The sequence below is a fragment of the Arthrobacter sp. zg-Y40 genome, assembly GCF_020731535.1.
Taxonomy (GTDB): Bacteria; Actinomycetota; Actinomycetes; order Actinomycetales; family Micrococcaceae; genus Arthrobacter_B.
This window is the reverse complement of sequence record NZ_JAJFZS010000001.1, coordinates 625,388-683,058: the sequence shown is the minus strand read 5'-3', so window position 1 is coordinate 683,058 and position 57,671 is coordinate 625,388. Positions and strand designations below refer to the sequence as shown.

Below are 57,671 nucleotides of genomic sequence, written 5' to 3'. Positions count from 1 at the left end.
CGAAAATGCGGTTCGACGAATACTGGAAACAGGCACAGACCCTGGTGTCATAGGCATGGATGGGGACACAGCGCTAGTGCACGCAGCACGAAGCGGACACATAAATGTAGTTCAAGTCCTGCTGAATTCGGGTGCAGACGCAAACCAACGGGGTCGACACGAGTCCCCCCTCATAGCCGCAACCTTAACCGGCTATGCGGACGTAGTCCGTGTACTCGTCACTAACGGCGCACTCGCAGATGGGCGCTTCGAAGGCAGAACTGCACTCATGATGGCGGCCCAGCAAGGGGACCAAGTTCTGGTGAGGGCGCTCATTGACTGTGGAGCGGAAATCGATGCTAGCGATGAGGAAAACCACACGTCGCTGTACATGGCGGCGGAGGTTGGCCAGCTCCATGTAGTTGAGCTGCTGTTGCAACTTGGTGCATCGCCAGACGGGGTGGGGACAATCAATGAAAGTCCTCTCAGGATCGCGGCTGAAACACTCAATAACGCGGTCGCGCTTACCTTGCTTCGTGCCGGGGCCGATTCAGCTGCGATGTATAGGAACGGCCGTGCAATCTCCTTCTATAACCAAGACAATGGACACGCATTCGCCGCGCCGGACTGGACTGTCGGACAACTGCTGCGACGCACTGATCTTTTCGTTGCTGATACGTCAACTGTTCCGCCCTCGTACTGGGATGGGTCGCAACTGATCAACGGTAAGACGCCTCTGATGTTCTGGGCCGCGAACGGAATCGTGGATGAGGTCCAGTCACTGTTAAATGCCGGAGCCGATCCGAACGCTACAGATGACGACGGGGACGATGCGCAGAGTTACGCCATGGGTCCGCAAAATACGGAAATTCTCGAGATGTTGCTCGAATATGGTGCGGATCCGAATGCGCGCAGCACTCTCTTGGGACAGCCATCTACCATCCTCCATGTTGCGGCCGCGAGCGGGTGGTGTGAGGGAGTCGAGGCTCTAGTTGCTAATGGCGCGCGGGTAGACGAGCGGGCAATGGGGGGCGTAACGCCCCTCATGCTGGCTTCTGGCGCCGGTCACGAAAATTGTCTTGCCGCACTCTATCGCCTCGGTGCTGACCTCCACGCAGTAGATCAGGATGGAGACTCAGCACTTTTTTATGCCCGATCGCGGGGACGAACGAGCACTGCCGAGTTATTACATCGATACCGCTCGGAATCGACGTACTCCAACCCTTCTTCTCCACCAGAAACTCAGAGGAAAGACAACCCGGCAGCCGCAGCTTCGGCCGTTCCGCCAACCTTGGGTACCGTGGCAGAGCCCAGAAGCGCAGTGGAAGTCATGCGTTCCAACCAGAGCGGAGTCTTTGATCCGTTGCTCATTCGCGTTTTCTGGAACGGAGCCGAGATTGGCGCCCTCAGGAAGGGGGAACGACTGCGCTTCGCAATCCAGGGAAATGGAGAGGCACGCTTTCGCTCTGCATTCCGATCTTCGAAACTGGCTGTGAAAGCCGCTGACGGTGTCACCTTCATCTTACTGTCCGGGGGCCGCGTACATTACAGCTCATCGGAGTAACAGACCAGAAGTCGTTTCGCCGGTCATGAGCTTGCTGGGACTCGTCTGACCCGCCCACGTAATCCGAGCTTCAAGTTGCCTAAGTTCTGCGGGTTCGGGATAAGCGAGAACAGCAGCTCTCGCACGTCGCCGCTGCCGAGCACCGCAACAAGCAGGGCGGCGAGCCATACGGCTGCCGCGGTGGAGCATAAAAAGCGTATTCATGACCACGGCCGGTACACGGTGTGGGCCATGCTGCCGTGCCGCCGACAAGTCTGCCATTCTGGCGATTCGGTGTTCACTCTATGAGCTGGCCCACCCTTGGGAAGCCGATTGCGTTCCCCAGTCACCGGCGCAATCCGGTCATTCCGGACTTAGGACCCGTGGACATGCCCGGAACTCCCGGCTATGCTGATCTCGGGCAGTCTGGTCTGCCCATCTCCGAGTCTGAGTCCCCACGCGACGAAGACGCTGAGGACAACGGTTGCCGATCCAGTGGAAACTCCCTTTTGGTCCGAGATCTCTCTCATGTCAAAGGGCTTGTACGCGTGGGTTGCAACGCCCAGAACAGAGATTGAGATGACGTCCAACAACCATTCCCAGAACCGCGCCCTGCAGCAGGACGCCCGCGCTTGGTCAGAATTCACGGGAATCAATTACACAGCCGCCCTGCGGCAGATGCAGAAGCCTCTTGCCCAGGGGATCCTTGGCGAGCGGGTCAGTGCCCGGCAGCTGATCGCAACCCTCGAAGACCACCCCCTGATTGGTGGAACCGGGGACGACTTCGTCCTCGGTGAAAGCGGGTTCTACGCGGATAACAGCTGGAGCTTTGACGGGGAGAACGACTACATTGAGCTGGCCCTGATCACTGAGGCCCTGCGTATGTTCAGTCCCCTGGCGAAGACGGAGACACCGGAAGTCGGAAGCTACACCCTCAAGCACACCGTGGAAGCTCTCCTGACCGATACGCCGGCAGCATACGTGTCCAACGGCCGGCTGATCTGGGCTGCAGCGGCCCTTGGCCTGCCCATCGCCGAATACGACGGCGGCAGCAGCCTGAACCTTTTGATCGGTGTCCCGGACAACGAACACGATTATCTGTTCAAGATGGTGCGCTCGGGACAGACCCGGCCGCAGGGCCACCACTTCCGCCCGCCAGGCTACGAGCACCTCCAGGCTGCCCTTGCCCGGTGCGCAGCCGGAGAACCCGCCGGTGACCCCTGGGTCCGGCCGGCGCCTGTAGTCGAAGAACCTGCTACGTTCCACGCGTGGCTGCTCGCCCAGGCTGACCGGGACGAGCCGATCGGTGATTTCGCCACCGACTATGCCGAGGGAATCCGTACCAGCGCACACCGCATCGCACAGACCCCCGACGAGCTTGTGCTCCTGCTCAACGAGCTGACGCACTCCCCCGAAGCGTATGACGCGGCGCGGGCAGCCATTGGGGAGTGGCTCGGCACGATGGAGCCGTCCCCTGGTATCCGCACGATGAGAATCAGCAGCCACCGCGAGGACGTTGGGGGCTACGGGGCCGGCAGCGGCGACATGGAACGCCTTGAGTACCGGTGCCCCTGCGGCTATGGACGAATCGTCGAGGAACACGACAACATCCCGGGATTCCGCGAGCACAGTCACCGGATCGACTGCGGCCAGTGCCGCGAAGAATGGCGCTTCCTGGAAGGACGCTCTGTGCGCGACTGGGCCTTGGAACCGGTGCTCTAGGTACCCGGACAGAACAGCACCAGCGTCAGCGCCCCGCCAGGATCATCCCGGCGGGGCGCTTTTCTGTCGACGGGGAGCATCTCATGCAAGACAGCTGATCGCACTGAGCACGATGCCGGGTTTGACCAGTAGTGCGCACCGTCATCGGTGTCAGTGTCGGTGATCAGGTATACGCCCACGACACGTACGTTCGTTCCAGGACAAAGCGGTCAAATCGGTCGGAGCCGGGGAATGTGCCGACTGGGGGTCGGGGATCTCCATGACCAGGTAGGCGGCCGTGGGACCGTTAAAGCGCGATGACAGCTGCTCACCTGTTCGGAAAGCACCAGGTCGAACGTCCGCCGAAGGCTACCCTTCGAGATCCCGTCTGGGTTCTGCACTACGCCCCACAGCCGGGCCCGGTCACCGCCGTCACGGATGAACATGACCGAGATGTGCGGCGGGATGACGGGGAAGGTCAGCGGATTCACTGACTGCCGGATCGTGCAGACGCTTCGCAGGATTGGTTCAAGCGTCATCGTCATGACCTAGACCCTACCGGTTGAGAAATCCTGAAAGGACGGCCTCTCACCATCAGCTGGGAGGGCAGGAGAGAAAGCGGAGAGCACCGAATCGGTTACTTACTCTCCGCATTTGCCCGCAGAACTCGGGCGAAGTTGCCCGGAGGGAGAGCAGGAGAGCAATACAAGGAAGGCTCTACCATCAAATGTTGTGTGCGGAGCCGTCTGACACCGTTCCCGCGACGCACGCACACGCACTTGTTCCTGCCGGGGGTCGTGCGGGCTTGCCCTCCTGCTCTCCTCGGTGCATCATCCGGGACACTCTGCCAGGAAAAAGCAGGGAGAACGACGTGGAGAGCACCAACTGTTGCTCTCCATCGGACGAATGGACGAGCAGCACGTCCCACCAAGGCAACAGGACCGACCGGCGGCAACACCTTTGCGTTACTCGCCGCGCGCTGCCTCGAGTTCCTCAATGCGACGACGCGTCGCGGAGATCGAGTCCGCCGCTTGCTGAGCTTCCTCCTCAACCTTGCTCAGCTTCCATTGATACAAGCTGAGGTCACGCCGTAGTTCGTCGATTTCGTAATCGATGGCATCCCTGTCTCGCAGCAAAGATGTGAGCGGCACTTGGAGCGCGTCAGCGATAGCGACGGCCTCATCGAGCCGGATAGCCCGTTCGTGCTTCTCCGCCCGGGCAATAGCGCTGGGATCAATACTGCGTCCGATCATGTCGGTGATGCGCGCAGCAAGCGCTGCCTGTGACAGCCCCGCCCGCTGCCGCTCCTCGTTGAGCCTCCGGGCGAATATCTCTGTTGCGGCCGTCATGGCAGCTGTCCTTTCTTGTTGTGACTACTACACGATCTATAGGTAAATATTGCGATAATCACATCATATCGCTATCCTTGAGATACGACAGGTCGCAATAACGCTACAGTCCACACACGAATCTTCTTGGGTGGCGGTGACCTCCGACTCCCGGAACGACGGACGCATGGGACCCCACTGAGAGGTCCTAAATGTCTACTTCGACCGTATGCCTCCCGCAGACTCTGCGTCTGTCCAGCGGAGACGACCCGCTTCTCGCCCTTCGCGCTGCCCACGAGCGAGGCTGGCCGAAACCGCACACACTTCGAAAGTACGTCCATGCTGGCCGCCTTCCCGCTGTCCGGATCGGAAAGCAGTTCATGGTCAGGGAATCTGATCTCGAGCGGCTGATGACGCCAGTGGACGTCGCCGCCTCAAGCCCTCGAATCCAGGGGTCTTCCACGCACGACCTTACCGATCTAGCCGCCCTTGCGGCTCATATGGTCGCGTCTTGGCCACGCCTGAGTGAACAGCGCAAGGCCGAGCTGAGCAGGCTCCTTGCCTCCGGCTGAAACAAAACAAGAGCCCCGCCGAAGCGGAGCTCTTGCAGACAATTCTTAGACGATCCGGCCCAGCAGCAGTTCGCACCTGCTCCAGGCCCCGGAGGAAACAAGGTCCTCATGAACATTATAGACGATGCTCCCGAACCCACCAGATCCGATTTTGCGGGCGACGGAGCAACAACAGAACTCCCCGGTAATCCGGCGTGCCATTCCGCATTGGCTCCTGAGCACGCCTGGGAGCTTCACGAAAGCGCCATCCCTGTTTCGGTTGCCGTCGCCCAAGGAGTCCGCAGCGCCTACGTGCGCGATGAACTACCGCCCTGGGCTCAATGGATTGCCAAGGTCCATGGGGACGCCGTCTTTCCGTGCTTGGTCTACCCGATGGTCCATCCTGACGGCTCCGAGACCGGACAGGTGAAGCCCGCCCCCGGGAGCGTGAGAGACAAGACGGGCCGCGAACTTAAGTACGTCTCTCCGGGCAAGGCCGACAACCCTCCCAGGCTAACGGTCGTGCGCGCCGCACAGAGTCCTGAAGTGTCCCTCATCGTTGAGGGTGTCAAGCAGGCGCTGGCAGCACTCTCCTGGGCACCGGAAACCTGGTCGATCTATCGCATCCCGGGCATTTGGTCCTGGCACGTCGCCGGTGACCACGAAGACGATCCGGGGGCACCGACACCGCATCTTGCCGTTGTGCAGGGCTGCGACGTCGTGATCGTGCCCGACGCTGACGCGAAAACGAACATCCGAGTCTTCGACGGGGCGGCCGCCCTTGGCGAGGCCTGCGAGGCGTACGCCGCCTCGAGCGTTAAGTTCGCCCGTATTCCCGGTGCCGGCAAGGATGGCTTGGACGACCTGCTCGCGCGGCTCTCAGACGACGAAGCCCGGCGGGACATGTTGTTGTCGTTGATCTCAAAGGCACAGATCAAACCTGCAGATCTGGACAAGCGGGAACAGCAGAAAATGCGGAGAGCACTGCGAGCAAAGCGTGCGGCCGCCTGTTCTGCTTCCTCCACGGGGTCACCTGAACGGACCCCAGTCAACGTCGGAGGAGACCAGCGGCAGGCCTCACTAGATCTCCTCAAGGCGCTTATCGATCGTTCCGGTGGGGTGCGGGTCTTCCAGCGCGACCAGGAGCTCGTGCGCGTCCGGCGTGTGAAGGATGCCAAAGGGGGCGATGGGCCGCTTCACGTGACACCGCTTGACCGGCGAGGTCTCCGGCGTGAACTGCTGGACGTCACGTATCCGTACAGTGAAGGCGCGAAAGGGCAGATACCAGCGGGCCTTTCGGATAATCTCATTGATCTTGTCGCCGACCACTACGACGCGTTCCCGTACCTCACTGGTTTGACCCGCTCACCCCTCGTACTCGCCGACGGCACGGTCCTCACTGATTCCGGTTATCACGCCAAGAGTGGTGTTTACCTTGATCTCACGCCTGATGTCCAGGGCATCGATGTACCTGACCATCCGACGGACGCGGACATAACTGCGGCAGTCTCACTCATCCGCGATGATCTCTTCGCTATGGACGGCGAAGGAGGTTTCGACGGATGGGTTTTTGACTCTGAGGCGGACCAGACCGCCGCGATCACCGGCCTCATCACTCCATTTGTTCGCCCATCCCTCGGCAAGGCGCCGATGCTCCTGTTCAACGGAATCCACCGTGGCGTGGGTAAAGGAGGGTGCCTTGATGTGATCCACCGGATTGCCTTCGGAGCAGCCGCGCCAATTCAGACGACACCCAAGTCCGACGAAGAGATGGATAAGCGGATCATCGCCAAACTTCGAGCGGGTGCCGACACTATCTGTCTCGATGAGGTGCAGGACGATGGCGGCTCACGTCTGCTCTCGAACTCACTCGGTGCGGCGTTGACGTCCGAGATCTATGAAGGCCGCAAGCTTGGTTCCACTGAGATGCTGAGCCTTCCGCAGTTGGCCAGCTGGTACGGCCTTGGCAACAACATCGATATTCCTGGGGACATGGCCCGCCGCGTTTACACCTGCCGGATGGCCTCCGACCGCGATGACCTCGAGACCCGGGATAATTTTCGTCACGACCTCGATACTTGGGTGCCGGATCACCGCGAGGAGCTGCTATGCGCTGTGCTGGTTCTCGTCCGGGCCTGGTACGACAGGGGGTGCCCTGAGGCCCCGCGTGCATTCGGGTTCAAATCATTCACTGAGTGGCAACGGGTTGTCGGCGGAATCCTTCACCTTGCCGGCATCCGTGGGTTCCTCTCAAATGTCCTTGAGGTTCGTGAGAGTGCGGACAGCGAGGCTGTTGACAACGCTGAACACTGGGCCTGGGTTGAATCCCTTTTCTCCGCTGGAAGCCGATTTGGAGCGTCAGAAGTCCTAGCCAGGGCCAAGGCAGACCCAGACGCACCTCCGCCTTACGGCAAGTCCTGGGACGAACTCGATGCACGCAAGCTCTCGATGTACTACGGTCAGCACCCACGATGGTATGCGGGCCTTCGTATCGTCCAGGCCGGCAAACTGCATGGCAGGGGGAAAGCCTATGTTGTTGAACGGCAGGCAGGCGTTGCGACGCTGAATGGCTCTCACCGGAACGCCTCCGGGACATCCGGACCGCGTCCGGCGGCGGGTGCCGCTCCTGGAGAGCTCATCGATTTCACCGGACGTGGCGGTTTCAAACAGCGGGCCGCCCGAGCGATGCCGCCAATGACAGGCAAAACGATCGCAGAGCTCGGCGGTGATGCCTCGTGAGCACCCTTTACCTCGACCTCGAAACCGCAGATGCGGATCGCATCTGGGACTACGGACCAGGCTTTGTCCGTCTCGCCGGTTTTGCTGTCGGCGGATCGGAAGTGGTCACCACCACCGACATCGGAGCGGTGATCGAGATGATCTTGCAGGCGGACCTCGTGGTCGGGCACAACCTGCTCGCCTCCGGCCTGCCCGCACTGGAGCGATACCACGGACTCGATCTTGCCCGCCTCGTTCGCGATCACCGGGTGATCGACACGCTTCTTGCCGCACGGCAGAATGACCCGCCGCTGTCAGGCAAGACTGATGCCCGACGGTACAACCTTGATGCCCTGTGCCAGCGAGTACTCGGCCAGAGCGAAGCACCCGACGACTTTGAGTCAATGCTCAGGGTGCTCGCCCATCAGTTCGGTGGCTACGACCGGATCCCGGTCGACCACCCTGACTATGTGCGGTCCCTCGTTCATGACGTCGAGCTGGTGCGCGAGCTCGCCCAGCACCTGGTCGTTGATGACTACGTTTGGCGGGAGCACCATGTGATGTGGCGGCTCGGGCACATCTCCAAATTCGGCTGGAGAGTTGATGTCGACAGCGTCCAAGAGGTGCTTGCAGCTCAGGCGGAACGGGTACACCTGCATAAGCAGCGCCTGCACCAGACGTACGGTTTGCCGCTCGAGGGAGCGAAGCCTCAGGCCACGAATGCCGGTAAGGCCGCGCTCGAACGGGCCTTCACTGACCTCGGGGTTGGGATCCCGCGGACTCCGAAGGGGAACCTCGCGACCGGCAAAGATGTGTTGGAGGCTCTCGAAGCGCAGCACCCCGACAACGCTGGCCTGCTCGAGCTCTGCAGCACGCTGAGGGCTTTCAATGGCGAACGCTCGTCTGCGCAGACGATCTTCGATCACACAGGCGCCGACGGACGCGTGCACCCGAGCGTCACGGCGCCACAGGCGTTCGGACGGTTCTCAGTCACGAAGCCCGGCCTCACTGTCCAGGGCAAGAGGGACCGGGGCAACCTACTTGAACGGGCGCTACTGCTTCCCGACGTGGGACACGTGCTCATCAGTGTCGATCTGTCCCAAGTCGATGCCCGGGCAATTGCGATGCATGCTCAGGACCCGGGGTATATGGCGGCGGTCGGTCCGGGTACGGATCTTCACGACGAGATGGCTGCAGCTGTCTTCGGTGAGAACGGTTGGGACCGCACGGCGGGCCACCACCCCCGGCGTGGCGACGCGAAGGCAATAACGCACGCGACCTCGTATGGGATGGGGGCGAGCGGGCTGGCCGCGTACGCGGGGATCCCCGTTGAGGAGGCTCAACGGCAACTGGCCACCCTTGACGCTCAGTTCCCTCGTCTCGCCGGGTTCAAATCAGCGATCCGGGATCGAGCCCGGGGGCAGATCCTTGTGAACGCATTCGGCCGTCGAATGCGTGTGATGCCCGGCAGGGAGTACACGCAAGCGCCGGCCGCGATGGGTCAAGGCACTGCCCGGGACCTCATGACCGAAGGCGTGCTGCGACTCCCTGAATGGCTGCTCCCGTGCCTGCGGGCGATCATCCATGACGAGCTTGTGCTTTCCGTCCCCGAAAGCCGGGTTGAGGAGGCGGAAAACGCGGTGCTTAATGCCCTGCAGTTCTCCCACCAGATCTCGCCGGGAGCGATGCCCGTTCCTGTCCTGGCGGAAAAGGGCGCGCGCGGGCGTGACTGGGCTGACTGCTACCGAGACGAAAAGCCCGACTGGCCTGAGGTAGCCCGCGACCACCGAGAACTAACGACATGTGACGACAGGCGTTGTACATGGCACGTCACCGACATTAACTGCGAGGAGATCCCATCATGACGATCAATAACCGAACTGAGGAAGAACAACAACGGCTGAACAGCCACATGCGCCGCAAGGACGTGCTGGAGGAGGTCCTTTTCAGATCGCTTCATGCGAAGCCAGCAACCGAAGAGCAGGTGAAGCGGTTGCTCGCAGTCGCTCCGCCCGAGGTCTTCGTGCTGCTGGACGGCCTCAAGCCATCACCCTCGCCGACGGGAATCCCTAATGAACCCTTGCACGAAAACCGAATCGTGCAAGGGTTCGTCGGCATGGTCATGGAGCGCAACAAGAGTGCCTACCGTCTCTGATAGGCATGCCGGGTCCCAGCGGGGCGCAGGTTCGCGCGCATCAACATGGAAACCGGCACCTGTTCACGGTTAAAGTCCTTGGCCCAGTTCCCCACATGGCAAATCGATGACGATTCCGTGTTGAGGACATGTTTATGCTTACTCACAGGGACGTTCCGCGGTAGCGCATTAGTAACAGAACAATTTGTGGCACTCCCGCCTTCCTCCGCTCGGCACGTGCGCCGCACCGTCGCCAGCGCGCCCCTGCCGGGTCCCAGAAATTTGTCGGGCGCCACTTTCTGCACCTACGTTGAAGGGCATGGGCAACAACGATTCCTTTCCAGCAGTATTCTCTGACCTGATGGAACTTTGGCGCAAAGCACCGTCTCCTGTTCGTTTCCCGACCGGTGACTGGACCCGAGAAGACAAGTCCCGGGCCGCCGTAGTTGCCCTAAGTTGGGGTTGGCTGGTACGCATGATCCGGAGCGCGGAGGCTGCCCTTCTTTTGCAGCAGAATGGGTTTAGGCAGGAAGCCGCTCCTCTGGAGCGCACAGCGTTGGAGCATTCGATGCGATTGCACTGGGCCATTACGGCGCGGACCACGGCCTTCGAAATCGCGCTTCGGACCAGAAGTGCGTCAATCCACAGGATGAAGAAGGCGCAATCTGATAGCTGGTCGTTCACCGACGAGCAATTGGCCACAATGGATGCGGAGGTGGATGAGGCCAGCCAGGATTTCCAGAGCCTGGATAATCTCCAGCACCTGAAGCATGTCGTTGACCAGGATCCGGCCTTGAAGGCCTCCTACATGGCTTGGCTGAAATTGTCACAGTTGTCCCACCCGACCATCGAGAGCGCGCGACCTTACTACGAGAAGATGTCGAGCGACCCTGGGTATGAACTCCATATGGAGCCGCTTCATCCGGCGGACAGCGTGGAAAGTCGCATGGCGCACGCCGTGATGTTAGGGCTGGTCGGCTACGCCTCAATTGCGGGGCTGAATGATCATTTCCTCGATGCGGTTGGTAGGCTCGCAGCCCGCTGGACCGCCTTGGTCAAGGGCGACGAACTTGGCGTTTAGCCAAGCCATGCTCAGCCGCTCCGGGTGAAACTCGGCCGAAAAATGAGCTACTCGACATGCTCGGGTTCCACGCTGATGCCCTCCGCCCATTCGGCAAGGCATCCCGTGAACGCAGAGTATCTGCCGGAACGGTGCCGAGTTCCAGATGAGTCGATCTCCTGGCAGGGGGTCCAACCATTCCACGACGATGCTGTCCACGATCGGGGTGCCGGCGGTGTCGATGGGGTTAGGCAGTGTAGCCAGAACGCTAGGATAGCGATCATGTACCTGCTGGATACGAATCGGCTTTCCCCTGGCTGGGTGACAGGGCATGGCTCATGGCTCGATGGACCGCTGTTTACATCCTCGGTGTCCGCCCAAGAGCTCCTCGGCATGCAACGGCCAGACAGGGAGACCGGATACCGCTATGCGCTGCCGGTACTCGATGAGCGCGTCACCGCCATCCGCAATGGGGCGCCACCGGAGGCGCTTGTTCGCTGGGCCATCGACCACGAGAAGCTCTCGGTCTCAAGGCACACTGATCGCTTTCCTGTACCCCGCTCGCGTCTTCGCGCTGAATCGCTCGAACTGGGGCATGTGGCCATCGCGGTCGCACATAGTGGCGGGCACGATCGCCTCCTCCGCGCCTTCGCCTCGAGAGGTCTCCGAGGCAAGACACTCAAACGAGTGCTCAGCAAATGGGAGTATCTACGCAGTGACGTTGAAGCTGTGATCCCTTTGGACGAAGAGATCGCGGCTGAGGCGGTCGTCCTCGCGAACGAGTTCATTGAGGGCGGATATCGGGTCAAGGGCACGGCGCGAAACACCATGAATGACATGTATGTGGCCGCGACGTCCCAAGTCCAAGGTATACCTCTGCTGACCGACGACGCGCAGCTGAAGCTTTTCTACCAGGAGTGTGGATGGTCGGTGACTGAGAAGGAATCGGTGTTCGTAGTTACTCCCAGCCCTCGCAGGGCAGATACTCTGATGGACCTAAAATCCCCTTCAGATTCCCGCGAATATATTAATCGACCGCCTTGGCTACGCTCGCGCGTCAATCAAAATCCACCACCGCTTCCGCGTTAAACTGTGCGGATAAGCGGCGCGGGTGGTGAGATCTAATCTTGCATGGCCGTGGGTGGTCACAGCACCAGTAGCCACCGCGAAACACCGTATGCATGCCCGAACGGCAGATGACCTCGGCATTGAACCCGTGCTGGTCGAACATGTTGTCTTCGGAGTAGACCGGCCCCGAGTTTCTTCTCTGGGACAGGAGTACACCCGCTTAGCTGGGCCAGTAGGATGAGGCGCGTGGATCAGAATAATTTTGCTTCCTTTAGGTTGGAATCTGGGAACGGGGCACTGTCCTCTGATCCTCGATACCTCCACCTCGATTGGCCGTTGGCCTGGGAGTACGATGGCGAACTCTACGACTTCGCCGGCCTCACAATGCACCTCTGGCGTGCCTCCAGCTACATGATGGGCGAGGCGATCAAGAGGGCCCAGGAAAAGACAACCGCTGGGAACCTCATTTCGGCCGTGTCATGTGGCACCGCTGTCGAGCTCCTGACCAAGGCATTCCTTGCGTACGTCAACCCGGGGCTAGTGGCCGCGGACACCATCTCGACGCTCCTTCTCTCCGGAGAGGTTGAATACCTTCCGCAGCACCCCAAGCTGAGGACACGAATGGGCGCGGATGTCCTGTCGAGCGCCCGCTCGATGATTGAGGCAAAAACCTCGACCTCGCCATGGACGCAGCTGCAGCAGGAACTCGTGTTGGAGGCGCGAAATTCCGCAGCCCACTTGGGACTTCTTAGGAAGGATGGAGCAGACTTCATGTCAGCAGGCATCGTGATAATCGAGGCTCTGCTCCCTCACACGGAGCAATACAACGTGGATTATTGGACCCACGGAGCCCAATAGAGCAGTGAGAAGAGAAGGCGCTCACTGCACTCATTTAATCGGCTCAATCGGTTCGCGCAGCTGGGTAAGGGGGCTTACGGCAAACGAGCAGAAATGCGTAGCCCTGGAGTCCAAGAAGTGCTGCGCAGAGTTTTACGTGGGCGTCTGATCTGCGGGACTTTCCGTTTGCCCCTGGCCGCTACTTCGTCTCGTTGGGGTGACTGGTGTGGATCTGCTCCAGGTAAACCACCTGCCCCTCGACGTAGAACCAGATGCGAGCACCACCCTTCAGGGTCGGTTTGTGCTGCCAGCGGTCATGCTGGGAGCCGTTTCGACTCACCTGAGCCAGGTCACCCTTCAGCTGGTAGTTGGTGGGTGTTGCAAGCTCAGGCGTCCGGGTCAGGAAGTCCCACGCATCGACCAGCGGGTTTTTGGTCGTAGCCACCAGGTCAGTCCAGCCCTTGCGTGCCTGGACTGATGCAAACCGGATGTCGTATTCACTCTTCTTCGTCGGCCGCTCAACCTTCAGCTCCTTCGCCATGCGCTATGGGCGCTCGACAGTTTCGGCTTCGTCGAGCCATTCAACCGGCTCCTTGCCCAGGCCGGCGGCGATAGCGGTGGCAGTTTCGCGCCAGGAGGTGAGTTCTGCGACGGCCAAGTGGGGCTGATGTGTGGCAAAAGATGCACGAGCCGCCGCCAGCACAGCAGTCGCGCAGGCTTCCTGGTCAGCCAGGTTGAGGGCCAACATCCACGGGAACCGGTCGCTCATACGACTGGCGAGGGTCCCATCGGTGCTCGTTGAGACGGCAACCAGCTGTGCCGCCAACTCCAGCAGCGCATCTCGCGCTTTGTCGGCGCTCTCGGACATCAGCACCAAGGATTCGCCGTCGCGGCGGGTGACCTGGATAGGGTGATCGGTCGCTGCCGCAAAGACATCAAGGGGTGCGCGGCTCAGGTCAGAAGACTTGAATGTCGTTTTCGATAAGGTGGCTGCGCTCATGCAACAACAGTAGCTCAGAACGTGTTCTGAAGTCCAGTGGAGGAGCAACCTGATGTAGGACGGTTAGCGGGGCGGGGTGGGTCCCGCGAGGCCCATCGGGCCAGCGGCCAACTGTGCTCTTCGCGGACAACATGGGCTGCGTGGAGCAGACGGTCGAGGGCCAGACCACGGGACGCCGTGGCTAGGGCTCGTTCCTGAAAGCCTGCGACCAGATGCCCTTAATGACACAGCGGCTTGGGTGGGGTTGGTCTTCCCTCGGCTAGGTCAGAGAACCACACCATAACCGACATTATGATGTGGGTTGGAAAGTGAAGCCGTTGTCGCCACGTCTCAGTTTCGCCGGTCCAAGGAACGGACCGATGTAAGTGACGAACTTGTCCCAACAGCTTCGGCCCCTGTCTTGCCGCCCGTCCGAAGGACGATGATCAATGGTCAAGGGACGATATAGCAGGGCGGCGGTGACGCGCTCCGATTCCGGCTACTTCGCGGAAGTCGATGGGCTGCTGGCGGGAGCGGAAGAATGGCCTGTCGGAGAGGACGAGGCGATCGGAGCTGAGGGGAACGCGATCAGCCATGCCCCTTCCCGGAAGACCAGGCTGTTGACTTCTTCCGCCAACGCTGCTGAGTTGGCCAGCTCTTTGTCCCCGGACTTCACCGAAATCGCCGCCACTGGAACTGTCGCTGTGCGCTCTTTCACGACAATTTGGGATGCATCAACTTCAATGGACAGCTTTGCTGCGGGATCCAAAACCTTCACCAAGGCAAAGTCTGCCATGGCCGTGGCGACGTCATCGGACCCGGCCGTGGGATCGGTATACCGCAGGGCTTCGGAAAAGGTCTCATCATCAGCGTTATCCGGCAGATCCGCCGCAATCTCATCAGACGTGGTTGCCTCAAAGAACTTCTCAATGGTTTTTGCAGCTTCTGCGGGGCTCGATAGTGGTTCTGCAGTTGTCGTCAGTTCTGTCTGAGCCGACTCATTGCCAGCGCAACTGGTGGTGTTGAGCAGCAACCCTGAGGAGAGGACAAGCATGCCCAGGATCTTTGTTTTCTTCATATCAGGGTCTTCCACTGGGCTGATTATTGGTGTGATCTCAAAAGTTACGCGACGTCAGCAACACTTAACAAATCGCCGTTCCATGCTTCGTGGATCAACCCGAGCATCATGTGTGATGGAATTGTGCAGGGCCGCGGCGATACTTGATATTTTCAACTCCTAAAAATCCTCGAAGATTCTGCGTCGCGGGATCATCAGGTTGCTCTGGCTGGCACTATAGACAGTCGAACAATGACTCAAACAGCCCTGGGGGGACATTCATGTCGAGAAAAGATAAGCACCAGGTCCGAGGGTGCGGTGCTACACGACTAACCAGGGGTCCCCTTTCCATGAACAGGTTTATGAAAAATTTCGTTTCCGCTTTAGTTTCGCTGGCGCTCTTGGGCTCAACATTGCTCCTTGGGGCGGCCCCCGCCGACGCTAGGACCGTATGTTCTAACGGTGTGGGTGACCTTCCCGGCGTTTGCTACGAGGTTCCCGATGATGTAGGAAACGGCGGTTCCACCACCGTGGATCTCGGAGGATCTCCCATCCCGGGTGGCGCATATACACCCCCGGTCAACAACAACGGCGGTGCTTACACACCTCCATGCTATGGCTGCGGCACCGGCGGCGGATACGTTCCTCCAGCTCCTGTGCAGAATCAGCCCGCCACCGGTGGCGGATACCAACCGCCGGTGAACAACGGCGGCGGGTACGAGGCTCCGATACACAACGGTTTCAGCGTGCCTTCAGGCGGCGGTTATGTCGCCGCCCCGGGCGTCGGCGCTTCCGCCGATGACGGCGCTCAGGGATTTGCCCCGGAACCTCCGGAGGCTACGTCGATTGAGGATCAGGCCGCTGCGGACAATGCTGGTCAGGCACGGGCTACTGCCGAGAAGGCCAGCGCCCGTGAATCCATCAAAGCCGCCGCATACAAGGCTGCTTCCTTGAGGACCATCAAGCTAGCTGCCGAACAGGCCATAGAGAACCGCTGATTCCCTAGAAAGCTGCTGACAGCACCGATCAGCGTTTGGCAACTCTGTTGAAGCCGAACGCGCCAGCGAGGCACAAAGCTAATATCTGGTTGCCTTACCCTTGGCGTTGCGCCTTGCCACAGTGTGTGAAGCTAGGACGCATGGCTGACATGGTGCGGGTTGGTGGGGTCGAGCGACCCTGCGATGAGGTTCTGGAATACGCGGGGGATTACCTCAGCGGAAACGGCAAATGGGCCTACCCGGCGTACGACTCCTACCTTGGAGCACCGGGCGGGATGGTGGGTGACGCAGATTTGTTGGCCGTTTGTCTACTAAACGCTGGCCAGCAGATGATTCCCGCCTACTACGGCCTGCAGCGCCTAGTCGAGGCCATGAACGAGGCGCTTAGGCATCCCGACTTAGTCGGCGACTTTGCAGATGCCGGCCCCGAGACCCTCAGCGTAGTCGCAGACATGTTTGGCATCCTGGACAAACACCCCACGCCCCACGTCCGTAAGACAAAGCTCATGAAGGTACTGCATCGAAAACGTCCGGAACTCATTCCCTTGTTCGATGAAAACATTCGTCGCTGCTACAGCGAGCTTGGTTCTCGGCCCGTACCAGCAGTAAATGGGCGCTTGCACCGAGACTTTGCCATGGCCTGGTTACCGGTTCTGCAGAGGGACCTGTGTGAGCAGCGGGGATTTTGGGACGAGATCGTAAGCATGGCAGACCCAGCGGTGCCGATTACGCCATTGCGTGCTATGGACATCGTTGGATGGCACATGGGGCGTCGGCCACGGTAAAGGGGCAAACCCGCTGCCCCTTCCCCTTAAGCCAATAGGTGCTAGTTCAAGGCCGGGACGATCAGGCGAGCTGGTCCAAGCGTTCCCAGAACGCACGCCGCAGTTCCTTGCGTATCCCCTGATAATCGGTCTTCTGCTCACCGATCTTCGATGCACAGTCCTTCAAAAGCACACGGTCGATTTCCGGGGGAAGGATAGGGCGTTCAGCCACCAACTCCCGCAATGCAATTTGGGTGGTGTTGTTGTACCAGGACTCTGCTACCGCAAAACCCACGTCGTAGGCTGCACCCATCGCTGAATCCTCATAACCGGCCCCCGTGCCACTCCGTCCGGAGCTGTATACCAATTCCGGACTGTCCGGCCGCGGTGCTCGGAAAGAGGGAACGGAAGCAGTCGGGTGCACTGCCGCGGTGGGCTTGGGCTTCTGCGCTGCACTGTTTACAGCCACTGCGCCAGCGACTGCCTTCACCGAGGGCGGCGCTGGAAGTGCCGGCGCCGCGGAGGTTACCGGGCTCAGCGGTGAAGCTTTCTCCTGTTTGGAGAAACACTTCCGCACCAGGTCCGCAGGCAAAGTGATGATGCTGTCCACACGCAGGGCCAAGTGTTCCGCAACAGAGGTCACACCAAGCCGATGGCTTGAGTCTTCAAAGCCGACGAGGACGACCTTGACTCCGAAGTCCTGGGCGGCTTCTACAGCCTCCGCCAAATCATCGTCTCCTGAGAGGAGGAACACGGTGTTCACACCTCTGTTCCGAGCAATCCCCACCAAGTCGAGTCCGAGCTTCAGATCCACACCTTTCTGAGTACCGTCTACAGACATGCGTCCCAACCGAACCTTCACACCCGAGATCATGCCTATGCGTTTGTGTTGCTCAGTGAATAGAGCGTCCTTAGAAGCGTCGTACCAGTAGGTGCGGAGCGTGGGTAAGCCACTGAATTCCTGCGTGCACTTTCGGATACCCTCGATGAGGGGCTCGAAATTCACGGTCGTTGCGGAGCGGAGCGAGGTCCCAGCCGTCTGCATGCCGCCGACTGCCAACAGGAATCCTGCGTCGATGAAGATCGCCTGCTGATCCATAGAGGAAACCCTTACTATCGTTTTGGTTATCGGGAGCGATGTAGCCAGGGTTCATGGATTCAGAGGAACCGGTACGCAAAGCGAAGTACTAATATGTCACCTATGCCCGGGAGGCGGTAATGGCGATAACAGCAGCGGAGGCCAGACGTGATCTGACCCGTCTCGTCGAACAGGTCAACCTGGACCGGATAGACATCGAGATCGTGGCCAAGCGTGGGTCAGCAGTATTGATGTCCAAAGATACGTACGACTCCTTGATGGAAACAAACTATCTGCTTAGCTCGCCCCGAAATGCGCAGCGACTCCTAGCGTCACTCGCATCTGTACGGAAAGGCGACGCTGCAGAGCGGCAGTTGTCAGAGCAGTAAGCGACATTTATTTAGGCCATTTGTCCAGCCGGCCGCGGTCTGCCTAAGTCCTTTCGTGCGGGCACGTCGGCCGCCCGAAACTCGCTGGACCTCGGAGAAACTCCCGGCGAAGGTTTCTAGGTCCTGCTGACACGCAGATCAGGAGTTGCTCAGAAAGCTTCTTTGTCGTCAGGGAAACCGCCGGAGGACCCTATGAGTACTATTGCGTCTTGCCGTCCCATCGGGTTTTATGTCCCCGGTATAGCAAAACACCGCAGGTGGGGGGACATAAATGAAGTTTGATGTAAGCGGGCAGCGCACTGCCCCCGTACCCGGCGCCACGCCCGGTGGTACCGCGGACGGAAACTTCGATGTTGCCCCTGACGCGATAATTGCGATTCTGAACGACGTCCAGGCCATGGCAACAGAGTTCAACGACCTGCTCATGGTGGCGGACGCCAACATGGTGAACCTTGCCGATGCTTGTAAGGCGCCACCCATCACCACCGAACTGAGTACTTTCTCCAACTTCATGCTTAAGCGGCCCATACGTTCCGCCGGCGGGCGGACGATGGTCGCGGTGAACGCGGTGGCAGAGGCCACCATGGCGCTGGTCCAGGGCGATCACGAAATGAGTGATACGGCCCGGGAATCGGCGGCCATGGCCGCCCAGCAACATGTGGACGATGCTCCCGGTGCAGCGGACGGGCCGCGTTATGTTGGCCGCGGACCTGCTCAGGCTTTCTGATGGATTTTGGCATAGGAGCATTTGAACAGCGACTGCCAGATGGTGAGGAGATCCGAACGCATGCCGCAGAGACCGCCGCCATCGGAGAGCGGGTGCATGAACTCATGGACTCGCTCTGGGAGACCTGGCTGAGGCTCACGGCACCGGGAACCTATGACGTGTCCGGTAACGAGAAAGTCTTCACTGCGTTGGACAGTTCCCGCACCGCGGCAGAAGACCTCTCAATCCACAGCACGCAGATAGATACTCTGATGCGGACCTATGCCGACTCCGTCGACCTGCTTAAGGTCCGCATGGGGTGGGTCAAAGAGCGAATCACAGCATTCAACCGGGATTACCCGGAATCCGAACAGGAGGAATGGGATAACGACGAGGACACAGTTCACGCACGCAACGAACTGGCGTCGGACGTCGGACACCTCCATCAAGACCTGGACGAAGCCCAGCGGGAGACCGCTGCCCGAATCGCCAGCATCACCGGATCCGGACGGGTCTATGAAGAATTCGATGAATGGGACCCAGAGTACCAAGCACGAAGTCGCCCTGAGTCCATTATTTACGGTTACGACTCCGACGTATACGCTGGGCAGCTTTCCGGATACCTCTCCAGAGACCTTCCCTGGTACAGCGACACCTGGAACATTATTCGCGACACGCCACAAGGATTCCATATGGCCGCCTGGGAGTTCGTCACCGGCCTCGGGGTTCTTATTGGTTTCCAAGGGTGGGGTAACGCCGGTACTGCATGGAAGAACATGCACCGAATGGGTGAAACCGTCTTTATCGTGGTCAGCCCAGAGGCTGCAGACCCTCATCGAACCTCCGAAGTATTGGATGAATGGGCTAGCATCGGTTCTACTCTTATCCGGTATGACCAGTGGAATTCGGACCGGCCGGGCCTCGCATTGGGTGGGAACCTTTTCGATATCGCGAGCCTCCTTGTCGGTGGCACAGGTATTGTCACCGCTCCTGTCAAGGTCGGGACCAAGGCAGGGACTGTTGCCGAGCACCTAACTGCTGCAGGAACCAAGGCTGCCACTCTGGCTGAACATCTGGGCAAGCTGGTCCCGTCTTCGGGTGGACACGGGGGCTTTGGCAGCCTTACCCCTGCCCTACCCGACGGACGTCTTCCCGTCCAGCCACAGGAGCTGAAGCTGCCGGACAACGCCATGTTCCGCGAAGGAAAAGGCGGTGGCGGAAAGGTCTTCCCTGACTCCTATAGCCCGGACAGCGGGCGGGATCCGGCAGTCCAGCCACAGGTCGGGGACAGCGATGGCGGTAATGGCTACTTCAAGGACGTGGGGCGCAGCTTGCACGGGGCCCCGGAACAACAGTACTTCTCCGGCATTGATCGGGTCGACTCAGGACATGCCCGCGAATACATCCTCAAGGACGAGGACGGCAATGAGGTCAGTTTCGACGGCCATGGCTGGATCGGTGATCCTCCGAAGGAGTACTTTCCAGAGATCAAGGGTCATTACGACTGGATGTGGCCGGAGAAAAAGAACGAGGAGTTTACCCGCTGGGCGCGAGAGCTGCGGAGTCAGCATGACGCCCTCATGAATTCCGGTACACCCGGTTATATCCACGAAATGATATTTACCGAGAAATCGGTCATGGATGAATTCATGGCTTTCCTCCCGCCAGACCATCCTGCTCGCGCCAACTTGATCTTCACTCACAAGCCCATGCCATGACTGGCACAACGCTGATAGGTTGAAACCATGAAACAGACCGTAATCGATTTGTTTCCTCCGGAGGATGAGTACGCATACTTCATGCTGGTGTGGGGAAGCCGCGCTGAGACTCCGCAAGAACTCGCAGCTCGCCAGTGGGCCACCATGCGGGCCCTGGACGCGGTCGTGCCCGCCGGCGACCCTCGGTATCCGGCTCCGAAATGGGTTGATCCCAACGAAGACCTCTACAGCCGATACCGGCCCCCAACGCCTGACTCTCTGGAAGAGCTGCAAGAGCAGGTTGCCCGAAACGCACAGGTCCATGAGGACGGCACTGTTCAGGGTCGCGCTCCACTGACGGCATTCCTAGCTCCTGACGGGGAACATGGAACCATAGTGTCCATCGAGGGAGCCGCGGGCCATAGGAAGACTGCCTCGGGCAACGATGTCATGATTCGTTTCCAGCCTGACTTCCCCATCGGTGATTCACATGACGCAGCAGATCTGTTTCGCAAGTTGGTGGGTATATGGCAACCAGATTGGGCCAGATTCGGAACACTCAGAACATCCCAACAGGTTGAGGACTACGCGAAATCCTATGCCAGCTACCTCTCATGGGTTGCCCAACCAAGCATGGGTGTGCCCCCTGCCCTACAGTCAGCTATCGCCGAGCCTTTCGGCGATGGAACCCTGCTCGCGGTCAAAGACTGGAGTATTGACGGGGTACGCAATCTGCATGAGGAGCTCTTGGCCGCTGGCGTACCAGGAAAGGTAGCGGACAACCGTGAACCTCAAGTCGTTCCGCAGTTCCCATCAGACTTATCCTGAGCCATGGCTCGACGGCAATGAGGTACGCACCTACCGGCTGCCACCGGGGCCAGCATCGCCTCGTATGTGGTCTCCGTCTGCCTGTGACACACGTGCCGGCAGCAAGCGGCAGCCGACGCCCCCGGCTGCTAGCAGCTGTATGCGGATCCTGAGTAATGCTTAGTTTCTTCGTGAACTTGAAACCAGGTCGACAGGGTTCAACTTGTACGCCGCTACGGTGTGACCGCTGGCGCGATATTCCGAGGCCGACGGCGGGACCATGAACGTGTTGTAGGCCGCCATATCGCTGCGATGAGCGACGTAAACGCGTGTCCATTCGCCGGATTCGCCGGTGATTGCAGACAGCTGACGGGCAAATAGTCCGCTTTGGCGGAGCTGCACGCCTTCGACCGCTTGCGCGTGAACCCAGTCACGATAGCGCTCGTATATGAAGCTAAAAGTCACGAATGGTGCAAAGTCCTGAACATGGGCCTGCCAAAACAGTCGGACGTTCTCGTCAATAGGTACCCGACAGGATGGTAGACGTTCCGGTATGGCATTCATACGATCGGGGGGTGCCGAAGGACTCGTCGTTGTGTGATTGCCCTCTTTCACGTCTTTGTCCGTACGGCAGCACGGGATGAGTCTCACGCCGGCGGAGCGTACGAAGTACCTGAACGTTCTGACCGTCCAGCCCTCATCCAGGAGCTCCAGAACGCTGTCGGCGGCTCTTGGATGGATGGACGCTGCGATGATCATTAGTGCCGGAAAATCCTTCAGGGTTTCTGGCAGCGGACGTCCGAAGCGTTGTTGGAAAGCCACCGGCAAGTCGATCTCCAGATCACCGTCAGCGACGATCTGGATCAATTCGTCTCTGTTCATCCGCTTGATTGAGCGGCGGTAGCCAAGAACCTGAGCAATGACGGAGGGGGATGCTTCGTTCAGCTTCAGCTCGACGATGTGTATTACGCCGGCAGAGTCGATCGCGAGCAGGTCAATTAGCCCACCGCCCACCTTCACTTGTCGTCCGATGATCAATAAATCCTGCACGATAAGAGAAAGATGGTCCTCCAGATAGTCCTCCAGCTCCTTCTCAAGCCGGAATCCGCGCAGTTTCGTCAGTTTGGTCATCGCCTATCGTCCTATCCTTCGTGTAGTGCCTGCCCTGTTGATGTGTGTAGCTGGAGAAATCTGCCCGGATAGGCCAGTATCCGGCGCGATTCAGGTAAACCTTTTGACTTGCAGATCCGCAAGCTCACACACAAGGGGGGAGGTCTGACGGCCGAGCTCCTGATCCAGGACGGCTTTCAGGCGAGCAGCGAGGACCTCTCGGTAGAGAGAACCGTAACCTTCCCTAATATGCTTTGGACGCTCCGACCGAGAATTGTCATCGGACGCAGAAACTGTGCTGCGTTCAATGAGGAGTCGGCGTATCGCCGAGTCCCTCATCTGGGTGCCGGTCGTTTTCCAGGCTGTGTCAAGAAGGGCCTTCTCCTCATTGTTGGCGGCACCGCTCTGAGCAAGCACGGTCAGCATGGCGGCACCATATCCAAACTTGCGGTCGCTAGGGGAAGCCATCGCTTCAAAGGCCCACATGGCACGGGTCCACCATTCCCTATTGGAATAGAAGTTTCTCTGACCCCAGAACGAGGGCACTATCCGGTTCATGTTCACATCGCTTTTCATGCATCACCTCGAATCAGCAGTAAGTCATTCAATGCGGAGGTCCCGGTGTGTAATCCTGACGCCGTACTCGGCGTCTAATATCGGGGTACCTAAATAATAATCTAACGGCACGAGTTTTGCGAACCAATAGAAATGGGAAAAGTGGGCATATCTCGCACCTCAAAAATCTATTGATAAATGAGGATAAAATGCATGTTTGGCTATATTGACTAAGTGCGCCGGCCGTCGTTTGCTGGGGCCGGGAGCTTCGAAGGGAAGCCCAGGTGATGAGCATCCTGTCAGGGCAAACGAGCGTCGTCCGCGCACCCCGTGCACTCCTCGCATTAGCGCTACCTCATCCACCCCCTGTCCTCTCCGAACCCAGTTCCCCAAGCCGGAGGGAACGCCTTACACAAACGGCTGCCCCACCAATTTCGCCTCGCGGTTCCGCGGTGTCAGCCATCCTGGTCGCGCACCCTTGACGACCAAACCATCGATCCCGGAAGGAGGTGAGGCCGGTGTGTTCGTTGCTAATGGGTGAAGCTCAGCGGGGACTTAGGCGGAAGCCACATCACGGATCCCAGCGATGGTTCTTCAGCCCTCGTTTTCTTGCTTTCTGACGGACATCCAAATAAATGACTGACCGGAACCAGCCCGGTTCTGGGCCGGTTCCGGTCCAGAACCGGGATATCGATAGAGGCCACTCCTGCACTGTGTCCAATTCTGGGCCAGACATGGGTCAGACGTGGGCCATTGCCAGGCCACGAGAGTGCTGTTGATCGCGCTGGGGCAGATTAGGGTCCGATCCGTCCGGATCATGCCCAGATCTGGCCCAAAAGGGGCCCGGTACCCTTGAAAGCCCGCAAGTAACCAAGAAATCACTCAAAAACACCAGTTGCCGCCCTTGACGGGACAGTTTTAGACCATAATCGGGCCAGCTTTGTACACAACGCTGCAGCCTTAGGGCCGCATTTTTACCATCCCGGCGCCCGGGGGTGCCACGTCAGGGCAGAAGGCAAGCTGCCAGGAATGTGGACGGGTGGAGCGGGTGTCGATTCGAGGTCCGGAACGGATCCGCTGAGGCCGCCGGCTACCTCCCTTCGGGAAGAATCCACAGAGTCCGTCGGCGATCCTGGAACGACGTTCTGCAGTGCCTCCGGAACCGGCCGCGGCCGGCTGAGCGGTTCGTTGCGGCCACGGTGAACCTGTGGCCACGTGCGCTGAAACAGGAGCTGTGACAGCCGCTGCAGCGGCTACGTTTCGAGCACGCCGGCTGTTGCCGGAGAGGTCGTCGACTTGCAAACCTATCCCAGGACAAGCTTTCAACCGCTGCTGGGCAGCGCCTTCTTCGACCTCTCGGAATCGTCTTCGTTCCTCAGCAGTCGCCGTGGTGCCACCTCGTACGGGATCGCTGCTCCTGCGTCACAGCGCCCTGTCGGTGTGAGAAATGAAGACGCTGACTACGTCTCCTTTTGGGCATGAACACGGTGCCGCCCCTTCGGCGGACCCCGTTGCGCTGCTTCGCAGCACCGCTTTCCACCGGGTGCCACGCACCCCAAAACCCGGTGGAAAGCCAACAGCCCAAAACCCGCGGAAAGTAGCACCACTCCAACCCGACCTTCCACCAGTGGAAACCATAAATGGCCGGGTTGAAAGCCAGCGGTGGAAGCTACTTTCCAAGTGAATGTCACGCTCCGTCTGCTTCCTACCGGGTGCCATGCACCTGAGGACCCGGTAGGAAGCAAAAGACCCGAAACCCGCGGAAACTAGCGCCACCTTTACCCTCCCTCCTACGAGTAGGAACCATAAATGGTCGGGTAGGAAACAGGGTGGTAGGCGCTACTTTCCTCTGGTGAACCAACAGAAACCCTCTCGATCTTCCGCTAAAGCTCCAGATACGAGAGATAAAGGCAAAGGGCATAAGCGGCGATGGCACCTCGCTGCGCTCGGTGGTCGGCGCCGCCGACATCGCTTCGGTCGCTGTGCTCCCTCACCCTCCGCTGCGCTCCGGGCCCCTACTGCGTTCGCTGGCGCTCTCTTGCCCCGCCAATGCTGCGCATCGTCGGGGTGCCCCTGGAACCATCGCTGACGCGAGTGGCCCCAGATCCCACTCGGGCTGCCGCCCGTCGTGGACAGAGACCCCTGCGACGTTGTCGCGGTGTCTCTGAGACAAGCAGAAGAGAACCCGCGGCCCTGGCGAAAAGTGCTGTCTGGAGGGTGCCGCGGGGCACCGGTCGGCTACCGCCGACCCGGGGGTGATGACAACGCCATGCGGCAACCGACGGCTTCCGCCGGCGCGAAGCGCTAAGGAAATTCCGGAGAAGTGGATCAGGCGCCCTGGTTGCACCTTCTGAGGTCACTGTCACAGCTGAGCAGCTCGCGATCTGATGAACGCCACCCAGGTGCCATACGTGCAGGACCCGTCACCGGATCCCGACCTCAGTTTTTCGCATATTTCCGAAATGGTTAGGCAGAAGATCCGGGGACCAACATCGCGGAGAACCACAGCCGGACACAAGAACATGGTTCAGCGGTGGGAACAAAGTGGGAACAAACCATCTTTCGAAGATCGAACATTCTAGAGAGGCAGCTGGAGGCACTGGGGACGAGACTCAAGCCTTGGGCAGGACCCGCACAGTCTCCGCTACGGTCACCCGACCTACTCGGCGCCCCTTCCCGACTGGACAAATAGAAACGCTCATCAGAAAGTTCACGACCGCCCGGCGACGAGCGAGGGTAGTGGACTCCCACCAAGCTCGGACGTCCTCGACACCGACCAGGTCGGCAAAGGGGCTCCGGCTGGTGACGCGCGTGATTTCCTCGTCGAGTGTCCTCAGCTGGTCTTCTAGATCATTAAGTCGATCCTCTGCGTCCGCGAGACGGGCAGGGTCGTCGTCGATGAGGGAGAAGACGTTTTTTCTGCTCGCTCGGAGCGCATCGCGGCGGTTATGCAGCGCGGAAATATCTGCCCCGTTGGGCTCAGGCGCGAGTAGGGCCGCTGCATCGGCCTCCGACAGGCGGGCAATGCACAACGCTGCGACATAGTCGTCGATGACGTCCCCGTTCCGCATGAAGTGACCGTTTACGCAGCGGTAGGTGTGGTAGCGCTGGCTGGGAGCGGTTCCGCTGCCGTCCTTTCGGGCTGTTGGATGCGTCTCTCCACGCGCTGAACGAACGGGCTCGCTACAGACGGAACAAGTGGCCAGGCCGGAGAGCAGCCATCTACGGGCGGTGCCATTGTGATTAGGTTTGACACCGACCAGGCGGCCGCGTGCGGTGATCAACTGTTCGACTTCCACAATCGCCTCCCAAGCACCAGGAGTGCACGCCCCCAGGTCGATCTGTGCCAGGGAATGCTTGCCGGAGGGCTGGGCCGGCGGCAACAGCGCTGCATAGAACGGGTTCATGAGGATCCGGCGCACATTGTCCGAGCGCCACCGTGCGCCTTTGCGCGTTGAACTGCCAGCGTCGTTGAGGTCTCGAGCTATTTGTCCGAGCGACGCACCTACGAGAAACTCAGTGAAAATCTTTCGGACGTCCGAGGCTTCGGCTTCATCTACAACGTAGCGAGTGTTTGCCAGACCTCGGGCGGATGCGGGCACCCATCGGTATCCGTGAGGCGTCTTGCCTGCGCCCGGATGGCCTTCCTTGCGGCGCTCTGCGGCGTAACGAGCTGCGCGCGCCGCCTTGATTTTGACCTCGCGCTCGGCGAGGAGCACGAGCTGTTTAAGCATGAAGTCATCGACGTCGGTGTCGATGCCCTCACGGATCACCACGACGCGGATATCACGGCGGGGCGGGCACACGTCGAGCACATCAGTGAGGCTTCGGGTCAGCCGCGACGTTTCCGTGACTAGCAATAGGTCAAACGTACCGGCATCGAACTCACGCAGCATCTTGTACCAGTCGGTCTTCGGGCCCCGGGCCTTGCTGGCGCCGGTATCGTTATCCCGGAACTCAGCCACCACCTGCCAGCCCCGCCGGGCGGCCTCCGCCCGGCAATCATCGAGTTGCTGGACGATGCCCTGGTCAACGTCCTCCGACTGACGGGCGTATATGGCAATGCGGGGCTGAGGCGTCGCGATGCGAGACATGCGTCACAGCCTAACCTAAAGTATGTTTCCCTGAACGCACAGCGGCTGCGGTTGCTTTTGCCGGGCTGCTGGCGGTTGTACTCGGCAGCGACGAAGTGCGGTCCATGCTGGTCTCGCTGATCCGGTCCGCACTGACCCTTGGGTGAGGACAGGTGTGAGGACTTGGGTGAGGACAGGCGTGAGGGCAAGGATGCGGGCCAGGGCTGCGGAACCAGACCGGGCTGCGGAACCAGACCGGGCCGCGGGAGGCCGGGTACTAGGCGACCGTGGCGCAGTGACGGCAGAGTTTGCGGTGGCGTTGCCGGCAATCGTGCTGGTACTGGCCGCCGGGCTGACCGGAATCGCAGCGGGTGTGACGCAGCTGCGGTTGGAGGAGGCGGCCCGGGCAGCGGCTCGGGAGGTGATGCGGGCAGACAGCTCCGCTGCCCAGGCAGCGGCGGCGAGGGTGGCCGGTCCGTCGGCGGAACTGGTCCTGTCCGGGGAAGGACCGTGGATCACGGTGGAAGTGCGCAGCGCCCTGTCCTTGCCCTTGCTGAACATGCTGCCGCTGGAGCTCTCCGCAGATGCTTTGGCCTTTCCCGGGGATGGAGGCCTGCCCGATGGGGTTCCGCGCTGAGACCCCGGAGAAAGCCGGAGAAGCAGACGTCCGGGACAGGGGAGCGGGAACCGTCGCTTCCATTGGGATCTGTCTGGTGCTGGTGGGGGCTGCCGTGTTCGGCCTGGTTATGGTTCAGGTCTCGGTGGCGGCCATCCGGGCCGGTGCAGCAGCCGACCTGGCCGCGCTCGCCGGTGCCGACGCACTCCGCGGGCTGGGCCCTCCGGGACCCGTCGGCGCGGGAGCCAGCGAAGACGCCTGCGAGGTAGCGCGGGGCGTGGCGGCCCGGAACAACGCGCGGCTCGCCGACTGCAGGGCCGATGCCGGCCGGGGCACGGTCACAGTGCGGGCAGAGGTGCTGGTGCCCGCACTTCCAGTCCCGGCAGCGGCCGCCGCACGCGCAGGGCCGCCGGAATGAGGGCAGCAGGCGTCTTGGTGCAGCCTCCAAGGATGCCGGGCTCCGGTAAGCGTCCCCCTCGCCCACACCAAGGGAGCGTCCCCTGCACCCGAGGGGTAGCGCCCCTGTCCCTCCGGCTAACTCAGCGCGAGCGCCTCGTCCGGGGCATGTTTCAGCAGAACGTCCAGGAGCGTGACTGCGCCCTTCTTGTCCAGTGGGTTGTTCTTGTTGCCGCACTTGGGGGACTGCACGCAGGACGGGCAGCCGCCCTCGCACTCGCAGGCCCGGATGGCGTCCCGGGTCGCCGCCAGCCAGATCCGGGCGGCGTCGTAACCGCGTTCGGCGAAACCGGCTCCGCCGGGGTGGCCGTCATAGACAAAGATGGTGGGTTTCTCCGTATCGGCGTGCAACGCGGTGGACACCCCGCCAATGTCCCAGCGGTCGCTGGTGGCCACCAGCGGCAGCATCCCGATAGAAGCGTGCTCGGCGGCGTGCAGCGAGCCGGGGAAGTCAGCAGCAGCCAGTCCGGCCTCCAGCAGGAAGCGTTCATCAATGACGAACCACACGGCCTTGGTGAACAATTCCTTTGCTTCCAGCTCCAGCGGCTCCTCGCCCAGGATTTCGTTCGAAATCAGGGCCTTGCGCTGGTAGGAAACCACCTGCGTGGTCACCTTCACCGTCCCGAAGCAGACCTGGATGCCGTTCCACTCCTCGGTGCGCTCCGTCTCCAGCACCTCAACTTGGGTGATGTCCCGGGCCTGGGTGTAGAACTCCGGGTTGGTGCGGGTAACCATGGCGCAGTGGTCGGCCTCGTTGAGCTCGTCCACCAGGAAGGTAGTGCCCTGATGGACGTAAATCGCCCCGGTGTGGGCCTGGTACTGCGCCTGCGGGGAATCCATGGTGCCCAGCAGGGTGCCGGTTTCGGACTCCACAATGTTGATCGGCCCGCCGCCGGCAGCACGCAGGTTCACCATGGATGCCGCGCTCTCCGGATGCGTCCAGAACCAGCCCGAGGGTCGTTTCCGCAGATACCCCTGGCCCACCAGCTGCTCCAGCAGCCCGGCGGCGGTGGGACCGAAGAGCTCCCGTTCGTCCGGGGTCAGCGGCAGCTCCGCAGCCGCCGCGCACAGGTGCGGGCCAAGCACATACGGGTTGGACGGGTCGAAGACAGTGGCTTCCACGGAAATATCGAAAATAGCTTCCGGATGGTGCACCAGATAGGTGTCCAGCGGGTCGTCGCTGGCGACAAAGGCCGCCAGCGCGTCCTGCCCCGAGCGCCCGGCCCGCCCGATCTGCTGGAAGAGGGAGGCCCGGGTTCCCGGCCAGCCCGCCACGAGCACGGCGTCGAGCCCGGAAATGTCGATCCCCAGTTCCAGGGCCGAGGTGCTGGCGATACCCAGCAGCTCCCCGCTGCGCAGCCGCCGCTCCAGCTCGCGCCGTTCCTCCGGCAGGTAGCCGGAGCGGTAAGCCGCGACCCGTCCCGGCAGCGACGGGTGCACCTCGTCCAGCAGCCGCCGGGTGATGGTGGAAATGGTCTCGGCGCCGCGGCGCGATTTGATGAAGGCAATGGTCCGCACCTGCGCGGAAACCAGGTTCGCCAGCAGGTCCGCAGTCTCGGCCACCACGGTCCGGCGGGACCGGGCGCCGTTTTCGCCCTTCAGCTCGGTGAGCTGCGGTTCCCACAGAGCCACCGTGGTGGACCCGTGCGGGGAGCGGTCCTCGGTGACCGCCGTGACCGGGGCGCCGATCAGCCGGCTGAAGGACTGCTCAGGGTCCGCGGAAGTGGCGGAAGCACCGATAAAGACCGGGTTGGAACCGTAGTACCGGCAGATCCGCCGCAGCCGGCGCATCAGGTTCGCCACGTTGGAGCCGAACACGCCGCGGTAGCTGTGCGCCTCGTCGATGATGACGTACTTCAGGCGGCGGAAGAACCGCGCCCACCAGGCATGGTTGGGCAGCACCCCGAAGTGCAGCATGTCCGGGTTGGCCAGCACCAGGTTGGCGTGGTCCCGGATCCAGCGCCGCGCACCGGTGTCAGTGTCGCCGTCGTACGTCTCGGCCCGCACGGTCGGCAGCTTCAGCGACTTCACCGCTGCGAGCTGGTCAGCGGCCAGGGCCTTGGTGGGAGCGAGGTAGAGCGCGACGGCGCCGGAAGGCTCCAGTGTGGCGCGGTCATCGAGGGAGGTCCGGTGGATGGCGTCCACTACCGGCAGCTGGTAGGCCAGGGACTTCCCGGAGGCGGTGCCGGTGGCGATGATCGTGTGCCTGCCCCCGTGCGCGGCGTCGGCGGCTTCCATCTGGTGCGCCCACGGTTCCTGGATGCCCAGGTTCCGGTAGGCGGCGACGACGTCGGGATGCGCCCACTCGGGCCACGGTGCGGTGACTGCCCGGCGGGCTGGAATCTGATGCACATGCATCAGCTGTTCCGGCTCTGCGCCGCCGCCCAGCAGCGGAATCAGGGAATCATGTAGGGCCACGAGCCCATTCTCCCACCGGCGAACCGGAGCCGGACCATGTTCACTGCAGGGGGAACCTCCCCCTCAGACTCCGGCCCCTGCACTGGCCCCTGCACCCCCGGGCCGGACCAGCGGATCGGGGACGTCAGAGCCGCGGCTCGAACATTACGACGCTGGCCAGCGACTCCCAGCCGAGGTACCGGTACAGTTCCTGGCCGTCCACGGACGCGACCAGCAGTCCGGAGTCGGCGTCGTCCTCGAGCGCGAGGGCGGTCAGCGCCCGCATCACGTAGCTGCCCAGCCCCATCCGGCGGAACCCGGGCTCGGTGACGATCCGGTCAAAGACGGCGTGGCCGTTCACCACGGCCACTCGTCCCTGCGCAATCGGCGTGCCGCCGGAGAGCACGGTCACCGATCCCACGTTGCCCTCATGGGTGGTTTCCGTCTCGAAGTCCTCCCAGGGCGGCACCGGCGCCTCGATGTCCTGGCCGGACATATCGGCGATCATCAGCACTTCGTCGGTGGAGCGGACCTGGAGACCGTAAACGGTGGCGGCACCGTAAATCTCGTTGACCCGCGTGGTGACGATGGTGAACAGCCGGGTAGGGCTGTGCCGGGCGGAGGAGGCCAGGGCGGCAAACTCGTCGTGGGAGGGCTCAAGCGCGAAATACTCCCAGTCGTTGGTCCGGTCATGGAGCAACGCGGCCGGAAAACGGCCTTCATGCCGCGTCCGGTAACCACGTGCCTGTGCCCAGCCGGAGACCCAGGTCTCCAGCAGATCATCGTCCAGCGCTCTCATAGATGCACATTAGCGGGCACCTGTGGGGAAAGGTATGCGGGCCCGGGGAAAATGGGCCATCCTCCGGCGGTCTACCCTTGTCTTGTGGCACTGAACCGAATTGCACTGTATTACGCTTTCACCCCTCTCTCCGATCCCGACGCCGTCCGGCTGTGGCAGCGCACGTTGTGCGAAAAGCTGGGCCTGCGCGGGCGCATCCTGATCTCCCGCGACGGCATCAACGGCACCGTGGGCGGAGACCTGGACGCGGTGAAGGCCTATGTGAAGGCGACGCGGGAATACCCCGCCTTCAAGAAGATGGACGTGAAGTATTCCGAGGGTTCCGCCGAGGATTTCCCGCGGTTGAGCGTGAAGGTCCGCGACGAGATCGTGAGCTTCGGCGCACCCGGGGAGCTGAAGGTGGACGAGAACGGCGTGGTGGGCGGAGGCACCCACCTGCGTCCCGAGGAACTCCACGAACTCGTGGAGCAGAAGGAAAAAGCCGGTGAGGAAGTGGTGTTCTTCGACGGCCGCAATGCCTTCGAAGCGCAGATCGGCAAGTTCAAGGGCGCAGTGGTTCCGGACGTGTCCACCACGCACGACTTCATCAGCGAACTCGAGTCCGGCAAGTATGACGACCTCAAGGACAAGCCCGTCGTCACGTACTGCACCGGCGGCATCCGCTGCGAGGTGCTCTCCAGCCTGATGGTGAACCGCGGGTTCAAGGAGGTCTACCAGATGAAGGGCGGCATTGTCCGGTACGGCGAGACTTACGGGGACAAAGGCCTCTGGGAAGGCTCGCTGTACGTTTTCGACAAGCGGATGCACACCGAGTTCACCGACGACGCCGTTACCATCGGCCGCTGCGTGCGCTGTGAGGCGCCCACGAGCAAGTTCGAAAACTGTTCCAATCCGTCCTGCCGCAAACTCACCCTGTACTGCGCGGACTGCGCCTCCGATCCGTCCACCCTGCGCTGCCCGGACGGCTGCGGCGAGTGACCCGCCGCTGACCGGCCGCTGACCGGCGAGTGACCCGCCGCCGCGGCGGCAGGAGCTTCCGCACTACTTAGGCGGAGCCTAATAAACCTGTGTACTTCCGGCACCCCCGCTGTTACTGTCCCGCACACGGGCCGACGGCCCGCGGCAGGCCCGAACGGACCCGGCACTTCGCCGGACGGACCGGGGACGGGCGCGGCTCAAAGCGGGGGAGTGTTGACGTGGCGGACGCAGCAGTAGACGAAGGCAACAGCCAAACCGGAGACGGCCGGACGGCAGTTCCGGAGCCCGCTGACCGGGCAGCAGCACCCCGGGGCGGGCCGGAGCACTGGGACCGGCTGGTGGACGTCCTGGTGGTCGGCACCGGCGCCGCCGCCCTGACCGCGGCGATCACCGCCGCCGACGAGGGCCTGGACGTCCTCATGGTGGAAAGCACCAAGCTCTGGGGCGGCACCACCTCAATTTCCGGCGGCGGGCTGTGGATGCCCAACAACCCGCTGATGAAGCAGGCCGGCGTTCAGGACAGCCAAGAGAACGCGCTGACCTATATGGAAGAGGTGATCGCCGACGTCGGTCCGGCCTCCTCGCGCGAACGCAAGCTCGCGTTCCTGCGCACCGTGCCCGATGTGGTGACCTTCCTGGGCGGCCTGGGCGTGCAGTGGATGCGGTCCAAGGACTACCCGGACTACTATCCGGACCGGCCCGGCGGCATGGTGGGGCGCTCACTGGAAGTGAAGGCCTTCGACACCAAGCTGCTGGGTCCCTGGTTTAAGCAGTCGCGTCCGGCCGCTTCCGGCATCCCGGCCCCGCTGGCCACCGACGATGTATGGGAACTGTCCCGGGCCTGGTCCACGCCCAGCGGCTTTATCCGGGGTGCCCGGTTTGTCTTCCGCACGCTCGGCGGGCTGGCGCGCGGCAAGCGGCTCTACGGGCTGGGCGGGGCGCTGGCCTCGTCGCTGATGTACATCGTCCGTAACCAGCAGACCCCGGTCTGGCTGTCGGCTCCGCTGGTGGACCTAATCCAGGACGACGACGGCACGGTGCTGGGCGCCGTCGTCCGCCGCCACGGCCGGGACGTGCGTATCCGGGCCCGCCACGGCGTGGTGCTGGGGGCCGGCGGTTTCGCCCGCAACGCGCAGTGGCGGGAAAAGTACCAGGGCCTGGAGAAGGAGTATTCCTCCGCACCCGAAGGGGACCTGGGGCAGGCCATCGATATTGTGGCAGCCCGCGGGGGAGCGCTTGCCCTAATGGACGATGCCTGGTGGGGGCCCACCTGCGTGGGGCCGAAAGGCGAGGTCACTTTCACCCTCGCCGAACGCTCCATGCCCTTCTCGCTGGTGGTGGATGCAGCCGGCAACCGGTTCCTGAACGAGTCCGAATCCTACGTGGACTTCGGACACCACATGCTCGCAAACAACCGCAAGGTCCCCGGGGACCCGGCGTGGCTGGTCTTTGATGCCCGGCACGCCCGCCGCTACCTCTTTAACGCGCTGCTGCAGGGCCGCCGCGAATGGAAGAAGCAGGGCCTGCTGCTCCAGGACGAATCCCTCACGGGCCTGGCGGAGAAAATGGGTGTGCCGCCGGCTGCCCTGCAGGCCACCGTGGAGCGGTTCAACGGCTTCGCCAAGACCGGCATCGACGAGGATTTCCACCGCGGGGACACCGTGTACGACAACTACTACAGCGATCCGCGGGTCAAGCCCAACCCGAACCTCGGACCGCTGGAGAAGGGGCCGTTCTCCGCCGTGCGCCTGTACCCCGGGGACCTGGGCACCAAGGGCGGTTTGCTGACGGATGCCGATGCCCGGGTGCTGCGGGAGGACGGCAGCGTGATGTCCGGCCTCTACGCGGCCGGCAACACCACGGCGTCGGTCATGGGCCGCACGTATCCCGGGGCGGGGGCCACCATTGCCCCGGCCGTCGTCTTTGGCTACCGGGCCGCCCGGCATGCGGCAGCGGCGCCCGCTGCCGGAACGGCATCCGAAGGGCAGGCCGCTGCGCTCCCATCAGCACACTCCACGGGTTCCGGCGGCACCTCCGCGGAGCCGCTGGAACCGGCGGCAGGATAGGGAAAAGCATAGGAAAGGGTCCGGCTGAGGCCGGGTGCCGCCGGAGTCCGGGCAGGCGCAGCCGGGCCCTGCACGGACTGCGGCCCGCACGGTCATAGACTGGGTTTGTGACTGATTTCTCCTTCGTGCCCTCCGCACCGCGCAGCCGGGATACCTGGCTGCTTAAAGCGCTCGCCGCCGACCTCGGGGAGGCGGGCTACACCGTGGACGGTGTGGCCGGGTTCCTCGGCGAAGAAGCGTCTGCGGCCCTGCAGCGGGACCAGCTGGTGCCGGCGCTGCTGGCCTGCCGTGCCGAGGCCGATGCGGCAGAACCGCGCCGGGTAGCACTGCCGGTGCTGCTCTGGCTGCTGGGGGAGACCGTGGAGCGGGCACAGCTGGATGCTGCCATGCCGCGCACGGGCACCGAAGGCCTGCTGGAACTCGGGCTCATTGAGCGCGGCCTCATTTTCGGCACCTTCCGTGCGGCGGTGGACCTGCGGCCCTACGGCGCCGACGACGGCGGCACGCCCACCGAGGGGAACCCCGACGGTGATCTATGGGTCGCCAGCGACCTGGGCAGCCACCAGCGCCCCGGCGTGCTGCGCCGCGACCACGTGCTGGGCATCGGCCAGGCCTCCCTGAGCCTTGCGCAGCTCACGGTGCGCAATCCCGTGGGCCGGGCCCTGGACCTCGGCACCGGTTGCGGTATCCAGGCTTTCCACCTGCTCCGCCACGCGGACCACGTCACCGCCACCGATGTGTCCGAACGCGCGCTGGGCTTCGCCCGCTTCAACCTGATGCTCAACGCCGCCCAGCTGGACATCGACCCGGACCAGCCGGAAGACCGGTTCACGCTGCGGCTGGGCAGCCTGCTGGAGCCGGTGGCCGGCGAGAAATTCGACCTGGTGGTGTCCAACCCCCCGTTCGTCATCACGCCGCGCACGGGCGCCGACTCTGAAGATGACCGCTTCACCTACCGCGACGGAGGGCTTGCCGGCGACGGCATCGTGTCCGCGCTGGTTTCCGGTCTGGAGCAGGTGCTGCGTCCGGGCGGCACCGCACAGATGCTGGGCAACTGGGAGATTCCTGCCGGCGAGGAGGAGAACTGGTTCGCGCGCATCGAGCAGTGGCTGCCCGAGGGCACCGATGCCTGGGTGATCCAGCGCGAGACGCTGACCCCGGCCGAGTACGCCGAAATGTGGCTGCGGGATGCTGCCCAGGGCCGGGACCGGGAGGAATACACGGCCGCCTATGCCGGTTACCTGGCAGACTTCGCCTCGCGCGGCGTCGGGTCTGTGGGCTTCGGCTCACTGTGGCTGCGCCGCCGGCGCCAGGCCGGCGCCGAACCGCTGCGCCGGTTCGAGGAGATCACCCATCCCGTGGAGCAGCCCATGGGCCCGCACCTGGACGCCGCGGTGCGGCGTTTCGACTGGGCGGGAGCGCAGGCCGATTTGTCTTCCGCGCATCTGACCGTGGCCGACGACGTGACCGAGGAACGCCACCAGCGTCCCGGCGCCGAACACCCGGGTGTGATCCTGCTCCGCCAGGGCGCCGGGCTGCGCCGGACCAATCTGATGAGCACGGAGCTCACCGGCTTCGTTTCCGCCTGCGACGGCGAGCTGTCCGTCGGGCAGATTACCTCCGCCCTGGCAGCACTGCTGGACCGCTCCGATCCTGAGTTCGGCTCCGACCTGGTCCGGGAAGTGCGTAATCTGGTGGTGGACGGCTTCCTCGTTCCGCTTTACAGATAGGTCCCGGCCGATCCTGTTGCAGGTCAGTGCCGGCGGTGCTTTATGGTTACCCTAGTGCTGGGGCATCGCGCATACTGTCTGTGGATGAACCGGACTGTGATGGCCGGGGCGTGGATGCACCGGACACCCAGGGCGCAAGGCGTCCCCGATAATTTTGAACCCCGTTACGTAGGAGAACAGTGCCAGTTAAGGCAACGGACAAGAAGACCGGCAAGAAGAAGCTTGTAATTGTCGAGTCTCCGGCCAAGGGCAAGACCATCGCCGGGTACCTGGGCGAAGGCTTCGAGGTGACGGCGTCGATGGGGCACATCCGCGATCTTCCGCAGCCCTCCGACCTGCCCGCAGAGCTGAAGAAGACAGCGGTGGGCAAGTTCGCCGTGGACCTCGACAAGGACTTCGAGCCGTACTACGTGGTGTCCCCGGACAAGAGGAAAAAGGTGGCCGAGCTCAAGGCCGCCCTGAAGGACGCCGACGAGCTCTATCTCGCAACTGACGGTGACCGCGAGGGCGAAGCCATTGCCTGGCACCTGCTGCAGGTCCTCAAGCCCAAGGTGCCCGTGCACCGCCTGACTTTCCCGGAAATCACCCGCGAAGCCATCCAGCGCGCGCTCCTGGAAATGCGCGACGTTGACGTGGCCATGGTGGACGCCCAGGAAACCCGCCGCATCCTTGACCGGCTGTACGGCTATGAAATTTCCCCCGTGCTCTGGCGCAAGGTGGCCCGCGGCCTGTCCGCCGGGCGTGTGCAGTCCGTAGCCACCCGCCTGGTGGTCGAACGCGAGCGGGAACGCATGGCGTTCCGCCCGGCGTCGTACTGGGACCTGGTGGGCACCTTCGCCACCGAGGCTGCCGAGAGGTTCAAGGCCCGCCTCGTGGCCGTTGACGGCGCCCGCGTAGCCACCGGCAAGGACTTCACAGACCGCGGGGAGCTGAAATCCAAGACCGCCGTGCACCTGGACGAAGCCTCGGCCGTGTCCCTGGCCGCCGGCCTGGAATCGGCTGCGTTCACGGTCCGCTCCGTGGACACCAAGCCCTACACGCGCCGTCCGGCCGCTCCGTTCACCACCTCCACCCTGCAGCAGGAGGCCGGCCGTAAGCTGCGCTTCTCCTCCCGAGTGACCATGCAGGTGGCCCAGCGGCTGTATGAAAACGGTTACATCACCTATATGCGTACGGACTCCCCGGCGCTGTCGGACCAGGCGATCAACGCCGCCCGCCGGCAGGCCTCGGAACTGTACGGCCCCGAGTACGTGCCCGAGGCCCGGCGCGTGTACAAGGGCAAGTCCAAGAACGCCCAGGAAGCCCACGAAGCCATCCGGCCCGCTGGTGACTCCTTCCGCACCCCCGCCCAGGTGGCGTCCTCGCTGCGCGGCGATGAGTTCCGGCTGTACGAACTGATCTGGAAGCGCACCGTCGCCTCCCAGATGGCCGACGCCAAGGGTTCCACCGCCTCCGTGCGCATCGGCGCAGTTTCCACCGACGGGCGCGACGCCGAGTTCTCGGCCTCCGGTACGGTCATCACCTTCCGCGGTTTCATGGCCGCCTATGAAGAGGGCCGCGACGCCGTGCGCGAGGACGACGACGCCGAGGGCACCGAGGGTGCGCGCCTGCCGGTGCTGAAAGCCGAGGACCGGCTGACCGCTGCGGACATTGCCGCCGGCGGCCACGAAACCTCCCCGCCGCCGCGGTTCACTGAAGCGTCGCTGGTGAAGATGCTCGAAGAGCTCGGCATCGGCCGTCCGTCCACCTACGCCGCCACCATTTCCACCATCATGGACCGCGGCTACGTGAGCAGCCGCGGACAGGCCCTGGTGCCCAGCTGGATTGCGTTCTCCGTGGTCCGCCTGCTGGAAGAGCACTTTACGGACTACGTGGACTACGACTTCACCGCAGAACTCGAAGAAGACCTGGACCGCATTGCCCGCGGCGAAGCCGGACGCGTGGAATGGCTGAACCAGTTCTACTACGGCGACCGGGTTGAAACCGGCCTGCACACCATCGTGAACGACCTCGGCGAAATCGATGCCAAGGCCATCAACTCCATCGAAATTGCCGACGGCATCATGCTGCGCGTGGGCAAGTTCGGTCCCTACCTGGAGCGCCCGCTGCCCGCGGACGCCCCGGAGGGAACCGAGCCGGAGCGGGCGAACGTGCCCGAGGACCTGGCCCCGGACGAACTCACCGCCGAAAAGGCCATCGAACTGATGGAGACGGCGGCTCCCGAGGAACGGGTGCTCGGCACCGACCCGGAGACCGGGCGGACCATCGTGGCCCGCAACGGCCGCTACGGTCCGTACGTGATCGAGCTGATCCCGGAGCCCACCGAAGAGGACCTGGCCAACCAGCCGGTGGAGTACTACAAGAACGGCAAGCCCAAGCCGCCGAAGAAGCCCGTGAAGGCGAAGCCGCGCACCGGTTCGCTGTTCAAGTCCATGAGCGTGGAGACGGTCACCCTGGAGGAGGCGCTGAAGCTCATGAAGCTGCCGCGCGTCCTGGGTACCGACGCCGAGGGCAACGAGATCACCGTGCAGAACGGCCGTTTTGGGCCGTACCTGAAGAAGGGCTCCGATTCGCGCTCCATCGGTTCGGAAGAGGAGATCTTCACGATCACCCTGGAGCAGGCACTGGAGATCTACTCCCAGCCCAAGCAGCGCGGCGGCCGGCAGGCAGCGGCTCCGCTGGCCGAGTTCGGTGTTGACCCGGTGTCGGAGAAGCCCATTGTGGTGAAGGACGGCCGGTTCGGCCCCTACATCACCGACGGCATCACCAACATCACGGTGCCCCGGTCCACGGCCATCGAGGAACTGACCCGCGAGCAGGCGATCGAACTGCTCGCAGAGAAGCGGGAGAAGGCCCCGGCCGCCAAGAAGCCGGTGCGCAAGCGGGCGGCTCCGAAGAAGGCCGCGGCGAAGAAGTAGGGGACGGGCAGAGTCCATAATGGAAACATGCGCCTAGGCGTCCTCGACATAGGGTCCAATACCGTCCACCTGCTGCTGGTGGACGCGCGTCCCGGTGCCCGCCCGTCTCCCTTCGCCTCGCACAAGCGTCCCCTGCAGCTGGTGTCCTATTTGGACCCCGACGGCGCGATCAGCGAAGCGGGGCAGGATGAGCTGGTCGGGTTCGTCAGCGAGGCGTGGGACTTTGCCCGCCGGCACGGCGCCCAGGACCTCCTGGCGTTCTCCACGTCGGCCATCCGGGAATCAGCCAACGGTGCCGAGGTCCTGGCCCGGGTGCACCGCGAGACCCCCGTCCGGCTGGAAGAACTGTCCGGCGGCGACGAAGCGGCCATGACGTTTCTGGCTGCCCGCCGCTGGTACGGCTGGGGAGCGGGAACCATCCTGGACCTGGACATTGGCGGCGGCTCCTTCGAGATGGCGATGGGCCATGACGAGCTGCCCGAGATTGCCCGGTCCCTGCCCCTGGGCGCCGGCCGCCTGACCCGGGACTGGCTGCCCGATGACCCGCCCACCCCCAAGAGCATCAAGAAGCTGCGCAAGTACATCCGCGGGCTGGTCGGCGAGACGGCGGAGGAGTTCGCGGCCGTCGGGCGCCCGGACCTGGTGACCGGAACATCCAAGACCTTCCGCTCGCTTGCGCGCATTGCCGGGGCCGCGCCGTCGGCCGCCGGACCTTTTGTGCCCCGCCGGCTCACGCTGGAGGACCTGTCCCTCTGGACCAAGCGGCTGGGAGCGATGAGTTCCCGGGACCGTGCGGAACTGGACGGGGTCTCCGCGCTGCGGGCACCGCAGATGCTTGCCGGGGCACTGGTAGCCCAGGCCGCCATGGAAGCCTTTGACGTGCCCGTCCTGCGGATCTGCCCCTGGGCGCTCCGCGAGGGCCTGATCCTGCGGCGTTTCGATACGCTGCGGTTTGAAACGACCGGGGACCTTCCCCGCGGCCCCGCCGAAGGCGAGGAGTTCCTCGTCCCTGCGGGAGCCGGTCCTTCCACCAACGGAAAGCACAGCTGAAATGACTCCGTCACCTTCCGCCGTCCCCTCGACGGCCGCCGGGCAGCCGCTGACCGCACCGACTGAAATCCCGGTCGCGCTTTCGAGTGCCTCCGTGTATCCGCTCTCGGTGCACGACGCCTTCGCCGTGTCCCATGACCTCGGCTATGACGGCGTCGAAATCATGGTCACCAACAGCTCCATCAGCCAGAACCCGGACACCCTCCGTGACCTGAGCGAGCGGTACCAGCAGCCCATCCTCGCCATCCACGCACCCACCCTGCTCCTGACCCAGCAGGTCTGGGGCAAAGCCTGGACCAAGATTGAGATGTCCGCGGCCATGGCTGCCGAGGTTGGTGCCTCCACCGTGGTGACGCACCCGCCGTTCCGCTGGCAGACCGGTTATGCCGAGAACTTCGCCGAAGGGGTCAAGACCATCGCGGAGCAGTACGGGGTCACCATCGCGGTGGAGAACATGTACCCGTGGCGCGTCCGCGGCCGTGAGGCGAAGGCATACCTGCCGCATTGGAACCCGGTTCCGGAACCCTACGAGCACGTGACGTGGGACTTCTCCCACGCAGCGATTGCGGGCATGGACTCCTTTGAACAGATCCTCAAACTCGGTGACCGGCTCAGCCACGTCCACCTGACCGACGGAACCCCCAACGGCAAGGATGAGCACCTGCTCCCGGGCGAAGGTACGCAGCGCTGCGCCGAAGCCCTCTCCTACCTTGCCGGCGCCGGCTTCAAGGGTGTGGTGGCCATTGAGGTCAGCACCCGGAGAAGCAGGGGAGCAGGGGAGCGCGAAGAGCAGCTGAAACAGACCCTGGACTTCGCCCGCGAGCACCTGCGTCCCAAAGCGCCGGTCGGCGGCCCCAGCAGCAGTCTCGGCGCCTGACCGGCCGCCTGACCGCTTCCCTAACCGGCCCGGGGAAGGTCCATGACAGAATCGAAGCCATGGACAGCGCATCGAATCCCCGACTGGCATTTTTGGGCTGCGGCTCAATGAACGAAGCGATCCTTGGCGGGATCCTCTCTGGCGGACTGCCCGCTGAGCAGGTCACCGCCACGGTCCGGCGCCCGGAGCGGGCGGAAGAGCTGCGCGCGGCGCACGGCATCACGGTGCTGGCCGGCGGCGAGGACGCCGAGTCGAACCGAAAGGCCGTAGCGGGAGCGGACCTGGTCATTGTGGGCGTCAAACCCGTGGGGGTGGCGGACCTGCTGCGCGAAGTCGCTGACGCGCTGCCCCGGGGCGCCGTCGTGCTCAGCGTCGCCGCGGCCGTACCGCTGGAGCTGATGGAATCACTGCTTCCGGCCGGTCAGCCGGTAGTCCGCGCCATGCCGAACACGCCGTCCCGGCTGGGCCGCGGCGTCGTATCCATTTCTGCCGGCACCTCGGGCGGCTCCGAAGCGATGGAACTGGCCCGCCGGGTCCTCGCGGCCACCGGAACAGTGGTGGAGGTGCCCGAGGAACAGGTCGACGCCGTTTCCGCCGTCAGCGGTTCCGGCCCGGCGTACGCGTTCTACCTGGCTGAGGCGATGGCGCGTGCCGGTGTGGAATTGGGCCTGGACCCGGGCCTTTCCGCCCTGCTCGCACGCGAAACGGTCGCCGGTGCCGGCTACATGCTGGCCGAGCCCGACGCCGACGCCACGGCCCTGCGCCGCGGCGTCACCAGCCCCAACGGCACCACGGAGGCAGCCATCAAGACCTTCGACGAGCGCGGCCTTCCGGCCATCATCGAAGCCGGTGCCCGGGCAGCGACGGCCCGCGCCGAAGAAATCACGAAGCAGTTGACGGCTTAGCCCTGGCCCGCTGACTTGCCTCCGGGCGGTCGATTACGCCTTTGCATCCGCCGGGTCCTGCCGCTGCAAGTCCAGCACGGCGCCCCGGGACCCTGCGGTTTGTCGTATTCCCTGCGGATTGTGGCATTCCCTGCGCCGCGCGGTGCGGGGAATTGCACAAAACGAGGGGTTTCACACAAACCGCAGGGTTTTCCGGGAACGGCCCGCATCCCTGAGGTTCGGGGCTCTTCGTTTCCGGTCGAAAGGCCTCACGGTTGGTGCGCTTCGTCCCGAGGCGCCGTGTAGCCCGGTAGCACCCCTGCAGATGAGGCGCGGAGAAGGTCTGCATCGCCGCAGGGCGTGGCGGAGGCGGCTTTAATATTCCAAGCGAGCTCTGCGAGCGAGGAATTTCGTTGCCGCCGGAGCCGGGCCCGCAGGCCCTGCCAGCGCCACCCCGGACGCCAGACCCTACGGCCGTGCCGCGAACCGCTCGAGCAGATCGACGTGCCCGGCCACGATCAGGGTGTCCCGGCTGGAGACTTTGGTGTCCGGCTGGGCGTAGGTGAAGTCCTCGCCCGGCGACTTCACGCCTACCACGGTCACTCCGTACTTCGCCCGTATATTGGCCTCGCCCAGGGTGAAGCCCTGCGTCTCCTTGGGCGGGTACATTTTCACGATGGCGAAGCCGTCGTCGAATTCAATGAAGTCCAGCATCCGGCCGCCCACCAGGTGTGCTGCGCGGCGGCCGGCGTCGGCCTCCGGGTAGATGACGTGGTTGGCGCCGATCCGGGTAAGGATCTTGCCGTGCGCCGGAGTGATGGCTTTAACCCAGAGGTGCTCGATGCCCAGGTCCACGAGGTTCACGGTGATCAGCACGCTGGACTCGATGGAGGTGCCCACGCCCACGACGGCGGCGGAGAAGTCCTCGGCGCCCAGCTGCTTGAGCGCCTCGATGTTGGTGGCGTCGGCCTGCACCACGTGGGTGAGGATGCCGGAGGCTTTCTGCACCAGCGCGGGGTCGCGTTCCACAGCCAGGACTTCGCGTCCCTGCCGGACCAGCTGTTCGGCGGTGGCGGCACCGAAGCGGCCCAGGCCGATCACCAGTACCGGGGCGTTGTGTGGAGGTCTGTCAGCCAATGATCGGCCTTTCTTCGGGGTAGTGGTACAGGGTGTTGCGCTGGCGCACGGCCAGGGCCGCGGCAAGGGTAATGGTGCCGACGCGTCCGGCGAACATCAGCAGGGAGAGCACGTACTTGCCCGACGGCGGCAGGACCTCGCTGAGGCCCGTGCTGAGGCCCACGGTGGCAAACGCGGAGATCACTTCGAACAGTACCGGCTGCAGGGTTTCGTTGGTGATGACCAGCAGGGCGAGCGTGGCTACGGAGACCAGGGTGGCGCCCAGGATGGTCACCGAAATGGCCACCCGCATGGCGCTTTGCGGGATGGTCCGGCCAAAGGCCCGGACGTCCGAGTCGCCGCGGGCTTCGGCCACGACGGCCAGGAACAGCACGGCGATGGTGGTGACCTTGATGCCGCCGGCGGTGGAAGCCGAGCCGCCGCCGGCGAACATCAGCATGTCGGTGACGAGCAGGGTGCTGGAATCCAGGTCCGACATGGAGACGAGGTTGAACCCGCCGGAGCGGGTCATGACCGAGGCGAACAGGGCGTGGATGATCTTGTCCGAGAAGGACAGGTCAGCGATGGTGCGGGTGTTGAACCATTCGAAGGCACCCCACACCACTGCTCCCACCACCAGCAGGATCAGGGACACCAGGACGGTGAGCTTGGTGTGGAGGTTCCATTTGCTGAGGCGGTGGCGGGTCCGCAGCAGGACCATGATCACCGGGAAGCCGAGGGAGCCAATGAACACCCCCAGCATCAGCGGAACCAGGATCCACAGGTCCTCCTCATAGGGGACCAGGCCGTCCGAGTGCGGGGTGAAGCCGGCATTGTTGAAGGCGGAGATGGAGTAGAACACCGCGTGCCAGATTGCCTGCCCGAAGGATTCGCCCAGGATCATGAACCGCGGCGCCATGGCCGCGGCCAGGGCCAGTTCAATGACGACGGCGGTGCTGAAGACAATGCGCAGGAGATGGCCTACTTCGCCCAGCCGCCCGGTGTTCATGCTTTCCTGGGCGAGAAGCTTGCCGCGCACGCCCAGGCGCTTGTTGACGGCCAGCGCCAGGAGGGAAGCGAGTGTCAGGATGCCCAGGCCGCCCACCTGGATGGCGATCAGGATCAGCACCTGCCCGAACGTTGACCAGTAGGTGGCCGTGGAGACCACGGTCAGGCCGGTGACGCACACAGCCGATACTGCAGTGAACAGGGCATCGTGCAGGGGGGTGGCCTCGCCGCTGGTGGAGGCCACCGGCAGGCTCAGGAGGGCGGTAAAGAGCAGGATGACCAGGGCGAAGACCGTCAGTGCCAGGCGCGCCGGACGGCCGCTGACCATGTTGTCGACGAATTCGCGGGCTGCGGAAAGGAACGAACGTTCGCTTCGGGGGTTCATTTGCAGGAGTGGCTGCCGAGGAAGTGCCATGGTCTCTTGGTTCCAGTTTCCGTTCTTGTCCGCGGTGATTCAGCACAGCAAACATAATCCAGCAGAGCGCGCTAAAGGGTTTGATCCGGCAGCCGGGCACGGACCCCAATATCAGAGTAACCCCCGGATCACGTACCCTGTCTGCATGATCAGTTCCGGGCTCAGCCTTCCCATTATGCCAACGTGCATTGTGTGGGATGAATCGCTGCTGGCCTACAACTTCGGTGCAGGCCATCCCATGAGCCCGCACCGGTTGGACCTCACTGCACGGCTTGTCCGGGAACTGGGGCTTTTCGACGTGGAAGGCGTCCGTCTGGAACAGCCCTACGTTGCCGACGCCGCGGACCTGCTGACCGTGCACAGCTTTGATTACGTCAGTGCCGTGCAGGCCGCAAGTGCCGATCCGTCGGACTGCAATGCGGCCATGGGCCTTGGCACCGAAGACAACCCGGCCTTTGCAGGCATGCATGAGGCCAGCGCACGGCTGGTGGGCGGTTCGCTGGCGGCCGCGGACGCCGTGCTTTCGGGCAGTGTGCTGCACGCAGTGAACTTTTCCGGGGGAATGCACCATGCCGGCCGTGAGAAGGCGGCGGGGTTCTGCGTGTACAACGACGCCGCGGCCGCCGTCGCGCGCCTCCTCGACCGGGGCGTGCAGCGGGTGGCGTACATCGACGTCGACGCCCACCACGGCGACGGAACGCAGAACATTTTCTGGGACGATCCCCGGGTGATGACCATTTCGCTGCACGAAAGCGGTTTGACCCTTTTCCCCGGCACCGGGTTCGCCAACGAGACCGGAGGAAAGGGCGCGGAGGGCACGGCCGTGAACATCGCCCTTCCTGCCGGCACCACGGACGCCGGCTGGCTGCGGGCCTTCCACGCGGTGGTTCCGCAGCTGACCGAGGCGTTTGCCCCGGAAGTGATTGTCAGCCAGCACGGGTGCGACAGCCACAAGGACGATCCGCTGACCAACCTGCGCATCAGCGTTGAGGCGCAGCGGCAGGTTGCGCTGACCATCAGTGACCTGGCCGGCCGGCTGTGCGAAGGCCGCTGGATTGCCACCGGCGGGGGCGGCTACAACGTGGCATCCGTGGTGCCCCGCTCCTGGGCCCTGCTCATTTCCGTGGCTGCCAACGGGCGGGTGCGCCCCTCAACGCCGGTGCCCGCGGCCTGGCGGGACTACGTGCTGGAAAAACACGGAGTGAAATGCACGGACGTCATGGGGGACGGGGCGGACCTGTGGTGGCGTTCCTGGGAAGTGGGATACGACCCAAATGACGGGATCGACCGCACGGTGATGGCCACCCGCAAGGAGCTGTTCCCGCTGCACGGGCTGGATCCCTGGTTCGATTAGCCGAGCCCGAAGATGCCCGGGCACCCGTATGCGGTTAGGGTAAATCCATGGTCTGTGACGATGTATTTGCTGTAATCGCGGAAGGCACCCGCCGCGAAATCCTCGGTGCCCTGCGTACCGGGGACAAGTCCGTAGGGACGCTGGTGGAGGAGCTGGAGGTCAGCCAGCCCACCGTGTCCAAGCACCTGAAGGTGCTCCGCGACGCAGGACTCGTCACCATGCGCGCTGAAGGGCAGCGCCGTTATTACTCGCTGCAGGCCGCCCCCCTGGAGGAACTCGTGCTCTGGCTGCGGGCCTTCGAACTGCCTTCCCTGAGCGGGCATACACCGCGCCTGGCTTCCGTGGGAACCGCGCGCACCACCGCGGCGGCGGCTGCCGCCGGTGCCCTCGTTCCCGGTGCTGCGGAGGCCCGTCCGCTGCCCCTGGACGCCGGTGTCCAGAACCTGGGCCGAACCGTCGGCCGTGCCGCAGAGCGTGCCGCGGACCTGTTCGGACAGCTGCCCAAATTCCGCCGCCGCCGCCCGTAGGGGTGACGTGCGGCCCGTTCGTTACGCGCGCATCGCGTCAGGGCACCCGCCGGACTAGCGTAGTGCTGACGGTGCCCCGACGCATAAGGAGCAGGACATGGAACGAGTACTCACCCGTGTGCGCGACGACGTTTTCCGCCGCAATCCCGGCGAAACAGAGTTCCACCAAGCCGTGGTGGAGGTCTTCGATTCGCTGGCGCCGGTCTTGCGCAAGCACCCGGAGTTCGCCGAAGCGGCTATCCTGCAGCGCATCTGCGAGCCGGAGCGGCAGATCATCTTCCGGGTTCCCTGGGTGGATGACAAAGGTGCGGTCCAGATCAACCGAGGCTTCCGGGTGGAATTCAATTCGGCGCTGGGGCCGTACAAAGGCGGGCTGAGGTTCCACCCGTCCGTCTACCTGGGCATCATCAAATTCCTCGGGTTCGAGCAGATTTTCAAAAACGCGCTTACCGGCATGCCCATCGGCGGCGGCAAGGGCGGCTCCGACTTTGACCCGCGCGGAAAGTCCGACGCCGAGGTAATGCGCTTCTGCCAGTCCTTCATGACCGAGCTGTACCGGCACATCGGGGAGTACACGGATGTTCCGGCAGGGGACATCGGCGTGGGCGGCCGGGAAATCGGCTATCTCTTCGGGCAGTACAAACGCATCACCAACCGCTACGAATCCGGCGTGCTCACCGGTAAGGGCGTGAGCTGGGGCGGGTCCCTGGTCCGCCCCGAAGCCACCGGGTACGGCGTGGTGATGTTCGTGGAGGAAATGCTCAAAACCAAGGGCATGAGCTTGGACGGGCAGCGCGTGATCGTCTCGGGATCCGGCAACGTCGCCATCAACGCCATTGACAAGGCGCAGATGCTGGGCGCCAGCGTGGTGGCCTGCTCCGATTCCTCCGGGTACGTGGTGGACGAGAAGGGCATTGACGTGCCGCTGCTGCGGCAGATCAAGGAAATCGAACGCGGGCGAATCTCCGAGTACGCCCAGCGCCGCGGACACTCGGTGAAGTATGTGGAAGGCGGGTCGATCTGGGACGCGGGCGCCGGCGTCGCCCTGCCCTGCGCCACCCAGAACGAATTGGACGAGGACAACGCGCTGGCCCTGATCCAGTCCGGGGTCCGGGCGGTGGCCGAAGGCGCCAACATGCCCTGCACCCCGGCGGCCATTTCGGCGTTCCAGGGCGTCGGCGTGCTCTTTGGACCCGGCAAGGCAGCCAACGCCGGCGGGGTGGCAACTTCGGCCCTGGAAATGCAGCAGAACGCCAGCCGGGATTCCTGGTCCTTTGAGCACACCGAGCGCCGGCTGTCCGAAATAATGGTGAACATCCATGAGCGCTGCGCGCGCACAGCGGAGGAGTACGGAGCGCCGGGCGACTACGTGGTGGGCGCGAACATCAGCGGGTTCGTCAAGGTGGCCGATGCCATGCTGGCCCAGGGAGTTATCTAGCTGTTCCGTTCCTGCCGGGCATCGTGGAGGGAAAGAACTTCCACTATGGTTACTCCAGCCACTACAGTAGGGACAAACGGGGCCGGACTCACGTCGCCGTGGCGTATTACGCGATGTCTTTCAGCTCAGTATTCTCCAATGCCGAGCTGCGGGAGCGGCAGCTAATGAGCAAAGGGACAGGGATAAATGGCAGACGAGGGAAACTTCTCGGATGTGCGGTTTCTGACGGTGTCGGAAGTCGCCGATGTCATGCGCGTTTCCAAAATGACGGTCTACCGGCTGGTCCACTCAGGTGAGCTGCCGGCGGTCCGCTTTGGCCGGTCCTACCGGGTTCCGGAGTCGGCCGTGCAGAAGGTGCTTCGAGACGCCGTCATTGACCGGCGTTCCGACACCGCGTGAGGAAGCAGCACGCCAGCGGTTCCATGCTGTCAATTACCGCAGCGCCGACGCTGTACCCTGTTAAGGAACGTTTTAATCGTCGCAAGTAACTACCGGCGTGCACTCCCTGCGGCCTTGGGCCGCAGGGGATGGATACCGGTGACTCCTAATTAGTTTGTGAGGACTCTGTGGGTTCAGTAATCAAGAAGCGCCGCAAGCGTATGGCCAAGAAGAAGCACCGCAAGCTGCTTCGCAAGACCCGCCACCAGCGCCGCAATAAGAAGTAACCACTTCTCCGCGACCGCTGTCAGCGTCCCGTGCAGTTTGCCGGTCCGCTGTGGCAGAGCCCGCCAGTCTTCCGGGACGGCGGGCTTCGGCTTTTAAGGCGTGCTTCGGCTCAGCGGCCGCGGACCCGGGTGAAGCCCCGCCAGAGGCCGTAGGCGGCGCCGGCCACGGTTGCGGACTTCAGGCCCAAGGTTGCTGCCCTGCGGCCGGAGCGGAAGTCATAAACGGGCCAGTTGCGTTCGCGGGCGTGACGGCGCAGCCGGGCGTCCGGGTTGATGGCTACCGGATGACCCACCATGCTCAGCAACGGAACGTCGTTATAGGAGTCGCTGTAGGCCCAGCAGTTTTCCAGCTCCAGGCCTTCCTTTTCCGCCAGTGCCAAAACGCCGTCGGCCTTGGCCTGCCCGTGGAGGAACTCGCCCACCAGCCGCCCGGTATAGAGGCCGTCGGATACCTCGCTGACCGTGCCCAGGGCACCCGTGAGGTTGAGCCGCGACGCGATCACCGAAGCGACCTCCACCGGGGTTCCGGTCACCAGCCATACCGGCCTGCCGGACTTCATGTGCTGCTGGGTCAGGGCGCGGGTGCCGGGCCATATTTTTGAGACGATCATCTCGTCGTAGACCTCTTCACCAAGCGTGCGGACATCTTCCGACGACAGTCCGATGGCGAAGGCCAGTGCCGCGTCCCGGACCGAGTGGACGTCCTTGAGGTTCTCGCCCTGGAGCATGAAACGCAGCTGCTTGCCGGCAAAGCCGGCGGCTTCCCGCAGGGTAAAGACTTTCCGCTGGTGCAACTTGCGGCCCACATGGAACAGGCTGGCTCCGCGCATCAGCGTGTTGTCCACATCGAAGAAGGCCGCCTCGCCCGGCTTGCCCGCTGCAGACGTGGTCCCGCTGGCTCGGACTGCAGTGGATCGGGGCATATTCCGAGTCTACGCAAATCCAGGCCCGGGCGCGGAAATCGCGAGGTTTGGCGCTATTTTGGAACTATGAGCGAATCCGCCGGACCCGAAGTTGTCCTCCTGACCCGACCGGGCTGCCACCTGTGTGAAGAGGCCCGGTTAGTGCTCAAGCGCGTGGGCGGGGAACTGGGCGTGCCCTGGCAGGAGCAAAATGCCGAGGAAGCCCCCGAACTCGCGGCCCGTTTCGGCGAGGAGATACCGGTGCTGTTCATCGACGGTGTGCAAAGGGATTTTTGGACCATCGATGAAACGCGCCTCAGACGGCTGCTGGGGGCATGATGATGCCGGAAGAAGCCCGCTCAGCCGAGGAGCAGACCGCTATGGAACGGGAAACCGCAAACAGCGACCAGGCCCCGCCGGCCGCCAGGCCCGGAACCCAGCGGCATATCCCTCCGGCGTCGCTGGCCCGCCTGACCATTTATCTGCGTGCCTTGTCCGTGATGCTCGCTGACGGCATAGAGCGGGTGTCCTCCGAGGAGCTGGCTGAGGCAGCGGGAGTGAACTCCCCGAAGCTGCGCAAGGACCTCTCCTACCTGGGCTCCTATGGGACCCGGGGGGTGGGATACGACGTGCCGTACCTGAGCGGGCAGATCTCTGCGGCCTTGGGACTGACGCTGAACTGGCGGGTGGCGATAGTGGGTGCAGGCAACCTGGGGCGTGCACTGGCCGGCTATCCCGGTTTCGGCAGCCGCGGCTTCGAAGTGGTGGCCCTTTTCGATGCGGACCAGATGGTAATCGGCCAGGAGGTCGGCTGGTTGAAGATCAGCCCCATCCAGTCGCTCGAAACCGTGCTGGTGAAAACGCGGGCGAACATGGCGGTGCTCTCCGTCCCGGCCGACGTCGCCCAGGAACTGTGCGACCGGCTGGTGGCGTCCGGCATCACCAGCATCCTCAGCTTCGCGCCGGTGGTGCTGCAGGCACCGCCGAACGTCCAGATCCGCAAGGTGGACATGGCTACGGAACTGCAGATCCTGGCCTACCATGCCCAGCGGGCCCAGGTATCGGAGATCGCATCCGACGCGCGGGCCCGTCTGGCACGCTAAACAGCGTCCGGGCGGGCCGGCTCTGCCCGGCCCGGAGATACGACGTCGGGCTCCGGGTTATCCATTCCGTGACCTGCGGTGTAGTCCTGCTGCGCGTCGACCTGTGCGGCGCTGCGGCGCGGGGAACGGAACCATGGAGCCGCGCCCTTGGTGAAGGTCAAGCCAGCCCCCAGGGCGGCGGCTGCTGCGGCGGCCGTTTGAACGCCTGTGCCCGCCGGGATGGCGTACGCCAGAGCTGCCACTGCCAGTATGGCTGCCGTCACCTGGGCCCAGCGGCGTTTTTCCCAAATGCAGACGGCAAGCAGGAGCGCGACGCCGAAGAACACCAGGGCGTAGGCCACTTCCACGATCGCCACGGCCCTGACGTATTGCGAACCGTTGACGCCGAACCGTTCGAGGATGGACAGCACCCCCGGCAGGGACTCCGGAACGGGAAGGCGGGAAACCGCTGCGAAGGTGTCACCGAGGTTGAGCGCGCCCGCACCGGCAACACAAGTACAGGAAATTGCGATGAAGGGCACCGGGTTGCCCGTGGCAGAGGGGAGCTTTTTTCGCATCCACCGGGCCGCGGCCCGCGTCTGAGCAGCAGCGGTCCGGGCACCGGTCTGGACCTGGTGGGCCCCGGCTTGGATTGCGCGGGACGTGGCGTGTGCGCCGGCTTGGATGCGCAGGGATGCTGCTTGTGCGCCGGCGTGGATGTGGCGCGAGGTGGTTTGGGCGCTGACCTGGACTCGGTGTGCTCCGGCGCGGGCTGTGCGGGTGGTGGCGTGGGCGCCGGCGCGGGCTGTGCGGGTGGTGGCGTGTGCGCCGGCTTGGATGCGCAGGGATGCTGCTTGTGCGCCGGCGTGGATGTGGCGCGAGGTGGTTTGGGCGCTGACCTGGACTCGGTGTGCTCCGGCGCGGGCTGTGCGGGTGGTGGCGTGGGCGCCGGCTTGGATGCGCAGGGATGCTGCGTGTGCGCCGGCGTGGATGTGGCGTGAGGTGGTTTGGGCGCCGGTCTGGACAAGGTGTGCTCCGGCGCGCGCGCCTGCTTGGGTCCGCTCGGCACCTGCGCGCAGCCGAAGCGCCGCTATGTGCAACCCGATGCGGAGCCACGCCTGGAGTCCCCGTGCTCCGGCGAGGAGCCACCGGCCCACCCCCCTGGCCCCGGCGGCCAGCCAAGCAGTAAGTCCCAGGACTCCTTTCCGGAACCACAAGGCCAATACTTCTTCCTCATTCCGTGAGGGGCCTCCGGCTGCGGCAGCGCTGTCCAGAGCGTTGCTGTCCAGGGCTTCGCTGTTATCCATACCCTTCGGCAGATTCTTCGACGGCGGATGCGGCGGGGGAGCCGGGAAGGTGAAATCATTCACCGGTTCTGTCAGTTGCCCCTGATGGTTTTGGCGTCGGCGGTTAGGAAGAAGTGAGGCCATGGTGATCCCCTTCGCGGCGGAAACGGCGTCTCCGGAGGCGACTGCGGGCAGGGCCGCGCTTCCGGGAGAATACCTAACGCTACGCGGGCACTGAAGCCGTGTGACCACCCCTGCGCTGAACCCGCAGCGGGAAGGGAAAAGTCCCGCCGCAAACCGGCGGGACTATCCATATTGCAGTCCGGGGCCTTCCGGGGGCCCTTCCTGGACTCGCCGGGTCAATACGGCGGGTACAGGGGTGTGGTGCGGAAATAAGGGTTGGAGGGGGTGAGATAGAGCATCACAATGCCCGCAATGCCCAGCAGGCTGGAGAGCAGTGAGAGCAGCCCCAGCGGTGAGGTGAAGTACGTGGCGGCCATGGTGATGATGCCGATCAGGGCGAAGGCAGCGAACACGGTCCCCAGGATCCGGGCCCAGTTTTTCCCCCTCCGGACAAAGACGGCTATCAGGATGTAGAAGCCGAAACCGATCAGGGCGACCACAATGCCAAAGCTCACCAGGAAGGAATTCACGCTGGTGGGGGTCATGCCCGAGTCTGTGAGTGTCTGCTGCTCTTCGGGCGTGAGCAGCGAGGGCAGGCTGAAGGAAGTAATGATGTTGTTGATCAGGCTCAGGACGCCGGCAGCGAGGATGAGCCAGGATCCGATCACCACTTCCCGCGGAGCCGGTCCCTTGGGAGCACGTTTACCCATACCGCCGCCGGGATAGGCGTACCCGGAGGGCTGTGCCGCCTGATATCCGTACGGCCCGGAGGCGTACTGGCCGTACTGGGGCTCGGGGCGCGTGCCGCCTCCCGGCTGCGGGGATCCGTAAGGGTTCGGAGTGCCGGGGGCACCGGCGGGTGGAGGGTTGTTTTCGCGACCTGGCTCGGGAGCGTTCTCAGGTGTAGTCATGTCCGCCTGCTAACTGGTTGGAGTCTTAGGCGGCTGGGCGGTTTGTTGCTCCGGCAGGGGCGGCCGGGGCGCCCCCCAGCCGAGCCTCCAGCCTATCGCGGCAGCGGCTGCGGGGTCAGGGGTCGCTGAAAGCCCGACGGTCGCCGGAAGATAAACGGCACCGGGTACTAAACGGCACCCGGCGCTAAACGGCAGCCCGGCGCTAAACAGCGACCAGACAGCAAAAAGGCAGCCCCGGACCGATGTGGTCCGGGGCTGCCTGGGGGTATTGCCCTGCGCCGTATGGCTAACGCGGTGGTGCCGGGCGGTTACGCTGCGATGAAGGCAGCGTCCACGTTGATGGTGACCTTGTCTCCCACCAGCACGCCGCCGGTTTCCAGGGCGGCGTTCCAGGTCAGGCCGAAGTCCTTGCGGCTGATCACGGTGCTGGCGGAGAAGCCGGAGCGGGTGGCGCCGAAGGGATCCACTGCAACGCCGTTGAATTCGGTGTCCAGGACCACGGTGCGGGTGATGCCCTTGATGGTGAGGTCGCCGGTGACCTTGTAATCGGACCCGGAACCCTCGATGCCGGTGGCGGCGAAGGTCAGTTCCGGGAACTGCTCGGCATCGAAGAAGTCGGCGCTCTTGACGTGGCCGTCGCGGTTGGCGTCATTGGAGTTGAAGGAATCCGCTGCGATGACGGCGGTTACGGCGGTGTCCGCCAGGGTCTCGCCGATGGTCAGGGTAGCGTCCACCTTGTCGAAGTTTCCGCGGACCTTGCTGATGCCCGCGTGGCGGACGGTGAAGCCGACTTCGCTGTGTGAAGCATCAAAGTTCCAGGTTCCGGTGGTGAGGCCGCTGGGGATCATGGGAGAACTCCTTCTGTGACAGTGCCGCGGGAGGGCTCCCGGAGCATCTTCATGCATTTGCATTTAGTGTTGCACGGTTTGGTTAAACGTTCAAGTTAATTGGGTTCCTGATCTCCGATAATTTAGCGGCTGGCTCCAACTCTGCGAAACTGGGACACATGTCCCGCTCATCCATACATCTCGTACGCCACGGTGAAGTCTTTAATCCGGACAAGGTTCTCTACGGGCGCTTGCCGGAGTTCCACTTGTCCGATCTTGGCCGCCGGATGGCGGACCGTGTGGCGGAACACTTCAGCGACCAGCGCAGCCAAGGGGCCAACCTGGTTCACCTGGTTGCTTCCCCGCTGACCCGTGCCCAGGAAACCGCTGCCCCGATTGCGGCCGCCCTTGGACTGGAGATCGTCACGGAAGAGCGGATCCTTGAAGCCGAAAACCGCTTCGAGGGAATGTCGCGCATCCAGAGCAAGCTGCGCAACCCCCGCTATTGGCCGCTGCTGCGCAATCCCATGCGTCCGTCCTGGGGCGAACCGTATGCCAAGCAGGTGGCGCGCGTGATGGCCGCCGTCGACGACGCGCGGATGCGTGCGGTGGAAGTGGGCGGGGACAACGCGGAGGCGATCCTGGTCAGCCACCAGCTGCCCATCTGGGTGACCCGCCTCGCTGCGGAAGGCAAGAAGCTCTGGCATGACCCGCGCCAGCGTGAATGTACTCTCACTTCCGTCACCACCCTGGACTTCGACGGCGCGGTCCTGACGGGTGTGCGGTACGCCGAGCCCAGTGCCGACCTGCTGCCCGGTGCTGCAAACGTGCCCGGCGCATAATAGAATTACTACGCGTTGTAGAAGTGGCTTCTCCGTGCCGCGATGAAAGCTGGAAATCCTTGAAGAACCGTCAGAGCCCTGCGGGGGACCTAGGCCGCCGCTCGTTCCTGCGCCTCGGCGCCGGACTAGCCCTCAGCGTCCCCTTTGCCGCTGCCGTCGCCGGCTGCTCCACGGATGACCCCCTGGCCGAGCAGGCCAACGCCGGAGACAACAAGAACTACATTGCCGGAGACGGCTCAGTCACCGAGTACGCCCCCGGCGACCGCGGCGATGCCGTGGAGTTCAGTGCCACACTTTTTGACGGCACCGAAGTGAATTCCGCTGACTGGGCCGGCGACGTCGTGGTCCTCAACTTCTGGTACGCGGCCTGCGCCCCGTGCCGGAAGGAAGCCCCGGACCTGGTTGAGCTGCACAATACCTTTGAGCCCGAGGGTGCGCGTTTCTACGGCGTGAACATCCGGGACGAGGCGGCCACGGCCGAGGCCTTCGAACGGAACTTCAACATTCCCTACCCGAGCTTCATGGACAAGGACGGCGGCGTGCTGCTGGCCATGACCAGCTATGTCCCGCCGCAGGCCGTGCCCACCACCCTGGTGCTGGACCGGCAGGGCCGCGTGGCAGCCCGCATCCTCGGACTCGCTGAAAAGGGCACCCTGAAGGCCCTGATCAGCGACGCGCTGGCTGCGTAAGGGCCGTGTCCTTCCTTCCCGCCGCGCTGGCTCCTGCCGCTGAGTCCACCGCCAACGCCTTTGCCGACACGGTGCTGAACGGGTCCGTGCTGCTGGCTATCCCCGTGGCTGCGCTGGCCGGCCTCGTCTCCTTCCTGTCCCCGTGTGTGCTCCCCCTCGTTCCGGGGTATCTCGGCTACGTCACCGGACTCACCGGGGTGGACCTGCAAAAGCAGCGCCGCGGCCGCATGTTCGCGGGTATCGGCCTGTTCGTGCTGGGTTTCTCCGCGGTCTTCGTTGCCCTGGGTGCCGGGATCGGCCAGCTTGGCGCCTGGTTGAAGGGCTCCGAACAGGGCTGGATCCCGCAGGTCCTGGGCGTGGTGGTAGTGCTGCTGGGCATTGTCTTTATGGGCGGCATGAGCTGGTTCCAGCGTGATCGCAAGATCGAGGCAAAGCCCCCGGCCGGGCTGTGGGGTGCGCCCGTCCTGGGCATCACCTTCGGTCTGGGCTGGGCACCGTGCATCGGCCCGACCCTTTCAGCCGTGCAGTTGCTGTCCTTTTCCGGCAGCGACGCCAGCGCCGCCAAAGGTGCGCTGCTGACCTTCGTCTACTGCCTGGGCCTGGGGCTGCCGTTCCTGCTGATAGCCGTCGGATTCCGGCGGGGCATGGGCGCCCTGGGAATCTTCCGGCGGCACCGGCTCGCGCTGCAGCGTTTCGGCGGAGGCATGCTGATCATCCTGGGCGTGCTGATGATCAGCGGCGTCTGGAACATGTGGATCAACCAGCTCCAAGGTTGGTTGGGTAACGTGACCCTGCCGATCTGATGCACTCAAAGACAGACAGTGAGACCAGAGGAACCATGAGAACACCTAGACCCCGGAATCGGTTGACGTGAAAGCACTGAAGGACCGCCCGTCCAAGTCCCGCCCGCAGAAGGGCCGCAGGGACGACGTCGCGCTGCCCGCCCTGGGCGTGTGGGGGACGCTGCGGTGGGCCTGGGGCCAGCTGACCAGCATGAAGACGGCACTGTTCCTGCTGCTGCTGCTGGCAGTGGCCGCCGTTCCGGGATCCCTGTTCCCGCAGCGCCCGGCAAATCCGTCAGTGGTGACGCAATACATCAAGGACAATCCCGGCACCGGGCCCTGGCTGGACCGCTTCCAGCTTTTCGACGTGTACTCCTCCGTCTGGTTCTCGGCAATCTACCTGCTGCTGTTCATCTCCCTGATCGGCTGCGTTATTCCGCGGGCCAAAGCGCACTACAAGGCACTGCGTTCCAAGCCGCCGCGCACCCCGAGCAGGCTTTCCCGGATGCCCGAATACGGCACCATGGCGATTCCCGCCGGTTCGCTGACCCCTGCCGAAGCAGTGCGCGACGCCGCGAAGATCCTGCGCCGGCGCGGCTACCGGGTGGATATCCGGGATGAAGACGGGGAACGGCCCTCGGTCAGTGCCGAGCGCGGCTTCGCGAAGGAACTGGGCAACCTGATGTTCCACACCTGCCTGATCGGGGTCCTCGCCTCGGTGGCCGTGGGCGGCTTGTTCGGTTACAGCGGCCAGAAAATCGTGGTGGAGGGTGAGTCCTTCGTGAACACACTGGTCAGCTACGACACCTTCACCCCGGGCTCCAACTTCAGCGAAAACCAGCTGAGCCCTTACTCGCTGACCCTGGACAAGTTCGACGTCGAGTTTGACCGCGAATCCGAGACGCACTTCGGCCAGCCGCTGGACTTCACCGCCAGCATGACCGTGAAGGACGGCCCCGACGCCGAGGAACAGAAGCAGGTCCTGAAGGTCAACTCACCCCTGACCCTGGGCGGCACCCGCGTGTACCTGGTTGGCAACGGCTATGCGCCCATGGTCACGGTGCGCGACGGCGAGGGCAACGTGGCGCTGGAGGGCCCGGTTGTCGCCGTGCCCACCGACGGCGTGTACACCTCGCTGGCCGTTATCAAGGCACCCGACGCCAAGCCGGACCAGTTGGGCTTTGTGGGCTTCTTCCTGCCCAGTGCAGCCATGGACGAGACCGGCGTGAGCTATTCCTATGATCCGGATCCGCTGGAACCGCAGCTGAACCTGAACTCCTACTACGGTGACCTGGGCCTGGACGAAGGTGTCCCGTCCAACGTCTACGTGCTGGAGACCGAGGACCTGACCCCGCTGAACAACCGCGACCTGCCTGCCGGCGGCATTGTGCTGGATGCCAACGAGACGTACGAGCTGCCGGACGGCAAGGGCTCCATCAGCTTCGACGGGCTCAAGCGCTACGCCGCCCTGGATATCCACTACGATCCGGGAAAGACCGGGGCACTGGTGTTCTCGGTGCTGTCCCTTTCCGGCCTGGCCGCTTCGCTGTTCCTCGCGCGGCGGCGGGTATGGGTTCGCGCGGGAGCACACCCGGACGGCCGTACCATGGTCGAGTACGGGTTGCTTGCCCGCGGCGAGGATCCCCGGCTGACCGGTGAAGCAGCTGCTATCCGTGGCCTGTTGGCTGAAAAGTGGCTGGTGCCGCAGGGCACTGAAGGACAAAATGTTGAGCGGGCCGACGTATCCGCAAACACGGCGGCGGAGTCCGGCCACGAGGCCGGGAACCCCGCACCCCCCGCA

General features: G+C 63.5%; 51 protein-coding genes and 1 pseudogene (2 of these 52 running past the window's edge). 36 read left to right on the top strand and 16 right to left on the bottom strand.

Annotation, left to right across the window (positions count from 1 at the left end; translation table 11 throughout):
* Together LJ754_RS16825 and LJ754_RS03205 are read left to right on the top strand one after the other, a co-directional pair.
* Positions 1–1,543: the 3' portion of an ankyrin repeat domain-containing protein gene (locus LJ754_RS16825; protein ID WP_331461503.1), read on the top strand. 1,388 nt of this gene lie to the left of the window's left edge; only the last 1,543 of its 2,931 coding nucleotides appear in the window; its start codon lies off the left edge, out of view; its stop codon occupies positions 1,541–1,543.
* A 558-nt stretch (positions 1,544–2,101) separates the two neighbouring features.
* Positions 2,102–3,244, top strand: coding sequence for a hypothetical protein (locus LJ754_RS03205; protein ID WP_227925353.1), 1,143 nt, complete (start codon positions 2,102–2,104; stop codon positions 3,242–3,244).
* 944 nt (positions 3,245–4,188) lie between these two features.
* Here LJ754_RS03205 and LJ754_RS03200 read toward each other — a convergent pair.
* The gene (locus LJ754_RS03200; RefSeq protein ID WP_227925351.1) at positions 4,189–4,572 is read right to left on the bottom strand and encodes a helix-turn-helix domain-containing protein; all 384 of its coding nucleotides are present in this window, start codon (positions 4,570–4,572) and stop codon (positions 4,189–4,191) included.
* 191 nt (positions 4,573–4,763) lie between these two features.
* Here LJ754_RS03200 and LJ754_RS17025 point away from each other — a divergent pair, with 191 nt between their 5' ends.
* From LJ754_RS17025 to LJ754_RS03165, 7 genes are all read left to right on the top strand, one after another.
* A complete protein-coding gene (locus tag LJ754_RS17025) occupies positions 4,764–5,123 on the top strand; it encodes a helix-turn-helix domain-containing protein (RefSeq protein WP_227925350.1) in 360 nt (119 codons plus the stop codon).
* Between the two features lie 108 nt (positions 5,124–5,231).
* Complete coding sequence (locus LJ754_RS03190; protein WP_227925348.1) at positions 5,232–7,841, top strand: DUF3854 domain-containing protein; 2,610 nt, start codon at positions 5,232–5,234, stop codon at positions 7,839–7,841.
* Positions 7,838–9,685, top strand: coding sequence for a DNA polymerase (locus LJ754_RS03185; RefSeq protein WP_227925347.1), 1,848 nt, complete (start codon positions 7,838–7,840; stop codon positions 9,683–9,685). The genes LJ754_RS03190 and LJ754_RS03185 overlap by 4 nt, the downstream gene beginning before the upstream one ends.
* Complete coding sequence (locus LJ754_RS03180) at positions 9,682–9,975, top strand: hypothetical protein (protein WP_227925346.1); 294 nt, start codon at positions 9,682–9,684, stop codon at positions 9,973–9,975. Before LJ754_RS03185 ends, LJ754_RS03180 begins: the two co-directional genes overlap by 4 nt.
* Before the next feature lie 298 nt (positions 9,976–10,273).
* On the top strand, positions 10,274–11,035 hold the full coding sequence (locus tag LJ754_RS03175; RefSeq protein ID WP_227925345.1) for a DUF5677 domain-containing protein: 762 nt from the start codon (positions 10,274–10,276) through the stop codon (positions 11,033–11,035).
* A gap of 261 nt (positions 11,036–11,296) precedes the next feature.
* The gene (locus LJ754_RS03170) at positions 11,297–12,103 is read left to right on the top strand and encodes a type II toxin-antitoxin system VapC family toxin (protein WP_227925344.1); all 807 of its coding nucleotides are present in this window, start codon (positions 11,297–11,299) and stop codon (positions 12,101–12,103) included.
* Positions 12,104–12,328: 225 nt separating this feature from the next.
* Positions 12,329–12,940 carry a hypothetical protein gene (locus LJ754_RS03165; RefSeq protein WP_227925342.1) on the top strand — a complete coding sequence of 204 codons (612 nt, stop codon included), beginning with the start codon at positions 12,329–12,331 and terminating at the stop codon, positions 12,938–12,940.
* A 178-nt stretch (positions 12,941–13,118) separates the two neighbouring features.
* Here LJ754_RS03165 and LJ754_RS03160 read toward each other — a convergent pair whose 3' ends face one another.
* The 3 genes from LJ754_RS03160 to LJ754_RS03150 form a co-directional block, all read right to left on the bottom strand.
* Positions 13,119–13,460 (bottom strand): hypothetical protein, encoded by a 342-nt coding sequence (locus LJ754_RS03160; protein ID WP_227925340.1) that lies wholly within the window; start codon positions 13,458–13,460, stop codon positions 13,119–13,121.
* A gap of 3 nt (positions 13,461–13,463) precedes the next feature.
* Positions 13,464–13,919 carry a prevent-host-death protein gene (locus tag LJ754_RS03155; protein WP_227925338.1) on the bottom strand — a complete coding sequence of 152 codons (456 nt, stop codon included), beginning with the start codon at positions 13,917–13,919 and terminating at the stop codon, positions 13,464–13,466.
* Positions 13,920–14,397: 478 nt separating this feature from the next.
* On the bottom strand, positions 14,398–14,991 hold the full coding sequence (locus tag LJ754_RS03150) for a hypothetical protein (protein ID WP_227925336.1): 594 nt from the start codon (positions 14,989–14,991) through the stop codon (positions 14,398–14,400).
* 620 nt (positions 14,992–15,611) lie between these two features.
* On the opposite strand from LJ754_RS03150, the gene LJ754_RS03145 reads away from it, so the two are divergent.
* Together LJ754_RS03145 and LJ754_RS03140 are read left to right on the top strand one after the other, a co-directional pair.
* Complete coding sequence (locus LJ754_RS03145; RefSeq protein ID WP_227925334.1) at positions 15,612–15,953, top strand: hypothetical protein; 342 nt, start codon at positions 15,612–15,614, stop codon at positions 15,951–15,953.
* A 140-nt stretch (positions 15,954–16,093) separates the two neighbouring features.
* Positions 16,094–16,738 (top strand): DUF6308 family protein, encoded by a 645-nt coding sequence (locus LJ754_RS03140; RefSeq protein ID WP_227925332.1) that lies wholly within the window; start codon positions 16,094–16,096, stop codon positions 16,736–16,738.
* Positions 16,739–16,799: 61 nt separating this feature from the next.
* On the opposite strand, the gene LJ754_RS03135 is transcribed toward LJ754_RS03140, so the two are convergent.
* A complete protein-coding gene (locus LJ754_RS03135; protein WP_227925331.1) occupies positions 16,800–17,816 on the bottom strand; it encodes an NYN domain-containing protein in 1,017 nt (338 codons plus the stop codon).
* A gap of 119 nt (positions 17,817–17,935) precedes the next feature.
* Between LJ754_RS03135 and LJ754_RS03130 the strand changes: the two genes are divergently transcribed.
* The 4 genes from LJ754_RS03130 (at position 17,936) to LJ754_RS03115 (ending at position 21,415) form a co-directional block, all read left to right on the top strand.
* Complete coding sequence (locus tag LJ754_RS03130) at positions 17,936–18,184, top strand: type II toxin-antitoxin system Phd/YefM family antitoxin (RefSeq protein ID WP_227925329.1); 249 nt, start codon at positions 17,936–17,938, stop codon at positions 18,182–18,184.
* 271 nt (positions 18,185–18,455) lie between these two features.
* Positions 18,456–18,911 (top strand): DUF6507 family protein, encoded by a 456-nt coding sequence (locus LJ754_RS03125; RefSeq protein WP_227925328.1) that lies wholly within the window; start codon positions 18,456–18,458, stop codon positions 18,909–18,911.
* A complete protein-coding gene (locus LJ754_RS03120; protein WP_227925327.1) occupies positions 18,911–20,608 on the top strand; it encodes a hypothetical protein in 1,698 nt (565 codons plus the stop codon). Before LJ754_RS03125 ends, LJ754_RS03120 begins: the two co-directional genes overlap by 1 nt.
* A gap of 27 nt (positions 20,609–20,635) precedes the next feature.
* Positions 20,636–21,415 (top strand): hypothetical protein, encoded by a 780-nt coding sequence (locus LJ754_RS03115; protein WP_227925326.1) that lies wholly within the window; start codon positions 20,636–20,638, stop codon positions 21,413–21,415.
* Positions 21,416–21,574: 159 nt separating this feature from the next.
* On the opposite strand, the gene LJ754_RS03110 is transcribed toward LJ754_RS03115, so the two are convergent.
* The 3 genes from LJ754_RS03110 to LJ754_RS03100 form a co-directional block, all read right to left on the bottom strand.
* Positions 21,575–22,525: an endonuclease NucS domain-containing protein gene (locus LJ754_RS03110; protein WP_227925325.1), complete on the bottom strand. Its 951-nt coding sequence runs from the start codon at positions 22,523–22,525 to the stop codon at positions 21,575–21,577.
* A 90-nt stretch (positions 22,526–22,615) separates the two neighbouring features.
* Entirely contained in the window at positions 22,616–23,080 is a 465-nt protein-coding gene (locus LJ754_RS03105) for a hypothetical protein (RefSeq protein WP_227925324.1), read from the bottom strand.
* Positions 23,081–25,671: 2,591 nt separating this feature from the next.
* The gene (locus tag LJ754_RS03100; RefSeq protein WP_227925323.1) at positions 25,672–27,153 is read right to left on the bottom strand and encodes a recombinase family protein; all 1,482 of its coding nucleotides are present in this window, start codon (positions 27,151–27,153) and stop codon (positions 25,672–25,674) included.
* Between the two features lie 50 nt (positions 27,154–27,203).
* Between LJ754_RS03100 and LJ754_RS03095 the strand changes: the two are divergent.
* From LJ754_RS03095 to LJ754_RS03085, 3 genes and pseudogenes are all read left to right on the top strand, one after another.
* Positions 27,204–27,299 (top strand): annotated as a pseudogene (locus LJ754_RS03095) (DUF4244 domain-containing protein); the annotation flags it as partial.
* A gap of 128 nt (positions 27,300–27,427) precedes the next feature.
* Positions 27,428–27,769 carry a TadE family type IV pilus minor pilin gene (locus LJ754_RS03090; RefSeq protein ID WP_227925321.1) on the top strand — a complete coding sequence of 114 codons (342 nt, stop codon included), beginning with the start codon at positions 27,428–27,430 and terminating at the stop codon, positions 27,767–27,769.
* Entirely contained in the window at positions 27,753–28,166 is a 414-nt protein-coding gene (locus LJ754_RS03085; protein WP_227912616.1) for an Rv3654c family TadE-like protein, read from the top strand. The genes LJ754_RS03090 and LJ754_RS03085 overlap by 17 nt, the downstream gene beginning before the upstream one ends.
* 116 nt (positions 28,167–28,282) lie before the next feature.
* Here the strand turns inward: LJ754_RS03085 and LJ754_RS03080 are convergent, their stop codons facing one another.
* Positions 28,283–30,622 carry a DEAD/DEAH box helicase gene (locus LJ754_RS03080; protein ID WP_227925320.1) on the bottom strand — a complete coding sequence of 780 codons (2,340 nt, stop codon included), beginning with the start codon at positions 30,620–30,622 and terminating at the stop codon, positions 28,283–28,285.
* 124 nt (positions 30,623–30,746) lie between these two features.
* Entirely contained in the window at positions 30,747–31,400 is a 654-nt protein-coding gene (locus tag LJ754_RS03075) for a GNAT family N-acetyltransferase (RefSeq protein WP_227925318.1), read from the bottom strand.
* A gap of 84 nt (positions 31,401–31,484) precedes the next feature.
* On the opposite strand from LJ754_RS03075, the gene trhO reads away from it, so the two are divergent.
* From trhO to proC, 7 genes are all read left to right on the top strand, one after another.
* Positions 31,485–32,378, top strand: coding sequence for an oxygen-dependent tRNA uridine(34) hydroxylase TrhO (gene trhO / locus LJ754_RS03070; protein ID WP_227912619.1), 894 nt, complete (start codon positions 31,485–31,487; stop codon positions 32,376–32,378).
* 218 nt (positions 32,379–32,596) lie between these two features.
* Positions 32,597–34,444 (top strand): FAD-binding protein, encoded by a 1,848-nt coding sequence (locus tag LJ754_RS03065; protein WP_227925312.1) that lies wholly within the window; start codon positions 32,597–32,599, stop codon positions 34,442–34,444.
* Positions 34,445–34,551: 107 nt separating this feature from the next.
* Positions 34,552–36,174 (top strand): DUF7059 domain-containing protein, encoded by a 1,623-nt coding sequence (locus tag LJ754_RS03060; protein ID WP_227925310.1) that lies wholly within the window; start codon positions 34,552–34,554, stop codon positions 36,172–36,174.
* 179 nt (positions 36,175–36,353) lie between these two features.
* Positions 36,354–39,092 carry a type I DNA topoisomerase gene (topA, locus tag LJ754_RS03055; RefSeq protein ID WP_227925308.1) on the top strand — a complete coding sequence of 913 codons (2,739 nt, stop codon included), beginning with the start codon at positions 36,354–36,356 and terminating at the stop codon, positions 39,090–39,092.
* A gap of 27 nt (positions 39,093–39,119) precedes the next feature.
* Complete coding sequence (locus tag LJ754_RS03050; RefSeq protein ID WP_227925307.1) at positions 39,120–40,142, top strand: Ppx/GppA phosphatase family protein; 1,023 nt, start codon at positions 39,120–39,122, stop codon at positions 40,140–40,142.
* 1 nt (position 40,143) lies between these two features.
* A complete protein-coding gene (locus LJ754_RS03045; RefSeq protein ID WP_227925305.1) occupies positions 40,144–41,019 on the top strand; it encodes a sugar phosphate isomerase/epimerase family protein in 876 nt (291 codons plus the stop codon).
* Positions 41,020–41,078: 59 nt separating this feature from the next.
* A complete protein-coding gene (gene proC / locus LJ754_RS03040) occupies positions 41,079–41,924 on the top strand; it encodes a pyrroline-5-carboxylate reductase (RefSeq protein ID WP_227925303.1) in 846 nt (281 codons plus the stop codon).
* Between the two features lie 447 nt (positions 41,925–42,371).
* Here the strand turns inward: proC and LJ754_RS03035 are convergent, their stop codons facing one another.
* Positions 42,372–43,040, bottom strand: coding sequence for a potassium channel family protein (locus LJ754_RS03035; RefSeq protein ID WP_227925301.1), 669 nt, complete (start codon positions 43,038–43,040; stop codon positions 42,372–42,374).
* Positions 43,033–44,412: a TrkH family potassium uptake protein gene (locus LJ754_RS03030; protein WP_227925299.1), complete on the bottom strand. Its 1,380-nt coding sequence runs from the start codon at positions 44,410–44,412 to the stop codon at positions 43,033–43,035. Before LJ754_RS03030 ends, LJ754_RS03035 begins: the two co-directional genes overlap by 8 nt.
* Before the next feature lie 175 nt (positions 44,413–44,587).
* Between LJ754_RS03030 and LJ754_RS03025 the strand changes: the two genes are divergently transcribed.
* From LJ754_RS03025 to LJ754_RS03005, 5 genes are all read left to right on the top strand, one after another.
* Complete coding sequence (locus LJ754_RS03025; RefSeq protein WP_227925298.1) at positions 44,588–45,796, top strand: acetoin utilization protein AcuC; 1,209 nt, start codon at positions 44,588–44,590, stop codon at positions 45,794–45,796.
* A 47-nt stretch (positions 45,797–45,843) separates the two neighbouring features.
* Positions 45,844–46,323, top strand: coding sequence for an ArsR/SmtB family transcription factor (locus LJ754_RS03020; RefSeq protein ID WP_227925296.1), 480 nt, complete (start codon positions 45,844–45,846; stop codon positions 46,321–46,323).
* Positions 46,324–46,420: 97 nt separating this feature from the next.
* Positions 46,421–47,761, top strand: coding sequence for an NADP-specific glutamate dehydrogenase (gdhA, locus tag LJ754_RS03015; RefSeq protein ID WP_227925295.1), 1,341 nt, complete (start codon positions 46,421–46,423; stop codon positions 47,759–47,761).
* Between the two features lie 186 nt (positions 47,762–47,947).
* Complete coding sequence (locus LJ754_RS03010) at positions 47,948–48,160, top strand: helix-turn-helix domain-containing protein (protein ID WP_227912631.1); 213 nt, start codon at positions 47,948–47,950, stop codon at positions 48,158–48,160.
* Positions 48,161–48,327: 167 nt separating this feature from the next.
* Entirely contained in the window at positions 48,328–48,426 is a 99-nt protein-coding gene (locus LJ754_RS03005; protein ID WP_003792170.1) for a 30S ribosomal protein bS22, read from the top strand.
* Between the two features lie 110 nt (positions 48,427–48,536).
* On the opposite strand, the gene LJ754_RS03000 is transcribed toward LJ754_RS03005, so the two are convergent.
* Positions 48,537–49,349, bottom strand: a complete 813-nt coding sequence (locus LJ754_RS03000; RefSeq protein ID WP_227925293.1) for an HAD family hydrolase — start codon at positions 49,347–49,349, stop codon at positions 48,537–48,539.
* 66 nt (positions 49,350–49,415) lie between these two features.
* Here LJ754_RS03000 and LJ754_RS02995 point away from each other — a divergent pair, with 66 nt between their 5' ends.
* Both LJ754_RS02995 and LJ754_RS02990 read left to right on the top strand, forming a co-directional pair.
* The gene (locus tag LJ754_RS02995) at positions 49,416–49,667 is read left to right on the top strand and encodes a glutaredoxin family protein (RefSeq protein ID WP_227912633.1); all 252 of its coding nucleotides are present in this window, start codon (positions 49,416–49,418) and stop codon (positions 49,665–49,667) included.
* 41 nt (positions 49,668–49,708) lie between these two features.
* Complete coding sequence (locus LJ754_RS02990) at positions 49,709–50,431, top strand: redox-sensing transcriptional repressor Rex (RefSeq protein WP_227912634.1); 723 nt, start codon at positions 49,709–49,711, stop codon at positions 50,429–50,431.
* Here LJ754_RS02990 and LJ754_RS02985 read toward each other — a convergent pair.
* The 3 genes from LJ754_RS02985 to LJ754_RS02975 form a co-directional block, all read right to left on the bottom strand.
* Positions 50,428–51,717, bottom strand: coding sequence for a hypothetical protein (locus tag LJ754_RS02985; protein WP_227925292.1), 1,290 nt, complete (start codon positions 51,715–51,717; stop codon positions 50,428–50,430). The two genes, LJ754_RS02990 and LJ754_RS02985, sit on opposite strands and share 4 nt — an antisense overlap.
* 338 nt (positions 51,718–52,055) lie before the next feature.
* Positions 52,056–52,730: a hypothetical protein gene (locus LJ754_RS02980; RefSeq protein WP_227925290.1), complete on the bottom strand. Its 675-nt coding sequence runs from the start codon at positions 52,728–52,730 to the stop codon at positions 52,056–52,058.
* Between the two features lie 308 nt (positions 52,731–53,038).
* Positions 53,039–53,578: a YceI family protein gene (locus tag LJ754_RS02975; RefSeq protein WP_227912637.1), complete on the bottom strand. Its 540-nt coding sequence runs from the start codon at positions 53,576–53,578 to the stop codon at positions 53,039–53,041.
* Positions 53,579–53,736: 158 nt separating this feature from the next.
* Here LJ754_RS02975 and LJ754_RS02970 point away from each other — a divergent pair, with 158 nt between their 5' ends.
* From LJ754_RS02970 to resB, 4 genes are all read left to right on the top strand, one after another.
* Entirely contained in the window at positions 53,737–54,399 is a 663-nt protein-coding gene (locus LJ754_RS02970) for a histidine phosphatase family protein (protein ID WP_227912638.1), read from the top strand.
* Positions 54,400–54,458: 59 nt separating this feature from the next.
* Positions 54,459–55,088 (top strand): redoxin domain-containing protein, encoded by a 630-nt coding sequence (locus tag LJ754_RS02965; protein WP_442860158.1) that lies wholly within the window; start codon positions 54,459–54,461, stop codon positions 55,086–55,088.
* A gap of 5 nt (positions 55,089–55,093) precedes the next feature.
* The gene (locus LJ754_RS02960) at positions 55,094–55,891 is read left to right on the top strand and encodes a cytochrome c biogenesis CcdA family protein (protein WP_227925288.1); all 798 of its coding nucleotides are present in this window, start codon (positions 55,094–55,096) and stop codon (positions 55,889–55,891) included.
* 76 nt (positions 55,892–55,967) lie between these two features.
* A protein-coding gene (resB, locus tag LJ754_RS02955; protein WP_227925431.1) for a cytochrome c biogenesis protein ResB crosses the window boundary here: on the top strand, positions 55,968–57,671 show its 5' portion. 30 nt of this gene lie beyond the right edge of the window; 1,704 of the gene's 1,734 nt are visible here — the first part of the coding sequence; it begins with the start codon at positions 55,968–55,970; the stop codon falls past the right edge of the window.

What these genes read in the sequence shown, in the direction of transcription:
- LJ754_RS03205 (WP_227925353.1), top strand. Translation starts at nt 2,102, where the DNA reads ATGACGTCCAACAACCATTCCCAGAACCGCGCCCTGCAGCAGGACGCC.
- LJ754_RS03200 (WP_227925351.1), bottom strand. Translation starts at nt 4,572, where the DNA reads ATGACGGCCGCAACAGAGATATTCGCCCGGAGGCTCAACGAGGAGCGG.
- LJ754_RS17025 (WP_227925350.1), top strand. Translation starts at nt 4,764, where the DNA reads ATGTCTACTTCGACCGTATGCCTCCCGCAGACTCTGCGTCTGTCCAGC.
- LJ754_RS03190 (WP_227925348.1), top strand. Translation starts at nt 5,232, where the DNA reads ATGAACATTATAGACGATGCTCCCGAACCCACCAGATCCGATTTTGCG.
- LJ754_RS03180 (WP_227925346.1), top strand. Translation starts at nt 9,682, where the DNA reads ATGACGATCAATAACCGAACTGAGGAAGAACAACAACGGCTGAACAGC.
- LJ754_RS03175 (WP_227925345.1), top strand. Translation starts at nt 10,274, where the DNA reads ATGGGCAACAACGATTCCTTTCCAGCAGTATTCTCTGACCTGATGGAA.
- LJ754_RS03170 (WP_227925344.1), top strand. Translation starts at nt 11,297, where the DNA reads ATGTACCTGCTGGATACGAATCGGCTTTCCCCTGGCTGGGTGACAGGG.
- LJ754_RS03160 (WP_227925340.1), bottom strand. Translation starts at nt 13,460, where the DNA reads ATGGCGAAGGAGCTGAAGGTTGAGCGGCCGACGAAGAAGAGTGAATAC.
- LJ754_RS03155 (WP_227925338.1), bottom strand. Translation starts at nt 13,919, where the DNA reads ATGAGCGCAGCCACCTTATCGAAAACGACATTCAAGTCTTCTGACCTG.
- LJ754_RS03140 (WP_227925332.1), top strand. Translation starts at nt 16,094, where the DNA reads ATGGCTGACATGGTGCGGGTTGGTGGGGTCGAGCGACCCTGCGATGAG.
- LJ754_RS03135 (WP_227925331.1), bottom strand. Translation starts at nt 17,816, where the DNA reads ATGGATCAGCAGGCGATCTTCATCGACGCAGGATTCCTGTTGGCAGTC.
- LJ754_RS03130 (WP_227925329.1), top strand. Translation starts at nt 17,936, where the DNA reads ATGGCGATAACAGCAGCGGAGGCCAGACGTGATCTGACCCGTCTCGTC.
- LJ754_RS03125 (WP_227925328.1), top strand. Translation starts at nt 18,456, where the DNA reads ATGAAGTTTGATGTAAGCGGGCAGCGCACTGCCCCCGTACCCGGCGCC.
- LJ754_RS03120 (WP_227925327.1), top strand. Translation starts at nt 18,911, where the DNA reads ATGGATTTTGGCATAGGAGCATTTGAACAGCGACTGCCAGATGGTGAG.
- LJ754_RS03115 (WP_227925326.1), top strand. Translation starts at nt 20,636, where the DNA reads ATGAAACAGACCGTAATCGATTTGTTTCCTCCGGAGGATGAGTACGCA.
- LJ754_RS03110 (WP_227925325.1), bottom strand. Translation starts at nt 22,525, where the DNA reads ATGACCAAACTGACGAAACTGCGCGGATTCCGGCTTGAGAAGGAGCTG.
- LJ754_RS03105 (WP_227925324.1), bottom strand. Translation starts at nt 23,080, where the DNA reads ATGAAAAGCGATGTGAACATGAACCGGATAGTGCCCTCGTTCTGGGGT.
- LJ754_RS03100 (WP_227925323.1), bottom strand. Translation starts at nt 27,153, where the DNA reads ATGTCTCGCATCGCGACGCCTCAGCCCCGCATTGCCATATACGCCCGT.
- LJ754_RS03085 (WP_227912616.1), top strand. Translation starts at nt 27,753, where the DNA reads ATGGGGTTCCGCGCTGAGACCCCGGAGAAAGCCGGAGAAGCAGACGTC.
- LJ754_RS03075 (WP_227925318.1), bottom strand. Translation starts at nt 31,400, where the DNA reads ATGAGAGCGCTGGACGATGATCTGCTGGAGACCTGGGTCTCCGGCTGG.
- LJ754_RS03050 (WP_227925307.1), top strand. Translation starts at nt 39,120, where the DNA reads ATGCGCCTAGGCGTCCTCGACATAGGGTCCAATACCGTCCACCTGCTG.
- LJ754_RS03045 (WP_227925305.1), top strand. Translation starts at nt 40,144, where the DNA reads ATGACTCCGTCACCTTCCGCCGTCCCCTCGACGGCCGCCGGGCAGCCG.
- proC (WP_227925303.1), top strand. Translation starts at nt 41,079, where the DNA reads ATGGACAGCGCATCGAATCCCCGACTGGCATTTTTGGGCTGCGGCTCA.
- LJ754_RS03030 (WP_227925299.1), bottom strand. Translation starts at nt 44,412, where the DNA reads ATGAACCCCCGAAGCGAACGTTCGTTCCTTTCCGCAGCCCGCGAATTC.
- LJ754_RS03025 (WP_227925298.1), top strand. Translation starts at nt 44,588, where the DNA reads ATGATCAGTTCCGGGCTCAGCCTTCCCATTATGCCAACGTGCATTGTG.
- LJ754_RS03020 (WP_227925296.1), top strand. Translation starts at nt 45,844, where the DNA reads ATGGTCTGTGACGATGTATTTGCTGTAATCGCGGAAGGCACCCGCCGC.
- gdhA (WP_227925295.1), top strand. Translation starts at nt 46,421, where the DNA reads ATGGAACGAGTACTCACCCGTGTGCGCGACGACGTTTTCCGCCGCAAT.
- LJ754_RS03010 (WP_227912631.1), top strand. Translation starts at nt 47,948, where the DNA reads ATGGCAGACGAGGGAAACTTCTCGGATGTGCGGTTTCTGACGGTGTCG.
- LJ754_RS03000 (WP_227925293.1), bottom strand. Translation starts at nt 49,349, where the DNA reads ATGCCCCGATCCACTGCAGTCCGAGCCAGCGGGACCACGTCTGCAGCG.
- LJ754_RS02995 (WP_227912633.1), top strand. Translation starts at nt 49,416, where the DNA reads ATGAGCGAATCCGCCGGACCCGAAGTTGTCCTCCTGACCCGACCGGGC.
- LJ754_RS02990 (WP_227912634.1), top strand. Translation starts at nt 49,709, where the DNA reads ATGGAACGGGAAACCGCAAACAGCGACCAGGCCCCGCCGGCCGCCAGG.
- LJ754_RS02985 (WP_227925292.1), bottom strand. Translation starts at nt 51,717, where the DNA reads ATGGATAACAGCGAAGCCCTGGACAGCAACGCTCTGGACAGCGCTGCC.
- LJ754_RS02980 (WP_227925290.1), bottom strand. Translation starts at nt 52,730, where the DNA reads ATGACTACACCTGAGAACGCTCCCGAGCCAGGTCGCGAAAACAACCCT.
- LJ754_RS02975 (WP_227912637.1), bottom strand. Translation starts at nt 53,578, where the DNA reads ATGATCCCCAGCGGCCTCACCACCGGAACCTGGAACTTTGATGCTTCA.
- LJ754_RS02970 (WP_227912638.1), top strand. Translation starts at nt 53,737, where the DNA reads ATGTCCCGCTCATCCATACATCTCGTACGCCACGGTGAAGTCTTTAAT.